51 protein-coding genes and 1 pseudogene (1 of these 52 running past the window's edge) are annotated in these 57,671 nt (G+C 41.3%); 27 read left to right on the forward strand and 25 right to left on the reverse strand.

Annotated elements, in window-relative coordinates; translation table 11 throughout:
- The 3 genes and pseudogenes from A7967_RS16235 to A7967_RS16240 all read left to right on the forward strand — a co-directional run.
- Positions 1-656 (forward strand): transposase (locus A7967_RS16235; RefSeq protein ID WP_082916343.1); only part of this gene is annotated, 656 nt, incomplete at its 5' end.
- 27 nt (positions 657-683) lie between these two features.
- A pseudogene (locus A7967_RS23660) lies at positions 684-797 on the forward strand (hypothetical protein); the annotation flags it as partial.
- Between the two features lie 94 nt (positions 798-891).
- A complete protein-coding gene (locus A7967_RS16240) occupies positions 892-2,634 on the forward strand; it encodes an SWIM zinc finger family protein (protein WP_064435860.1) in 1,743 nt (580 codons plus the stop codon).
- A gap of 115 nt (positions 2,635-2,749) precedes the next feature.
- Here A7967_RS16240 and dld read toward each other — a convergent pair whose 3' ends face one another.
- Genes dld through A7967_RS16255 form a run of 3 tightly spaced genes read right to left on the reverse strand, consistent with a single transcriptional unit; the run spans position 2,750 to position 5,436 of the window.
- Positions 2,750-4,438, reverse strand: a complete 1,689-nt coding sequence (dld, locus tag A7967_RS16245; RefSeq protein WP_054204104.1) for a D-lactate dehydrogenase — start codon at positions 4,436-4,438, stop codon at positions 2,750-2,752.
- A gap of 7 nt (positions 4,439-4,445) precedes the next feature.
- Entirely contained in the window at positions 4,446-4,844 is a 399-nt protein-coding gene (locus tag A7967_RS16250) for a ribbon-helix-helix domain-containing protein (protein ID WP_054204105.1), read from the reverse strand.
- 34 nt (positions 4,845-4,878) lie between these two features.
- The gene (locus A7967_RS16255) at positions 4,879-5,436 is read right to left on the reverse strand and encodes a DJ-1/PfpI family protein (protein ID WP_054204106.1); all 558 of its coding nucleotides are present in this window, start codon (positions 5,434-5,436) and stop codon (positions 4,879-4,881) included.
- Positions 5,437-5,922: 486 nt separating this feature from the next.
- On the opposite strand from A7967_RS16255, the gene A7967_RS16260 reads away from it, so the two are divergent.
- Complete coding sequence (locus tag A7967_RS16260; RefSeq protein WP_054204107.1) at positions 5,923-6,948, forward strand: GGDEF domain-containing protein; 1,026 nt, start codon at positions 5,923-5,925, stop codon at positions 6,946-6,948.
- A gap of 19 nt (positions 6,949-6,967) precedes the next feature.
- Positions 6,968-7,993: a Kelch repeat-containing protein gene (locus A7967_RS16265; protein WP_054204108.1), complete on the forward strand. Its 1,026-nt coding sequence runs from the start codon at positions 6,968-6,970 to the stop codon at positions 7,991-7,993.
- Positions 7,994-8,021: 28 nt separating this feature from the next.
- On the opposite strand, the gene A7967_RS16270 is transcribed toward A7967_RS16265, so the two are convergent.
- Positions 8,022-10,265, reverse strand: coding sequence for a TonB-dependent receptor (locus tag A7967_RS16270; RefSeq protein ID WP_064435861.1), 2,244 nt, complete (start codon positions 10,263-10,265; stop codon positions 8,022-8,024).
- 184 nt (positions 10,266-10,449) lie between these two features.
- Here A7967_RS16270 and A7967_RS16275 point away from each other — a divergent pair, with 184 nt between their 5' ends.
- The 3 genes from A7967_RS16275 to A7967_RS16285 all read left to right on the forward strand — a co-directional run bounded on the left by A7967_RS16275 (position 10,450) and on the right by A7967_RS16285 (position 12,772).
- Positions 10,450-11,169, forward strand: coding sequence for an SIR2 family NAD-dependent protein deacylase (locus A7967_RS16275; protein ID WP_054204110.1), 720 nt, complete (start codon positions 10,450-10,452; stop codon positions 11,167-11,169).
- A gap of 166 nt (positions 11,170-11,335) precedes the next feature.
- The gene (locus A7967_RS16280; RefSeq protein WP_054204111.1) at positions 11,336-11,803 is read left to right on the forward strand and encodes a GNAT family N-acetyltransferase; all 468 of its coding nucleotides are present in this window, start codon (positions 11,336-11,338) and stop codon (positions 11,801-11,803) included.
- Between the two features lie 429 nt (positions 11,804-12,232).
- Positions 12,233-12,772 carry a hypothetical protein gene (locus tag A7967_RS16285; RefSeq protein WP_054204112.1) on the forward strand — a complete coding sequence of 180 codons (540 nt, stop codon included), beginning with the start codon at positions 12,233-12,235 and terminating at the stop codon, positions 12,770-12,772.
- Between the two features lie 140 nt (positions 12,773-12,912).
- Here A7967_RS16285 and A7967_RS22825 read toward each other — a convergent pair whose 3' ends face one another.
- Together A7967_RS22825 and A7967_RS22830 are read right to left on the reverse strand one after the other, a co-directional pair.
- Positions 12,913-14,247 carry a TonB-dependent receptor domain-containing protein gene (locus A7967_RS22825; protein WP_099458997.1) on the reverse strand — a complete coding sequence of 445 codons (1,335 nt, stop codon included), beginning with the start codon at positions 14,245-14,247 and terminating at the stop codon, positions 12,913-12,915.
- Positions 14,240-15,859, reverse strand: coding sequence for a TonB-dependent receptor plug domain-containing protein (locus A7967_RS22830; protein ID WP_157756419.1), 1,620 nt, complete (start codon positions 15,857-15,859; stop codon positions 14,240-14,242). Before A7967_RS22830 ends, A7967_RS22825 begins: the two co-directional genes overlap by 8 nt.
- Positions 15,860-16,075: 216 nt before the next feature.
- On the opposite strand from A7967_RS22830, the gene A7967_RS16295 reads away from it, so the two are divergent.
- The 7 genes from A7967_RS16295 to A7967_RS16325 all read left to right on the forward strand — a co-directional run bounded on the left by A7967_RS16295 (position 16,076) and on the right by A7967_RS16325 (position 24,892).
- The gene (locus A7967_RS16295) at positions 16,076-17,308 is read left to right on the forward strand and encodes an amino acid deaminase (protein WP_054204113.1); all 1,233 of its coding nucleotides are present in this window, start codon (positions 16,076-16,078) and stop codon (positions 17,306-17,308) included.
- Positions 17,309-17,320: 12 nt separating this feature from the next.
- A complete protein-coding gene (locus A7967_RS16300) occupies positions 17,321-18,172 on the forward strand; it encodes a MurR/RpiR family transcriptional regulator (RefSeq protein WP_054204114.1) in 852 nt (283 codons plus the stop codon).
- The gene (locus A7967_RS16305; protein ID WP_197279059.1) at positions 18,172-19,641 is read left to right on the forward strand and encodes an N-acyl-D-amino-acid deacylase family protein; all 1,470 of its coding nucleotides are present in this window, start codon (positions 18,172-18,174) and stop codon (positions 19,639-19,641) included. The genes A7967_RS16300 and A7967_RS16305 overlap by 1 nt, the downstream gene beginning before the upstream one ends.
- Positions 19,634-20,017 carry a RidA family protein gene (locus tag A7967_RS16310; protein WP_054204115.1) on the forward strand — a complete coding sequence of 128 codons (384 nt, stop codon included), beginning with the start codon at positions 19,634-19,636 and terminating at the stop codon, positions 20,015-20,017. Before A7967_RS16305 ends, A7967_RS16310 begins: the two co-directional genes overlap by 8 nt.
- 166 nt (positions 20,018-20,183) lie before the next feature.
- Entirely contained in the window at positions 20,184-21,632 is a 1,449-nt protein-coding gene (locus tag A7967_RS16315) for a sodium:solute symporter family protein (protein WP_054204116.1), read from the forward strand.
- On the forward strand, positions 21,625-22,581 hold the full coding sequence (locus A7967_RS16320) for a sugar kinase (protein WP_054204117.1): 957 nt from the start codon (positions 21,625-21,627) through the stop codon (positions 22,579-22,581). Before A7967_RS16315 ends, A7967_RS16320 begins: the two co-directional genes overlap by 8 nt.
- Positions 22,574-24,892, forward strand: coding sequence for a family 20 glycosylhydrolase (locus A7967_RS16325; protein WP_054204118.1), 2,319 nt, complete (start codon positions 22,574-22,576; stop codon positions 24,890-24,892). Before A7967_RS16320 ends, A7967_RS16325 begins: the two co-directional genes overlap by 8 nt.
- 84 nt (positions 24,893-24,976) lie before the next feature.
- Here the strand turns inward: A7967_RS16325 and A7967_RS16330 are convergent, their stop codons facing one another.
- The 5 genes from A7967_RS16330 to A7967_RS16350 form a co-directional block, all read right to left on the reverse strand.
- Positions 24,977-25,390, reverse strand: coding sequence for a GNAT family N-acetyltransferase (locus A7967_RS16330; protein WP_082379009.1), 414 nt, complete (start codon positions 25,388-25,390; stop codon positions 24,977-24,979).
- 177 nt (positions 25,391-25,567) lie between these two features.
- Complete coding sequence (locus tag A7967_RS16335) at positions 25,568-25,822, reverse strand: hypothetical protein (protein ID WP_054204120.1); 255 nt, start codon at positions 25,820-25,822, stop codon at positions 25,568-25,570.
- Positions 25,823-25,825: 3 nt separating this feature from the next.
- Positions 25,826-27,172, reverse strand: coding sequence for an N-succinylarginine dihydrolase (gene astB / locus A7967_RS16340; RefSeq protein ID WP_054204121.1), 1,347 nt, complete (start codon positions 27,170-27,172; stop codon positions 25,826-25,828).
- Positions 27,173-27,741: 569 nt separating this feature from the next.
- Positions 27,742-28,752 carry a zinc-binding alcohol dehydrogenase family protein gene (locus A7967_RS16345; RefSeq protein ID WP_054452267.1) on the reverse strand — a complete coding sequence of 337 codons (1,011 nt, stop codon included), beginning with the start codon at positions 28,750-28,752 and terminating at the stop codon, positions 27,742-27,744.
- A gap of 98 nt (positions 28,753-28,850) precedes the next feature.
- Positions 28,851-29,282, reverse strand: coding sequence for a MarR family winged helix-turn-helix transcriptional regulator (locus tag A7967_RS16350; protein ID WP_054204123.1), 432 nt, complete (start codon positions 29,280-29,282; stop codon positions 28,851-28,853).
- Positions 29,283-29,410: 128 nt separating this feature from the next.
- Between A7967_RS16350 and A7967_RS16355 the strand changes: the two genes are divergently transcribed.
- The 4 genes from A7967_RS16355 (at position 29,411) to A7967_RS16375 (ending at position 34,378) form a co-directional block, all read left to right on the forward strand.
- Positions 29,411-29,839, forward strand: a complete 429-nt coding sequence (locus A7967_RS16355; protein ID WP_054204124.1) for an organic hydroperoxide resistance protein — start codon at positions 29,411-29,413, stop codon at positions 29,837-29,839.
- 374 nt (positions 29,840-30,213) lie between these two features.
- Entirely contained in the window at positions 30,214-30,501 is a 288-nt protein-coding gene (locus tag A7967_RS16365; protein ID WP_054204126.1) for a hypothetical protein, read from the forward strand.
- Positions 30,502-30,522: 21 nt separating this feature from the next.
- Positions 30,523-32,133, forward strand: a complete 1,611-nt coding sequence (locus A7967_RS16370) for a PepSY-associated TM helix domain-containing protein (RefSeq protein WP_064435862.1) — start codon at positions 30,523-30,525, stop codon at positions 32,131-32,133.
- A gap of 124 nt (positions 32,134-32,257) precedes the next feature.
- Positions 32,258-34,378, forward strand: a complete 2,121-nt coding sequence (locus tag A7967_RS16375; RefSeq protein WP_054204128.1) for a methyl-accepting chemotaxis protein — start codon at positions 32,258-32,260, stop codon at positions 34,376-34,378.
- Positions 34,379-34,444: 66 nt separating this feature from the next.
- Here A7967_RS16375 and A7967_RS16380 read toward each other — a convergent pair whose 3' ends face one another.
- Positions 34,445-35,035 carry a TetR/AcrR family transcriptional regulator gene (locus A7967_RS16380; RefSeq protein WP_064435863.1) on the reverse strand — a complete coding sequence of 197 codons (591 nt, stop codon included), beginning with the start codon at positions 35,033-35,035 and terminating at the stop codon, positions 34,445-34,447.
- 108 nt (positions 35,036-35,143) lie between these two features.
- Here A7967_RS16380 and A7967_RS16385 point away from each other — a divergent pair, with 108 nt between their 5' ends.
- Positions 35,144-35,686 (forward strand): carboxymuconolactone decarboxylase family protein, encoded by a 543-nt coding sequence (locus A7967_RS16385; protein WP_054204130.1) that lies wholly within the window; start codon positions 35,144-35,146, stop codon positions 35,684-35,686.
- Positions 35,687-35,754: 68 nt separating this feature from the next.
- Here the strand turns inward: A7967_RS16385 and A7967_RS16390 are convergent, their stop codons facing one another.
- Entirely contained in the window at positions 35,755-36,282 is a 528-nt protein-coding gene (locus A7967_RS16390; RefSeq protein WP_064435864.1) for a hypothetical protein, read from the reverse strand.
- Between the two features lie 49 nt (positions 36,283-36,331).
- Here A7967_RS16390 and A7967_RS16395 point away from each other — a divergent pair, with 49 nt between their 5' ends.
- Both A7967_RS16395 and A7967_RS16400 read left to right on the forward strand, forming a co-directional pair.
- The gene (locus tag A7967_RS16395; protein ID WP_064435865.1) at positions 36,332-36,691 is read left to right on the forward strand and encodes a DUF1294 domain-containing protein; all 360 of its coding nucleotides are present in this window, start codon (positions 36,332-36,334) and stop codon (positions 36,689-36,691) included.
- Between the two features lie 45 nt (positions 36,692-36,736).
- On the forward strand, positions 36,737-37,927 hold the full coding sequence (locus A7967_RS16400; protein ID WP_064435866.1) for an iron-containing alcohol dehydrogenase: 1,191 nt from the start codon (positions 36,737-36,739) through the stop codon (positions 37,925-37,927).
- 103 nt (positions 37,928-38,030) lie between these two features.
- On the opposite strand, the gene A7967_RS16405 is transcribed toward A7967_RS16400, so the two are convergent.
- The 3 genes from A7967_RS16405 to A7967_RS16415 all read right to left on the reverse strand — a co-directional run bounded on the left by A7967_RS16405 (position 38,031) and on the right by A7967_RS16415 (position 41,477).
- Positions 38,031-39,116, reverse strand: coding sequence for a rhomboid family intramembrane serine protease (locus A7967_RS16405; protein WP_054204134.1), 1,086 nt, complete (start codon positions 39,114-39,116; stop codon positions 38,031-38,033).
- Complete coding sequence (locus A7967_RS16410; protein ID WP_054452255.1) at positions 39,106-39,741, reverse strand: hypothetical protein; 636 nt, start codon at positions 39,739-39,741, stop codon at positions 39,106-39,108. Before A7967_RS16410 ends, A7967_RS16405 begins: the two co-directional genes overlap by 11 nt.
- A gap of 341 nt (positions 39,742-40,082) precedes the next feature.
- Entirely contained in the window at positions 40,083-41,477 is a 1,395-nt protein-coding gene (locus A7967_RS16415; protein ID WP_064435867.1) for an aminotransferase-like domain-containing protein, read from the reverse strand.
- An 88-nt stretch (positions 41,478-41,565) separates the two neighbouring features.
- On the opposite strand from A7967_RS16415, the gene A7967_RS16420 reads away from it, so the two are divergent.
- A complete protein-coding gene (locus tag A7967_RS16420) occupies positions 41,566-42,192 on the forward strand; it encodes a LysE family translocator (protein ID WP_054204137.1) in 627 nt (208 codons plus the stop codon).
- Between the two features lie 9 nt (positions 42,193-42,201).
- Positions 42,202-42,630, forward strand: a complete 429-nt coding sequence (locus A7967_RS16425) for a GNAT family N-acetyltransferase (RefSeq protein WP_054204138.1) — start codon at positions 42,202-42,204, stop codon at positions 42,628-42,630.
- Positions 42,631-42,816: 186 nt separating this feature from the next.
- Here the strand turns inward: A7967_RS16425 and A7967_RS16430 are convergent, their stop codons facing one another.
- From A7967_RS16430 to A7967_RS16460, 7 genes are all read right to left on the reverse strand, one after another.
- Complete coding sequence (locus A7967_RS16430; protein WP_054204139.1) at positions 42,817-44,670, reverse strand: S8 family serine peptidase; 1,854 nt, start codon at positions 44,668-44,670, stop codon at positions 42,817-42,819.
- Positions 44,671-44,908: 238 nt separating this feature from the next.
- Positions 44,909-45,397 carry a redox-sensitive transcriptional activator SoxR gene (soxR, locus tag A7967_RS16435; protein ID WP_231658988.1) on the reverse strand — a complete coding sequence of 163 codons (489 nt, stop codon included), beginning with the start codon at positions 45,395-45,397 and terminating at the stop codon, positions 44,909-44,911.
- A gap of 29 nt (positions 45,398-45,426) precedes the next feature.
- Positions 45,427-46,650 (reverse strand): VWA domain-containing protein, encoded by a 1,224-nt coding sequence (locus A7967_RS16440; protein ID WP_054204141.1) that lies wholly within the window; start codon positions 46,648-46,650, stop codon positions 45,427-45,429.
- Entirely contained in the window at positions 46,647-48,992 is a 2,346-nt protein-coding gene (locus tag A7967_RS16445) for a DUF5682 family protein (RefSeq protein WP_054204142.1), read from the reverse strand. Before A7967_RS16445 ends, A7967_RS16440 begins: the two co-directional genes overlap by 4 nt.
- Positions 48,993-49,001: 9 nt before the next feature.
- Positions 49,002-50,081, reverse strand: coding sequence for an ATP-binding protein (locus tag A7967_RS16450; RefSeq protein ID WP_054452242.1), 1,080 nt, complete (start codon positions 50,079-50,081; stop codon positions 49,002-49,004).
- A 100-nt stretch (positions 50,082-50,181) separates the two neighbouring features.
- Positions 50,182-51,720, reverse strand: coding sequence for a DUF5691 domain-containing protein (locus tag A7967_RS16455; RefSeq protein WP_064435868.1), 1,539 nt, complete (start codon positions 51,718-51,720; stop codon positions 50,182-50,184).
- Entirely contained in the window at positions 51,711-53,180 is a 1,470-nt protein-coding gene (locus A7967_RS16460) for an SWIM zinc finger family protein (protein WP_064435869.1), read from the reverse strand. The genes A7967_RS16455 and A7967_RS16460 overlap by 10 nt, the downstream gene beginning before the upstream one ends.
- Before the next feature lie 216 nt (positions 53,181-53,396).
- Here A7967_RS16460 and A7967_RS16465 point away from each other — a divergent pair, with 216 nt between their 5' ends.
- From A7967_RS16465 to A7967_RS16475, 3 genes are read left to right on the forward strand one after another with little or no spacing between them, the layout of a single operon-like run.
- On the forward strand, positions 53,397-53,861 hold the full coding sequence (locus tag A7967_RS16465; RefSeq protein ID WP_054204146.1) for a flavodoxin family protein: 465 nt from the start codon (positions 53,397-53,399) through the stop codon (positions 53,859-53,861).
- Between the two features lie 42 nt (positions 53,862-53,903).
- Positions 53,904-54,428, forward strand: a complete 525-nt coding sequence (locus A7967_RS16470) for a DsrE family protein (RefSeq protein WP_054452237.1) — start codon at positions 53,904-53,906, stop codon at positions 54,426-54,428.
- Positions 54,429-55,073, forward strand: a complete 645-nt coding sequence (locus tag A7967_RS16475) for a GDSL-type esterase/lipase family protein (protein WP_054204148.1) — start codon at positions 54,429-54,431, stop codon at positions 55,071-55,073.
- 29 nt (positions 55,074-55,102) lie between these two features.
- Here the strand turns inward: A7967_RS16475 and A7967_RS16480 are convergent, their stop codons facing one another.
- Positions 55,103-55,570 carry a hypothetical protein gene (locus tag A7967_RS16480; RefSeq protein ID WP_054204149.1) on the reverse strand — a complete coding sequence of 156 codons (468 nt, stop codon included), beginning with the start codon at positions 55,568-55,570 and terminating at the stop codon, positions 55,103-55,105.
- 9 nt (positions 55,571-55,579) lie between these two features.
- Positions 55,580-57,671, reverse strand: the 3' portion of a protein-coding gene (locus A7967_RS16485; RefSeq protein WP_064435870.1) for an LruC domain-containing protein. The gene runs 5 nt beyond the window's last position; 2,092 of the gene's 2,097 nt are visible here — the last part of the coding sequence; its start codon lies off the right edge, out of view; it ends in the stop codon at positions 55,580-55,582.

Below are 57,671 nucleotides of genomic sequence, written 5' to 3' on the forward strand. Positions count from 1 at the left end.
AAGTATCCCAAGATGGCGGCCACTTTTTGGTCAGAGCAAATAAAAACATCAACCCAATCGTTACATCAGCTTATTGCGCGGGTATAGAACTCAAAGAGAAGAATATTAAACTCAAAACGTTACTCGATAAATTCGCAAGTCAACCACTTGAATTAACAGTACGTTGGAAGAAAAATGGACCCGAGTACAGACTTATCTATTTACCGGATGAAAAGCGCCCCGTTTTTCTTGTTACTAATTTAAAAGAAGTACAGTTTAACTTTGACGAGTTACTCGATATATACGCAACTCGTTGGCAAATTGAGTTACTTTTCAAAGAGCTAAAGTCATGGAACAACCTTAAGGGATTTATCACACGAGACCTACATATTGCCGAATCACTGGTTTGGTTGAGCATACTGCAAACACTGATCAAGCGTTTTATCTGCCATAGTGCAGCGACGATGTTTAAGTGTGCGATCTCGACATTTAGAGCGAGCAAGTGCAGTTATCTTTGGTTGGATGATATTCTAAGTTGCATGGAGCAAACACGGTGCAGCCACAAGATACACCGTGTACTAAAGCTACTAGCGGAAAATTGTAAGCGTCAATCCATTGAAAAAGAGAGTGACATTTGCCGTTTTAAAATAGGAAGTTACGCGATCAATGTTCCTTAAGAACTAAGCTATGAATCATCCCTAAGAGTAGAGCTTATTTTAATACTGGCTAAATTTAAGTACCCACCAATCAGCCGCGATGAAGTATACAAAGAAATATTTGAACAAGCGCAGAGCGTGAAAGCGAATAAAGAGGGGTAAACAGCTTATGGCTAGTATCGCAATTAGATTATGCTTTAGTAAGAATTGGAAAAAAATTAATGCATTTTAATTATGTAAATAAGGACTGATTACCATGTTTGATTTAGGCGAAATAATACAGCGCGCATCGAGCAAAACGTACGATCTTGGTTATGGCTTGTTTGCGTCAAACCATGTTAGCAAGTTGCTTATTATTGATAACCAGGCAATGGCAACCGTGGCGGGGCAGTTTAAATACAAAGTCACTTTAGAAAATAACGCGGCAGGGCAATTTTTGGCTAGCTGTACATGCCCTGCAGGCGATTATCAAGAGATATGCAAACATGGCGTTGCCGTGGCGCTCAAAGTAAATAGTTTATCCGCTGCTGAATTCGCTGATGCAAATGCTAATGATGAAACAGCGCAAGATAATGAGCGCAGTGAACTCATCGCGTGGTTTTTAGATAAACCCACTACTGAACTGACCGATATAATCATGGCTTTTTTAGACGAGTCAGAGCATGAGTACGACAAATGGGTACTTATAATGGCAAACGATAAACAGGCAATGGGCGCAGGGGAGCTAAGTAAACTTATCACCAAGGCGTTGCCTAAAAAGCAAATATGGGGCTGGAGTGAAGTGCGAGGCTATTTTGCTGAGGCAGACTCATTGTTTGAAATGATATTCCCTGCAATAGAAAAACTGCCCGTTGATCAGCAATGGCTGCTGAATCTTAAAGCCTTGGTACGTTTAAATACAGTGCTTGAGGGGATAGATGACTCGGGCGGCTTTCGCTTTGAGATAGAGAGGAGTCTTAATCAAAAATTGAGCGAACTTTTTAATCAACTACCTTGGTCTGATGAACAAAAAGCGCAGTGGATTTTTGAGCACTTTGAAGATTATAAATACGATGTATTCCCGAGTGTGCCGCATGACTTTGACATAACGCCAAGTGTAAATACCTTGTTTTTATCACAGTGTACAGCGGCAATAGAAAAACGACTGCAAGCAGGCGTTGATTTTGATGACTGGAGACAAAAAAACGCACTTACACGCCTTACCTCGGTATTGATAAAACAAGCGCAAGAACAGGATGATTGGCAAGAGCAACTGCGTTTAATTAAACTAACAGCCCATGATTCAGATGATTATTTAAAAATAGCTGCACTTTGCAAAGCGCGTAATGACTTATTAGATGCCGAGTACTATTTAAAGCAAGCGTATCAACGGGCAAATAAGCCCCATGAAGTGTTGGCATGTAAACGTGATGAAATAGCACTTCGCCTTGAGTTATCAGAATTTAAGGCCGCATGGGCAATAGCGTGGCAGTTATTTGTTGATAGCCCGAGTTTTAATGGCTTTAAAAACTTACAAACGCTACAACTAAAAACCGGTATCATTGATGCAGAGTTTACGCAAAAGGTAGAGCAATTATTACTTTCTTTGTCAGATAAAGCGGCTAAATCAAACCAAGGTGCTTATCGCTTTACTAATTATCCGAGTGAGTTACTGGATTTTTATATTGATCAAAACGACATTGCAAAAGCACGTTCATTAGCTGCAAAACATGAGGTTAAGTCGAGCCAATTAATAACGTTGGCTGGTTTAATTATGGCGCAATATCCACAAGAGTCGATTGACTTGTATCACAAATCACTTAGCAACATAATTGGACAAACCAATAATGACGCTTACCGTGAAGCAACTAATTTATTAATTAAAATAGAAAAAAACTTAAAAGACACCAACGCTGACTGCACGCTATTGTATGACATGATTGGTACACTCGCTAAAAGCTTTAAACAAAAACGTAATATGATGAAGCTATTGCGAGAATACTTTCCTGAGTGTTTTTAATAATTAAATTTTGCAGACGGTGTCTGCAAAATTGAGCTGGTTATTTTTATTGAGCTTGCAATGATTTAGCGTGGATTTAACGCGGACTTACACACGGTAAGCCCGCAGCTATACGTTACTCTGCGTAATCACGCTTTTTAGACATGCCGCCGATGCCTGCATTTAAGGTATTGGTTGGGTCTAAGTGTCGGTAATTATCGGCCAAGGCAGGTTTGGCATGATAATGATGCCCTACGTTATGCTCTGCAGGATATTCGGCACCACGTTGCTCTAACAGTGCGAGTAAAGCCGCTTTTACGGCTTTGCAGTCTTCGCCTTTACGTACTAAATAGTCTTGATGAAATACGTGACACAAAAAATGGCCATAATAAAGTTTACTCACTAGTTTATCGGTAATGCTGGGTGGTAGCTTTTCAAACCATTCGTTGTCGTTACGCTTGAGTGCAATATCTAGCGCGAGAATATCTTCAACTTCGTTATGGTTTATTTTTGCATATTGTACTGCTGCGCCTGCGGCTGCAAAACGCAGCAAATACGCTGCTTTTACTTCTTGTTCGCTACACTGAAAAAAATCAAGTTGGTAGTCTTTTTTAACTTGCTCAAGCAGTGCTAGAGTTTGCTGATGAGCATCCCCTTTGACAGTCAAAATTAATTGGTGTTGGTATTGCTTGTTCCATTGTTGGAGTTTCTTTGGCGTTTGGCTTGGGAACAGCTTAGCAAGGCGATAAACTAATTTATCAATGGTGTTTTTTGGTAAAAAAGGCAGTTTTTGGCATACAGCATCAAGTTGGCGCTTAATATTAAAAAACTTAGGTAGCCAGTTTGTGCCTAGGTTTTTTATGAGTAAAACCGTATCGCGGCCGTAGTTATCAGCAAGTTCAAAAATATCGCGGTGCAAATACTCAGCGTAAACAGGCAAGCTGGTGGCTTGCTCTAGCAATATTTTGCGTACAGCTTGTAATGCGGTCGATGAATTAGTACCAAGATAGAAAGTAAGTTCTTGTTCGTTTTTGGCAAAGGTGTCTACACGTACTGCAAAAACAGCGAGTTTGCCTGCGCAGCCGCTGGCTTGGTGCAAGCGCCGTGGGTCAGCATTAAAGCGTGCAGGGGTATCATCATCCGTTTTACGCACCCAGTTAGCGTATTCTCGATCAGAGGCTTTTTTTGCTGTTGTTTTTACATCGTGTTCGCTGTATTTCTTATTTTGTAAGTTAGTGAGTATTTGCTCTGGTGTATCACCAAGGTCAATATCTAAATTATTAATTAAGCTTAGGCTGCCATCACTGTTTATTTGTGCATATAAGGCAAGCTCAGTATACGCTGGGCCACGTTCCACTAATGCGCCACCTGAGTTATTACATACGCCGCCAACAATCGATGCGCCAATGCACGAGGAGCCGATAACGGAGTGTGGCACTCGGCCATACGGGGCGAGGGCTTTTTCTAGTGAGAATAAGCTAGCCCCTGGAAATGCCACAATTTGTTGTTGCGCGGGCAGTACTTGAATATCGCTAATTCGTGTTGTGTTAATAATAACCGTATTACGGTCACACCCTTGAGTTGGGGTTGAGCCGCCCGTTAAGCCGGTATTGGCCGCTTGCATAATAACAATGACATTAGCGCTTACACAGGCTTGTAAAATATGCCATTGCTGTAATAGTGTGGCAGGTTTTACTACCGCAAGCGCGGGTCCATGGCCTTCTCTAAAGCCTGTACGATAAGGCGCTGTGGCGCGGTCGCTTGTTAATACATAACGAACGCCAACGATTTCTTTTAATGATGCGACTAACTGTGACTGTGACATAAGAGCTCTAATTTAGTGAAGGCTTTAATGATGTGTCATTAAATAGGTTTTTACGCACGCTGGTACGTAGTTTTTCTTGTTCTAACAAATGCGTTGCGTCTATATCATTTAAGGGTAATGCGTCTTCTCGGGTTAAATTGCCATCGGCAACCAACGATAAATAGCGCGAACAGCACACACGCAAAAATGACGTGAAGTTACCTATGTCGTGATCAGCATCAAGAGACTCAAGATACAACTTAGTGATCATTTGGTTTACGGTCATTTGATCACGAAATGCGACTTCTTCTAAAATATCCCAAAAAAACTCTTCTAAACGGATTGAGGTAACAACGCCATCAATACGCAAAGATTTGGTACGACAGGTCCATAAGCGGCTGTCGGCATTAATAAAAAGTTGGCACATAAAAATTAACCTCTCGATGCTGTATTAGCAGTGCTTATAACAATGCCACAAATTGCTTTAACATGGCAGGGTGTGCAGGCCATGCCGGGGCCGTTACTAATTTACCATCTGTGATTGCGCCGTCCATCGGTAAATCTACGTATTGTGCACCCGCCATTTTTATTTCTGGCTGGCAAGCAGGGTATGCTGATACTTTTTTACCTTCAAGCACTCCCGCTGCGGTGAGTAATTGTGGGCCGTGGCAAATAGAAGCAATGGGTTTATCTGCCGTTGCAAAGTGTTGAATAATTTCGATTACTTTAGGGTTTAAACGTAAATACTCAGGGGCACGGCCACCGGGTAAATAAAGCGCATCGTAGTCATTTACATTAAGCTCGGCAAATGTCGCGTTTAATGCAAAGTTATGGCCGCGTTTTTCTGTATAAGTTTGGTCGCCTTCAAAATCATGAATTGACGTTGCGATTGTATCGCCTGCTTTTTTATCAGGGCATACGGCATCAACATCGTGTCCCATTGCTAATAAAGCTTGAAAAGGCACCATGTTTTCATAGTCTTCGACAAAATCACCGGTGATCATTAGTACTCTAGCCATGCTGTGCTCCAAATTTAATAGGTATTTGCTCGTTGCTTTAAGTGCGTTCAAATACAAAAATATAAGAGAGTCTAGTAAAACATATGTGGATCCGGAGCGGGTAATATCCAAATACTACACAGAGCTATTTTGTCGGGTTTTTGCATATTATTAAACGTTGGCTAAATCACATTTAAAGTTTGTAATAGGTAATCTCTTAAAGGGTGTTTTAGTTCAAAAAGAAGAGATCACTGCGTTGATGGGCGCTTAATATTAAATCATGATGCTTTAAATGCCGCTAAAGCTTAAATTATGGTTATGTCCCTAAAATTCTTGGGTACTAAACTAAATGGAATAATATATATCGTTTTTAGTAGCATATTTATAATTTAAAGTTTATAAATGGCCATAACGTATTAGCAGATAAATCCCCCTGCACAGCATTAACGGCGGAGCTTTTAGGATTTAGGTACGTATTTGATTTAATTATATGGTGTAGATTTATCAGTGAGTAACTATTCAGATTTAGCGCAACGAAAGCTAATAATAAAATTATTTTCCGTAATTGGTTTTTTAACTACCAGTTTTATGTCTGTTATGGCATTTTGGGGCGGCTTAGGGGTACTAAGTTTAGTACTTGTTATAGCGTCCATCTGTTTTGTAATTTCATTTTTTGTTACTGCATTTTTACATAAGCGGTTATTACTTGCTTCGACCACTATTTTATACACCATTTATATTTTGATGTTCTACTTGGTTTTAACCGGAGGGAGTCACGGAACTGGGCCATTGTGGATTTATGTTGTTGCACCGATCACCTTTTTTATTCGTGGTTTTAAAAAAGGCATTGTTGATATTTTCTTTTTTGTATTAGTAATGTTGTATGCCTTTTATTTAGCGTCTACTTTTCAATTTACCGATTACGGTACTTTACATTTTCCTTCCCGTATTATTTTAACGTTTATTATAGTGGCTGCACTAAGTGGATTATATGAACACTTTAGGCAACACCACAGTGAAAAATTGACGCTTTTAGCGCAAAAAAATGAATTACTTGCCACTATAGACCCACTAACTAACCTACCCAATAGACGCAGTATGATGGCAAAGCTGGCGGAATTAAAAAGTAACGATATTAATCCTGTGTTTTCGATTATATTGCTTGATGTAGATGATTTTAAAAAAATAAACGATCAGTATGGTCATTTTGTAGGAGACCATGCATTAACCCACCTTGCTGGTATTTTTACGCAGCAGCTTACACATAACGACTTAGTGGCACGCTGGGGCGGCGAGGAGTTTTTATTTGTTTTACCAAATAAAGACAAAGCAAAAGCGTTACAATTAACAGATACGTTGCATGGCGCACTTAAATCACAGCCGCTGCATATTGACGGTTATACTATAAGCATCACCGTGAGTATGGGGATTGCTGAGATCACAGATTCATCTGCAATTGAGCGCGACATTCAACATGCCGACGCTTTACTCTATCAAGCAAAAAATAGTGGTAAAAACCGTACTTGTGCTTAATGAGGTTTAATGAGGTCTAATGAGTTTATTGTTGTCGATTGCGCTTAGCGCGCTTCCAGTATTACCCGAACCAGTTGCAAATAATGCAGTAGCAAAAGTAATTGTGAATGAGCAGCCCTATTTTTTAAGTTTTATGGGCATTGGCGCGAGTAAAGATCATACCAGTGTGCACAATAAAGTGTGGGCATTAAAACTAGGCGACGCTAAATGGCACGCTAAAGCACCCGTTCCCAGTAGCTTATCAATTAAAGGCCGTTTAGCCAGTACAGCCGTTGGTGTAGGTGAATATGCGTATGTATTTGGTGGTTATACGCTAAGCGCAGATCATAGCGAAATTTCCAGCCCTGATGTATACCGTTATGATTTAAAAAACGATAGCTACACTGAGCTTAGTACAATGCCGGTTCCAGTTGACGACAGCGTAGCACTCACTTATCAGCAGCGTTATATCTACTTAGTCAGCGGTTGGCATAACGATGGCAATGTAAATCTTGTGCAAGTGTACGATATAAAAACCGATACATGGCAACAGGCATCGCCATTTTTAGGTGAACCTGTATTTGGCCAAGCCGCAGCAATCAGTGGGAATACAATTGTGGTGTGTGATGGCGTAAAAACGCAGGCAAACGTTGATAAACGTCGATCATTTGCAAGCGTTGCTCAGTGTTTAAAAGGCACTATTGATGAGAATAACCCATTAAAAATTGATTGGCGCACGTTGCCACATCCAACGGGAACATCACATTATCGTATGGCGGCCACCCGCTTTAACGGTGCTATTTATATGCTTGCAGGATCGTCAAATCCCTATAATTACGATGGCATGGGGTACAACGGTAAACCAGCACCAGCGAGCAACCACGTGTGGCGTTTTGATATTGTAAGTAATCGCTGGAATGTGCTTACCCCGGCTGAATCCTCAAGCATGGATCACCGTGGTTTACTTGAACATAACGGTGTGTTGTACCGCATTGGCGGGATGGATAATCATCAGCAAGTGAGTAATAAAGTGCTTGGTTATAAAATACAAAACGCTGCAAAGTAGCAGCGTTTTGGTTATGATTTTTACTATATTAAAACTTAACGCTGTAGTTTAAGTTAAAGCTACGCCCGCGCGCTTTATGATCATAAAGTGCTTCTGGGCCATAGCCTGGGCTATAGAAGTAAATAGCTCTTTTGCCCCATTGTGTTGTGTATGTTTTATCTAGCAAATTAGTAACAGCAAAGTTTATAGTGCCTGTTGATAACGGGTAGTTAACTATTAAATCAAGCTCTGTGTAACCATCAATTTGGCGATCTGCTTTTTTAGCATTGAATTTACTGCCATCATCTTTTAAATCAAACATGGTTTTAGATTGTAAACGCACATTTAAAGTATCACCTTGCCACGCGACATAACTGGTGAACTTTGAGGAGCTGGCTTTAGTAACATCAATTTTTGCCCAGTCGCCTTGTGCAGTTTTACTCTGCCCACGTACAAAATGTGCATTAACGCCAAGTCGAAACGCGGTATTAATGTCGTAGTCAATTTGACCTTCAATACCTCGGGTGCGTAATGGGCTTTCTTTTACGTCGATTAGTAATGTTTTTCGGTTAGTAACAATACTTTGATCAGACTGACTTTGGTAAACAGATACTTGCGCGGTTAAATCTTCATTATTAAAACGCCAACCAAGCTCATAAGAATCAGTTTTAATGCCTTTTAAGCGTGAATTACCAATACTGACAGTTGAGCCTTCTTGCAATGCTAGATGACCATTTGCATCGGCGGGGAGGTATTTACCTTTACCGTAGTATTTGGCTACATTTGGGAGCTCGAATGCTTGTGCAAAGTTAGTCCATATTTGTTGATTATCAGTGATATCAAAAACAGCCCCTAAGTTAAATAGTGTCACATCATAATCGGTTGACCCACCGGAAATAGCATCGGCTGACTGGGCCGTGTTTTGGGCTATTTGAGTTGATGCACTACCTGCAACAAAATCGGACACTGTATTGTTCATACGTTGTTGTCGCATACCTGCGGAGAGCGATAGGCTATCAATTACTTGCCAGCTTAACTGTGCAAAAAATGCTTTACTGTCTACTTCAAAACCAGGGTAACGATCGACACTAAATAACGACTGAATAGTGAGGCCGCCACTGGCTTGTGCAATTGTTGGATCATAATAGGTTTGCAGTGCTTCAAACTCTTCGCTGTCGTAATCGAAACCATATGCGAGATCAACTGCTTGCCACTTTTTATTAAGTACAAATTTAAAGCCGTAAGCATCAGTACTTTGCTCTGAGCTGGAAAAGCTTGAAATAGCGTCTTGGGTTGAATTTAAACGAGGGCGGGGGTAAAAATCAAAATCTTCAGAGCGCATAAAGGCTTGAATATTTAAGTTGTGGCCAAAAAAATCAAGATGTTGGTAATCAACATTAAACAGGCTACGTTTGGTTTGTGGGACATGCTCAGATTCAAGCCCCGCGCGAATACCAACACCTGTCATATCACCAAATAAAGAACCTGAATTATCACCAAAATATAAACCGTGCTTGCCATCGCTTTCGTTATTGTAATATTGCCCTAACATCGAAATAGATTGCTGCTGATTAATTTTAAATGTTGTTGATGCCATTAAATCTAAAGATTGCGTATATTGCAGGCCAGATTGTGTGGTATCCATCATGATTGGATCGCCGTTGCCATCATGCATGGCATCTATTTGACTATAAGCCAGAGATACGCGTCCTTTCGAGCGTGCATTTTTCCAGCTGGTGGCTGCGGCTAAGTTTGTGCCTAAATCATCATGACCTGCAAAACCTGATTTGATACCGACATTAAATTCATGATTACCGTCACCTTCTTTGGTGATTATATTAATAACACCACCAATACTGCCTCCGCCGTAAACTGCGGTAGACCCAGAGATAACCTCAATACGTGCAACATTAAATGGGTCTATAGCATCTAAGTGACGGCTTACACCTCGTGAGGAGTTCAGTGATACGCCGTCAATCATGACCATCATTGGACGGCCACGCATATTCTGAGAATAATTTGTACGACTTTGGCTCCCTAAATCAAGGCTAGGAATTAACTGCGCTAACGCATTTTTAAAATCAACACCGGCATTAATTTGAGTTTCAATTTGCTCTAAATCAACCAACCAGACTGTACCTGCAATGTCGCTGATTGCAGTTTGTGTGCGGTTAGCTGTTACTACAACACGTTCAATATTTTTATCCGCGCTTTGATGGGCAATTGCAACTGAGCTGAATAAAAAAGGGGCAATGCTGCTAGTGATTGCAAGGGATAAAAGCGTTTTTTTCATGCTACTTCCTAGTAAGATTGGGGAATATATTATTTCGGGTACAATATTACGCGAATGGTAATGGTTTTTAATCTTATTATCAAATAAAGCTGATGAATTACTCAAAATTATTAATATCGATTCACCTTGTTGGTTTTTTACGATAGTTTATTGAGCAAGATTATGATTTTAATAAGAAGTAATAATGAATACTCTATACATCACTGGTGCGGGTGTCAGTGCCGCCAGTGGTATCCCGACTTTTCGGGGCGAAGACGGCTACTGGACTATCGGCAGTAAAAACTACACACCGATGGAAATGGCTACTCGGGCAATGTATCAAAACAACCCACGGCAGTTTTTAGCGTGGTATTACCATCGATTTGCCACTTATCGCAATCATGGGCCTAATGAAGTACATCACTGGCTTAGCGATAAAAATCTGATCACCCAAAATATAGACGGACTCGATGGTAAAGCGGGTAATAAAAATTACATTGCTATTCATGGCCGACTTGATCAAATGACGCTGTTTCATCATCAGGGCGATGACGTAACACCGCACACTACGCCGTGGGATGATGTAGACGAAAGCTGTTTACACGACTCATTACTTGAGTTGTTTAAAATCGATAATCAACAGCCTGTATTGAACCAGTCTTTCAAACCCTTGGTGTTGTTATTTGATGAATACTACACCGAGCTTTACCGTATTAGTGAAGCGCAGCAACGTATGGCGGATGCTGACAAAATAGTCTTTATGGGCACTTCGTTTAGTGTAAACATTACTCAAATGGCACTTGAGGTCGCACGCAGTTATGCTATTCCTGTTGAGATAGTCGACCCTGAGCCTGCACACATTATGCACCCTAATGTGAGCTATAAAAAAATGACGGCACTGGAATATATTCAACAGCAAGGGTAGGTTTGCGCTAAGGCGTGTTGACCTTTGTGGATTGAAATTTGTTCAATCTAGGGGCGATTTAATCGCGCGCGAGGCTTGTAACCTAGCGGGCTAAGTAAAAACCGAGCAACAAAGAGTCAATTGCCCCTAGGAAGTTATTAGTATCTAACAACATAAAGGAAATGATGTGGCATTTATTTTTGAAACTCAAAGACTTAGTGTACGTGAAATCACGCCAAGTGATGCTGAGGATTTAGCATTTGTGCTTGCGGATCCGCTGGTAATGAAACACTCAACAGTGGGTGTGCATTCTGATCTGCAAATAAATGATTTTATAAAAAACTGCCAGCAGCTGTATAGAATAAACGGCTATGGTCATTGGATTATTTATAACAATTTCAATGAATTTGTTGGTGTGTGCGGGCTAAATAAGCATCAAGTAGGTGACAAAGAGCTTGTACACATTAATTATCGGCTGGCCACTTCGCAGCAAGGTAAAGGCTATGCAGTTGAGTCGACGCAAGGGGTACTCTCTTTTGCCAAGGATACACTTGCGCTAAGCGGTATACCCAAGCCACCTCAAGAGGCAGAATTCAGCGTTTCACAGGGGCTTAATACCAAGGCGTTACTTTGCAACAATGGCAGCCCCTTTTAAGAAGTAACAACGATGGGAGTAAGTTACTGTGAAACGCCCTGCGGGTTGGCTTTAAAGCGATTTATACTGCGTTATTAATTTTAACAATAGAACCACTATTACTTGCAATCAATGCCTTGTCTAAATCGCTTTAAATTCCAACTGAAACTCGCATCTTGAGGTGATTTGGGTATATGCGCTGATTGAGCCTGACAACGTGAACTCGGTTAAAGTGGCTAATCGAACTGGGTTTTCGTTTATTGAGTCCTCTGTATTTCGAGGGTTTGATATAGATATATACCAGCATTCATTATAAGTTTGTGTAGGTGAGCTTTACGCCGCGCATGTGGCTTATTGAGGCATGTTGATGTCGTGATTAAAGCAAACAAAGCGTGCGAAGTTAGTGCGTTAAAGGAATGTTATTAAATTTTAAAAGGAGTTATATAACCAATGGCGTACTTTAAAACCCCTCAATTTTTGCATGAGGTATTTGGTGAAAAGCAATCGATGCTAGAGGTGAGTTGCACTGTATTATTTGCGCTGGTAGGAAGTTGGCTTGTTTATTTTGTTGCGGACATCAAGCTCGACAATTGGCAGGTAATCTTAGCGTTTATATTAATCGCTGATGTATTAGCGGGCTGTATTGCTAATTTTAGCCTTGGCACGAATGCGTTTTATGCAAAACGCCCGAAAAACCGGCTTATCTTTATTGCCATTCATGTTCATATAGTAGCAATTGCATGGTTACTTTCGCAGCCAATGGATATTGCGCTGATTATTTGGGCATATACGATAGTGACAGCATGTGTTGTAAATGCATTACACGGTAAATCGATACAGGGTTTTATTGCTGCAAACTTAATGTGCTACGGGATTTTTTTACTAATTTACTTATCTCTTCCTACGTGGTTTTTAATGGTTAGTGTATTTTTTATGATTAAAGTATTGTTTAGTTTTGCTGTTGATCATTATAGGCAATCAACTCAGTAAGCTTGTTAAAAAAACCAGTACAACTTTATAGGCTGTACTGGTTTGGTATTTGGCAAAAAGCTTATTTAAATAACTGTGCTAAGTCTTTCATCTCCTGGGCAGAAGTATACCAAATTTGGTGCTATCAAATTGACTTACAATTAAAAGCGAGTACGAATACCAAAGGTTATACGGCGCTCAAAGATATTTTGAGTGATCACATGATCTGACCACTGCGCATAAATATCTTCCTTCTCTTCAGTTAAGTTGCTCACCGACGTATAAATACTCATATCTTCGGCAAATTCATAGCCGGCATACAAATCAAAGTACAAAGTGCTGTCGGTCCAAAATGGCATTACTCCCTCTCCCATCGGCGAGCTAAGGCTATCTAAACGGTCGCTACGATAGTTAGCCGCGAGGCGTAGTTGCAACGGGCCTTTTTCATACCAAAGTACCGCATTGGCTGATTTTTCTGAATTATCTTGAATCGGTAAGCTTTCGCCATAAACATCCGCATTTGCACTGTCACTTGGCGCATAGGTAAAGTTAACTGACGTCCCTAAGCCATCAAAGGGTGCAGGTAAAAAATCAAACGCTTGTTGGTAAACCACTTCAATGCCTTTGATATTTCCGCCTTTGCCGTTTATTTCTGTGCTTACAGGCACTTCTCGGCGCACCACGCCATCAATATCGGGCAGGCCTTGCATTACAATACCGCTTTGAATGAAAGATTCCATATCCATTAAAAAGGCTGAAATACTCAGTAAGCCGCTGTCGTTAAAATACCACTCGGCCGATAAGTTGTAGTTTGTTGCGCGCCACGGTTTTAAATCAGGGTTACCATTTTGACGACCCTGTACAGCCACTAATAAATCAGGGCTAACACCAAGCTCTGCGGCTAGTACATCGCCAGCACGGGTACGACCAACACTAATACCACCAGCAAGCTTACCAATATCTAAAGTGGTCATGGTTTTACCGTAACCGGCACGTAAAATAACCTCTTCGGTGAGGTTTAAGTTAAAGTTCATTGATGGTAAAAAGTCTGAGTAATCTCTGCTTAACCATTTTTCACCGGTTTTTTCACTGGCGGTACATAATGAGCAAGGGCGTGCTGAGCCTAACTGGTTTTGCAGCATGTCGAGTTCGGTTTTAATGTATTGCGCGCCGATATTAGCGGTGTAACTTAAATCCCCTAATTCGCCGGCAAAGTTCGCTTTAAAGTAGGCGGTTTGGGTTTGCTCTTTTACTTGATAAGTGCGTGAGGGATTAGCTAAACGTTTGTTACCCGGATAAATGGCATTTTGAAACGCCATTGGATCGTCCATCACTTTTGGGTCGATTAAGTAAAAACTGTGCCCACTACCACCTGGGCCTAAACCATTTACTTGGTTTACCCAGCCGGCAGGCAAATCGCTAAAGAAGTTGGTTTTACCTATCGTTAAATCACCACCTGCTACGCTGTTTTCGCCATCACCGTTAGTATCACCCAAAGATGCGCCTCATCACATCGGCAGTAATATCCCCAGTGGTAAATGGGGCAACTAAAATATAGGTTTCGCGCTCTACATCACGTTTTGATGCGCGCAGACCAAAATCAACCTTCTGTAGATGATCTGTCTCAAAGGCATAATGACCATCAATACGGGCAACATCAAGGGTCGCTTCTTCTTCAAAGTTATTCTCAGAGTAGGTTGAGACCAGATTATATTGGTTTATGTCGTTGCCAAACCCTTCGTCAAAGCCAAGTGTGAGGTACTCGCCACTGCGAGAAAAACTTACATCCACTTCATCAGGGCCGTAACCATTGGGGTTAACAGGCGTAATGCCATCACCGTGATTTTTCAATAAACCATGTTGTGCACCAGAGGTTAAAAAGCCATGGGCGACGTTTTCTGTATGGCTGCGCTCTGCTGAACCATGAATATACTTAAACTCGCCAGATAATGGGCCATCACCTTGGTATTCGAATAAAAAACTGGCGTTGGTTGATTCGCGATCGTTCGTTAAACTTTCAGAGTAGGCACTAACACGGCGTACTTTTAAGTTTGTATCGTTAACAGTGTATATTTGCCCACCTTTACCATTATCTAGACGTGGGATGAAATTATCTGAGTAAGCCCAGATATCTCCTCGAGCGCTATCAACCATCACCCCTTGTTTGCGATCGGCATCATCCATTTTTGTATAAAACAAATCACCGGTGAATGTCAGTGAATCAGCTATTTGATATTGAATGGTAGTGTTTAAGCCAAGGCGATCACGCTCGGTTTCACGGTCCATTACGCCATAAAATCGCTGGCTGTAAAAACTGTCATTAAAATCACCATCACCGTTAAAGTCTCTGTCAGTTGTAAGGTCAATGCGCGTTTCACCTCGCACTTCTGATGAGTTTAAAATAGTGCCGTTGCGATAGTTTGCTAAGGTGCTTTCGTCGTAAGCGGCAGTGACAATAATGCCAAAGATATCGTTGTTGTAACCAGCAAAGGCGACGAATTTAGGATCTGTTTGCTTCGATAAGCTCCCACGTGTCGCTTCCCCAGTCAATGACAATGTACTGCCTTGTTCAAGATCGAATGGGCGACGAGTTTTTAAATCTAAAGTACCAGAAATACCACCAGCTAAAGTGTCTGCTTGTGGCGATTTAAGCACATCTATACCGGATAAGAGTGCGGCTGGAATATCAGTAAAATCAGGTTGTAGCTGTGTGATAGAGCCAGCACTTAAAAATTGTTCGCCATTGAGCAATGAGGTAACTTGGGGCATACCACGTACGTTAATGGTTGAACCTTCACCTGCTGAGCGGCGAATTTGCACCCCCGGGATCCGTTGCAGGGTATCGGCAATAGTGACATCGGGTAATTTACCGATATCTTCAGCGGTGATAGAGTCCATTACCCCGGTACTAAAACGCTTGTTGTTAATATCTTGTTTTTTACTGGCGGCAATGCCCCGTACTTCAATAGTTTCTATGTCGTCACTTGCTGTTTGGGCTTGATCAGCGGCAAAAGCGCCAAAGCTGGCGTATCCACAAATGATAGCGGCGACTGCTTTCGCTGTTAAGCTCTTATTTAGAGTAGGCTGGCGACGGTTTTTAATGCTCATGTTGATGTACCTCATCCTGTATATTTAGACGTTAATTATTACTCTCTGTTAATTTGTAACACATGTTGACTCTTTGCTTGTTATTAATTAACATTGCTTTCAAGCAAAATGCAATAACAATTACATTAACATTTGATAGTTTTTTGATTTTTAATGTAACGTTGCTATCTAAGGTAATGATTTAAAATAAGAGTTTTATTTATAGGAAAGTTAGTCATGCAACACGCCGCAAAAATTTATACTGTGAATAAAGGCTTAGGCACTAACGATGCGCTCATACAAGGTGATTGCAATGTTGCTAAGCAACAAGTGAGCCTCCCTTGTGCATGTATTTACCAAACACGCTTGGATAACAACATTGCGTGGATGGCAAAGTTTGCCAAACAAAGTCAGGTGGCGTTTTCACCCCATGGTAAAACAACGATGGCACCGGGCATTTTTAAAAAGCAGCTCAGTGCCGGCGCATATGCGATTACGGTCGCCACGGTGCATCAAGCGGTTGTAGCAGCGCAGGCCGGTGCTAAGCGTATTATTATGGCAAATCAGTTGGTCGGCAAAGCTAACTGTCAGCACTTAGCAAACTTATTGCACAGTGCTGAAATTGATTTTTACTGCTTAGTTGATGATGTTGATAACGTGACGTCACTGGCTGAGTTTTTTTGCGAGCAAGGTGTAACACTCAAACTGTTAATTGAATTGGGTGTGCCCGGTGGGCGTTGTGGTGTTGTTGATAGTAAAAAACTACAGCAGTTGGTTAAACATATTAGTCAGTTTCCATCATTACAGCTTGCGGGTATTGAAGTGTATGAAGGCGTACTAAATACTCAAAGCCAAGTTGCAGCGTTTTTAAGTGATGCTGTTGCGCAGTGTAAAGAGTTGATTGCCGATAATGCATTTGCTACCGATCAAGTGATGATCACCGCCGGCGGCTCTGCATGGTACGACTTAGTCTGTGATGCCTTTGCCCCTGCCAATATGCTTGAAAATATGGTGCCGGTGATCCGCCCTGGCTGTTATGTGGCTCATGATCAGGGAATTTATGATGCTGCCCAACAGCAGGTTTTAGCGCGTAATCCATTAGCGTGTAATATTGGCAGTGATTTACAGTCATGCTTAGAAATTTGGGCGTATGTGCAATCAATACCTGAACCTGGGCGTGCAATTATAGGAATGGGCAAGCGCGATGTAGCGTTTGATGCTGGGTTGCCCATTGCCAATTTACATATTGATCAACACGGTGTTGTTACTAAAGCGGGTGCTGATTGGAAAGTTGAAAAAATAATGGACCAGCATGCCATGCTCCGTGTTGAACAAAATAGCAATTTAAAAGTCGGTGATATTATTGCGTTTGGGACTTCGCATCCTTGCCTTACATTTGATAAATGGCGTTATATTAATGTCATAGACGATAACTATAACGTTATTGATATCTTTGATACGTATTTTTAGGAGAATAAGTAATTGGATATTGTTTCGCGAATTAAAGAGCGTTTAGGTCATTTACGCCAATCAGAACAGCTTGTTGCACAATTAATTTTAGCCGATCTGCAATATGCAGCATCCGCGAGTATAAGTGATTTAGCACAGCGCGCTAAAGTGAGCCATGCATCAATTACTCGTTTAGCTAAAGCATTAGGTTGCGATAATGTACGTGATATGAAACTCCAGCTTGCGCAATCACTGGCAGTAGGTGAGCGCTTTATTAGTGAAAGCAGCTCAGTACGTGAAGATATTCCGGCCATTTATCAAGCTATACACGATATTTTAGATATTAATGCCGGGCTTATTGAGCAATCGCTGGTGGAAGAAGCCGCACGTTGTATTGCGGGGAGCCGACATACTTTAATTTTTGGCGTTGGCGGCGGCAGCTCGGTGGTCGCACAAGAGTGCCACAACCGGTTGTTTCGCCTTGATGTACTAAGCAATGCCTATAGCGATCCGGTGATGATGCGCATGACCGCAGCAAGTGTTGATATCAGTGATGTGGTGGTGGTGTTATCGCTTACTGGCTTACCAAATGACCTAATTGACGCGGCAAGTATTGCCAAAGATTACGGTGCTAAAGTGATTGCCATTTGCCCAGACAGTGCCCTTGCTGATATCGCAACGATTCACTTACCAATAAAAACCAATGAGTCAGATTATATTTTTACGCCAAGTACAGGGCGCTACGCCATGCTTGCGGCCGTAGACATATTGGCCAGTGAAGTGGCTATTTTGACTCAGAAAAAATCTCGAGAAAAACTGCGTCGCATTAAGCATGAATTAGATGAGTACCGTGAAGGACCAGATAGAGCGCCACTAGGAGATTAATGATGCACGATACCTCGCAATCAGTAGATACAATTATTTATCAAGCAAACGTGTTTGATGGATTAGGCAATGATCCCCAGCGCATGGATGTCGCAATACAAGGGCAGTACATTGTTGCTCTGGGCGAGTTATCACAGTGGCAGGCGACGCACAAAATAATGGCCAATGGTTTGTGCCTTGCGCCTGGGTTTATAGATGTTCATACCCATGATGACCTTGAGCTACTAAGAAACCCGAATATGGCCGCAAAAATAAGCCAAGGAGTGACTACAGTGATCACAGGCAATTGTGGGATCAGTGCCGCCCCTGCAAAATTAAACGCCGATGCGCCAGATCCAATGAATTTATTGGGCGAGAAAAGCGAATTTACCTTTGCGCAGATGCGCGATTATATCAATGCATTTAATCGTAAAAAGGCCAATGTGAATGTGGCCGCTTTAGTCGGACACACTACGCTGCGTAACAATGTTATGACTGATTTACTGCGCCCAGCAACCGCTGATGAAATTACTGCGATGCAATTGCAATTAGATGAAGCCATAGCGCAAGGCGCACTTGGTCTTAGCACGGGCCTTGCCTATCGCAATGCACATTGTGCGCCCGAACAAGAAATATACGCATTTGGCGGTATTTTAAAAAAGCACGATGCGCTTTATACCACCCATTTACGCACCGAATTTGATGCCGTACTTGAAGCAATGGATGAAGCGTTTGCAATGGAGCAAGAGTTTGGTATTAAAGTGATTATTTCCCACTTAAAGTGTGCGGGTAAAAATAATTGGGGGCGTGCCCCTGAACTACTGGCAAAATTTACAGCGCAAGGTGAGCACTCAAAATGCAGTTGTGATGCTTATCCGTATGCAGCCAGCTCCAGCACCTTAGATTTAAACCAAGTGACCGATGACTTTGATATTTTTATTACCTGGTCAGAAGCCCATCCAGAAATGGCAGAGCAATTACTGGCAGATATAGCTAAGCAATGGGGCATGAGTTTGCTTGACGCCGCTAAAAAATTGCAACCTGCGGGCGCGGTGTATCATGGTTTAAACGAAGACGATGTAAAAACTATTTTAGCGTTTGATAAAACCATGATTGGCTCTGACGGTTTACCGTGCGACCCGCATCCGCATCCACGGTTATGGGGATCATTCCCTCGTGTGCTGGGACATTATAGCCGCGGGGAAGGGATTTTTTCACTGGCAACCGCTATTCATAAAATGACCGGGCTCAGTGCCGCTAATTATCGGTTGGCAAATCGTGGCGTGATCAAAGTCGGTAACTTTGCCGATTTAGTGCTATTTGATGCCGATGAGGTTATTGATAACGCAACATTTGTCGATTCAGAATTACCGGCCTCAGGTATTCACCAAGTCTGGACTAATGGCCAAACTACATTTAAAGATAAACGAGTTTTACCCGCGTATTCGGGTCAATTTTTAACATCCTTAGGAGCAAGTAAACATGATTAGACGAATTGGTATTGAGGGCGGTAAAGGCACGGGTGGTCAACATTTACCGTTTGCACGTGCAGTAGAGGCGGGTGGTTGGTTAATGGTGTCAGGGCAAACCCCGATGAAAGATGGCGAAGTTGTTGAAGGTGGCATTATTGATCAGTCTCGGTTAGCGATTGAAAATTGCCTCGATATTATGAAAGAAGCAGGTTACGGCCTCGAAGATGTGGTTCACGTTACCGTTATTCTAACCGATTCACGTTATTTTCAGTCGTTTAATAAAGTATTTAAAGCGTATTTTGGTGCTAATCCACCAGCACGTATTTGTGCTGTGGCGGATTTAGTGGTCGACTGTAAAGTTGAAGTGGATGTGACGTGTTATAAAGCACTTTAACTTCTCCTGCCAACATCAAAATTTATACCTAAGAGCATAAAAAATAATAACGGCTCTTAGGTGGCTTAGATATATTAATCAACAGAATAATAACTAACACCAACCTCGTAATTAATAATGATAAGTGCCGTAAGGTACAACGTGGATTGGTGCAGCAGGGTGTCTTATGAAGTGGCAATTATTAATGGCCTTTTTAGGTTACTTAGGTTTTATGATCTGGTTTGGCTGGTGGGTAAGCCGCAATTCTAAAGGGGGAGATGACTTTTTACTGGGTGGACGTAACTTACCGTTTTTTCTTACGTTAGGCACTACCGTTGCCACTATGGTTGGCACCGGCTCGTCAATGGGGGCGGTCGGTTTTGCCTACTTAAATGGCTGGGCAGGGATGATTTACGGCCTTGGTGGCGCGTGTGGCATTTTGCTGCTGGCCAAGTTATTTGCGCCGGTGCGCGAGCATCAATTTATGACCATGAGTGAAGAAGTTTCTTATTATGTTGGAGCCCACCCATTAGTCAAAAATACCATTGCCGTGTTTATTTTTGTCGCCAGTATTGGCTGGTTAGGGGCACATATTCTAGGCGGTGGTATGTATTTAGCGTGGCTGACTGGACTATCACCGTTTTCAGCCAAACTGATTATTGCCTTAGGTTTTAGTATTTATGTGGTGATTGGTGGCTATGTTGCCGTGGTATGGACTGACTCGATTCAGGCGTTGATATTATTTGTTGGGTTTTTCTTGATGGCGGGAGTCGCGCTGTACGAGATAGGCGGTTTAGCAGAGATGGCAAGTGCGCAGCCAGCTGTTAATCAAAGCTTTTTATCACTCGATAAAATTGGTTACGTACATGGTTTATCATTATTTTTTGCGGTATTGATTGGTGTGTTAGTGGCGCCATCATTTCGCCAGCGAATTTACTCAGGCAAACATGTAAAAAGTATTCGCCAATCGTTTTATTTATCAGGCGGGTTGTATTTAGTGTTTGCTATTGTGCCTGCCATTATTGGCATGGTGGCCTATGCACTTAACCCCGCATTAGAAAACAGCGCCTTTTCGTTCCCGTATATGGCGTTTGAATTATTACCGTTTGGCTTAGCGGCTCTGGTCATTATTGCGGGCCTGTCGGCGACAATTTCCAGTGCCAGCTCTGATGCCATTGCCGCAGTGAGTGTATTAATACGCGACCTTTATAGTTTAGTGTTTAAACGTATGCCCCACGGCAAAGACGTGGTGATGCTGTCGCGTATCGGTTTAGTGATGACCATAGGTATTGCTTTATTATTGGCGCTACTGACTAACGACGTGATTGGTTACATTACCAATATGATCGCTACTTTGATGTCGGGCTTATGTGTCTGTGTGTTATTTGGCCATTTTTGGCCGCGTTTTAATTGGCAAGGCGCGATCACCGCTTTGGTTGTTTCGCTGTGTGTATCGCTGGCGATTATCTTAATGCCCAATTGGCTGGCTTATTGGAGTAATCCTATTATTCCAGCTACCTTAGCATCCGCTGCGTTAGCGGCAATCGTCACTTTACTCACTCCTGTACAAACGTGTACATCAGCACAAGCTTTGGCTATTTTACAAGCGCAACGCGAGGAAATGCAGCATGATTAAAATAGCGTTTTTTGGTGAAGCGATGCGCGAGTTATCGCTAAATAATACACTGTGTTTTGGTGGTGATACCTATAACAGTGCGGTGTATTTAAAGCGGTTATTAATGAGTCGCGCTGAGGTATATTTTGCATCGGCAATCGGCAATGATGAATTAAGTAAACAGGCTTACACTCGCTGGCAAAACCAAGGGCTTAATTTACAGTACTTATTACGCAGTGATGCACATACTTTAGGCTCATATGGCATTTCTCTTGATGATAGCGGCGAGCGGACCTTTCATTACGACCGTAAAAATAGTGCTGCCAGAGAATATTTTAAACTAGATCAACAGCAGGCTTTTTTAGCGGATCTTGAGGATAAACAATTTGATTACGTGTACTTTTCGGCGATTAGTCTCGCTATTTTGGACGATCAAAGTAGGCAGCTATTTATGGCCGCGATTGCGGTTTATAAAAATGCGGGTGGCAAGGTTATTTTTGACAGCAATTACCGTGCAGTACTTTGGCAAAATAAAGCCAAAGCGCAAAGTAGTTATAAGCAAGCCTACGCGTGTGCCGATATTTTATTGGTCACGGATGATGATCACTTTGGTGTTTTTGGGCTTGCTTCGCATCAGCAACTGGTAAATTTTTATCAAGCATACGCACATACCTTGGTGATTATTAAACAAGGGGTTAACGACACCTTGGTAATACAACAGCAGCTGTTAAGGCGTTACCCCGTGCAGCCTGTAAAACGTATTGTTGATACTACTGGCGCTGGAGATGCGTTTGCCGCAGGGTTTTTGGCTGAATACTTAATATCGCAACAGTGTGATGCTGCGGTTAATACGGCGCAACAACTTGCTGCACAGGTTATTGCAGCAAACGGCGCAATTGTGAGCACAACACTTACAACAGTAACGAGTAATCTACTTAGCACCACCGAACAGGACACTGATTATGAATAAGTTTATTTATTTGATTGGCATAATCATGCTCATCGTAGTGCTGCCCAGAACTGCAAGCGCTCAACCTGCGCTCATGCCAAAGCCTGCAAAGGTAATCATGATGACAGGTAAAACCCAATTAAATGCTGAGCTTGGTGTGCATATTAGTAAACAGCATCAAGCGTTATTAACGCCATTGGTGTTGAATTCAACGTTTGCGCAGCAGTTTACTAAGCTTGATTGGCGTGATGTTAAAAACGCACAGTTACAAATAAGTATCAGCCAACGCGCTTCAGCTCTGCCTTATTTAGGTATGGATGAAAGCTATAAAATTGTGATTGCAGATAACTCAATTAAACTCAGCAGTCGTAATCAGTATGGCATTTTACGTGGCCTTGCGAGTTTATCGCAGTTAATGTTTAGTGCCGAAAAGCCCCGCGAACTGACCAATTTAGTTATAACGGATGCGCCTACTTATCCATGGCGTGGTTTATTATTTGATAGTGTGCGCCACTTTTTGCCTATAGAAGACGTAAAACGCACGTTACGTGGCTTGGCCTCAGCAAAATTCAATGTATTTCACTGGCATTTAACTGATGATCAAGGTTGGCGAATAGCGCTAAATAGCTACCCCAAGTTGCATCAACAGGCTTCAGATGGTTTGTATTATAGCCAAGCGCAAATCAAAGACGTGGTTGCGTATGCTGCAATGTTAGGTATTCGTGTGGTGCCAGAGTTTGATGTGCCAGGGCATGCCAGCAGCATTGTAATGGCGTATCCAGAGTTTGGTAGCGGTACAACTTTAACTGAGCTGGAACGACGTTGGGGGGTATTTAAACCGCTACTCGATCCAAGTAATCCTAAGGTATATAAATTTGTTGATGAAATAGTGGCAGAGCTTGCGGGGTTGTTTCCTGATCCGTATTTACATATTGGTGGCGATGAAATTGACGACACAGATTGGCTAGCAAACAGCAAAATACAGGCTTTTATGCGCGAGCAAAAATTGGCTGACAGCCATGCACTACATGCTTATTTTAATCAGCGGGTTGCGAAAATATTAGCAAAGTACAATAAAAAAATGATTGGCTGGGATGAAGTACTGCACCCAAGCTTACCTAAAAATACCTTAGTGCAATCATGGCGCGGGCACCATTCACTCGCGGCGATCACCCAAGCAGGCTACGACGGGTTGCTATCGAGTGGTTTTTATATTGATCAACCGCAGTGGAGTAGCTATCACTATCGCAACCACCCGCAGCAACCGGTTAAGCCCAGCGTAACGGCAAACGCTGTGATAGGACATGTTGATTTTACGCTAACACGTTTAAAAGGCAGTGCGGTAACGGGCGACATTACCGTATTTGAAAGTGACGATGATCATGCTGGCATACACGCAATTGTAAACATTGTTGGTAAAGGGGCATTTATTACCGATAACGTGACTAAAACGGCAGATAACTATCAGCTGTTAATCGACACTTGGCTTGGCCCTACGCAACTGACCTTTAATTTATCAAATACTGCTAGTATCTCGGCATATGTGGGTAACACGCCTTATGCGTTTACCAGTCATGGCGCAGATAAGGTATCGCTTATACAGTTAAACCAGCAGTTAATACATGAGCAGCAACGGGTTAAATCAGGCAATGTACTCGGTGGTGAAGCGACAATTTGGGCTGAATTGATCACCACTGATAATCTAGATTCACGCATTTGGCCAAGGCTTTATGCCATAGGTGAGCGTTTCTGGTCACCTGCGAGTGTAATAGATGAGCGCGATATGTATAACAGGCTTGATGTTATGAACCGCTATGCGATTGAAAAAATTGGTTTACAACATCAGCAACAATTTATTCAGCGTTTAAAGCAATTACCAATTAGTTCAAAAGACGATCTTGATGCACTCGTTACTTTTAGCCAGCTGATCGAACCTGCGCACTATTATACTTTGCATCATTTAGCGTTTTTACGTGATGAATATCATCAATTAGCGCCACTGGATAAACTTGTGGATGTACTGCCCGTAGAGAGCCTGACGTTAAAACAATTTGACTATGCGGTGGATGACTATCAGCAATCGTGTGACGATCAGCAATTATTGTTACTACACAGCAAACTACTAAAGTGGCAACAATTACTAGAACACGAGCAGCCGCTGTTTTTAGCGGTTCAACAATGGCAAGCAAGTTATTCGGCAATACTCCTTGCACTCAAGCAACACGATAAGCTGACTAAGCAGCATTTAGTGAAAAATAACAACGGCACTATTCCCCAAGTTATCGCATCAATTAACCGTTTAAAGAAAGCACGCTTAGGGTGTGGGCAATAGGGACTTAATGAGGAATAGGTTACGTTTGTTTGTAAATCATTGCGTTGCTATTTTAAACGCAATGATTTTAAAGTGGATGTCATTTTAAAGTAGCGGTTTATAAAAATACACAGTAGCGTTAAGTTCACCTGATGAACTCAGTGCAAACTGTGGTATTTGCCCAGCTTCTATATAATTTAATTTATGATATAAACGTGAGGCTACATCACCTAAACGAGTATCAAGCACCAGCAGTGTTAGTTGTTGCTGTAACGCGCTTTGTTCAAGGGTATTCATCAGTTGTTTAGCAAACCCTTGACCTTGATGTTGGCTGTGCACCATGAGTTTTTCAATTTCACCACGATGTGCGCCATTGGCTTTACTACATAGCGATAATTGCACAGCACCAATCACCTCAGTTCCAACCGTGATAATAAATAACTCACGGTTGTTGTTTAGGGCATGTTGACCTTCCGTGATTGATTTTGCAGCAGACTGTTTGGTATTTAGGCAAGGCAGCGCCTATGGTGTGTGATGTTGCCCATAAATAGGCGATAACGCAGTATAAATGCCAAACAGGCGCTGCCTAAAGGGTTCTTCCTAGGGGCGATTAACTCTTTGTTACCTACACGGATGTAGGTAAGGGGCGTGAGCAGGACGCACAAGCTTTGCTCGATTTTTACTTAGCCCACTAGGTTACAAACCTCGCGCCGCGATTAAATCGCCCCTAGATTGAACAAATTTCAATCCACAAAGGTCAGCACGCCCTAGTAAATCGTTTTCAATACTGTACCAATATTGATCAGCATTTTTGTGGGTTAATGGCGCGATAAAACCAATTGATGCCCCGCAGTTAACACTATCAATGAGTAGATTACTCAGCGAATCTTTAAATTCATGCAGTGAATTTATTTTATAAACTTGAGAGTAGCCAGCGGCGACATCGTGCATTGCTTAACCTTCTAGTTGAAATGGGTAAACAGCGCCTAATTCCAGGTGCTGGGTAAGCTCATCAAGCGCATTATAGCTTTCGATAAGTAAATTAGGATCCGCAAAGTCATCATTGCTGAGTTTGTCGCGGTAGTGTTTATTAGCCCAATCACATAATTGTTGGTACTTGCTATCATTTAAAATGACAGCAGGGTTGACGGCCGCAAGTTCTGGTTGATTTAACGCAACACGCAAACGCAAGCAAGCAGGGCCACCACCATTTTGCATGCTTTGTTTTAAGTCAAAAAATTGCACTTGATCAACGGGGTTGTCAGCCATGATCATTTCTTCAATATAGGAGTTAACGGCTTGGTTATTTTTACATTCATGTGGGGCGACTAATAACATTTTTCCGTTTTTTAGACTAACGAGTTGGCTATTAAATAAATAGCTGGTAACGGCGTCTTGCACGCTTACTTTGGCGGTGGGTACTTCTATAATATGCAGCGTTTTATTCCCCATATAGGCATTTTTTATTTGTTGTAATGCATGCGATTGATTTAAAAAAGCTTGTTGATGGCATAGCAGAACATTGGCATTACCAACTGCAATCACATCATTATGAAATACACCTTGATCAATCACGTCAGGATTTTGTTGGATCATCAATTGGCTAGATGGTTTTAGCTGATGCAGTCGACAAATTGCTTGTGATGCTTCGAGAGTTTGGCGTGCCGGAAACTTACTTGGTTTTGGTAATGCGTTGTTAAATGCGCTGGCACCATACACAAATAACTCAAGTCCTTGTTCGCCATGCTCATCGCCTAAGCGTGTGTGATTAGCTGCGCCTTCATCGCCAAAAAAACCTTGATCGGGCAAGTGAGTGTGATGACTAAAATAATCATCGTTATTAAACATGGCTTTAAGCAAGCGAGTAGTAGTTTGGGGCTCAAGAGAGCGATGAAATTTATTATTTAAATTAGCGGCCGTAAAATGCACTTTGCCGTCAAGTGTATCGGCTGATGGAGACACTGTACCGGCATTGGCTGTCCACATTGATGATGCTGAATAACATGCACGAACTAACACCGGATCAGCTTTGAATGCTTTACTGATCACTTGTTCAGCAGTGCCTGTAAATCCTAAACGGCGCAGCACATTGATATCAGGGCGGGCATGCGGTGCAAATACGCCTTGGGTCAGCCCTAAATCATGCATTGCTTTCATTTTTGCAAGGCCTTGTAACACAGCCTCTTTTGGGTTTGAGTAACTAGCTGCATTGTTGAGCGAAGCTACGTTACCATATGATAAACCGGCATAATTATGAGTTGGGCCAACAAGGCCGTCAAAATTCACTTCTACTGATTTCATTGTCATCTCGTAATTTTAATATCTTGTGTATTAAAACTATACATAAAATAGCCAGTAATAGTTTAATTAAAATGAGCTAATTTTATGCTTTATAAATAACGCGCTCAGGTTAATCATAGTGTTCAGATGCTTCACTGATCGTTAATTGATGTACCGGTAGCTTTTTAGCGCTTAGTCTAAGTGCGGATAGTTATTTAACATCTCTACGCTCCTTTTCTGACATAGTGTGTGCATCATTAGCATCATGAACATGCCAAACGCTGATGTCTAAGTGCCATAATAAATACAAAAAATTACTCATAGCCCGCTCCTTGTTAACGAGGTGATAAAGTTAAATCCCACACTTTATGTGAGTTAATTTTATATAAGGAAGATCTATGCCAGTACGGAAAATTATTTTTATGATATTAAAATCAAATAATTAGGTTTTTTGGAGAGTAAATGTTTGAGTGTAAGCACTAATATAGTGAAAAGTAATGACTAAATTGCACAATACTGGAGCATTAGAATTTAAATTGTGTGGGGGTTTTTGCACGAAATGGCCGGCTTTCGTGCAAAAAGAAATGTGCTTAAAACCCTTCGAGTACTAGTTTACCGCGTGATTGATGAGACTCTAAAATTTGGTGCGCTTTCATTAAGTTCTCTACGCTGATTTTCCCTAGATGTTGGCCTAAGGTAGTTTTAATGGTGCCGTTATCAACTAGCTCTGCTAATTCAGTAAGTAGCTGATGTTGCGCAATCATGTCGTCGGTTTGGTACATCGAACGGGTGTACATAAACTCCCAATGTAGCGAGATACTTTTACGTTTAAGTTTTAAAATATCAAAACTGGCTGGATCATCAATTAACGCTAATTTACCTTGCGGTTTTAGCACTTGAATAATTTCATCAAGGTGTTGCTCTGTATGGGTAAGGCTTATTACATAATCAAATTCAGTAAGCTTTAATTGCGCTCTTTGTGTATCTAAACTTTGTGAATGATCAAGTACCTGATCAACACCTAATTCTTGCAACCAAGTAACACTTTGTGCGCGTGCTGCGGTGCCTACAACAGTTAAATTGGTCAACTTTTTAGCTAGTTGCACTAAGATAGAACCTACACCACCAGCAGCACCAATTACTAATAAAGATGCGGGTTTTGCATCACTGGAGCGAGGTATTTGTAAGCGATCGAACAACAATTCCCATGCAGTAATACTGGTCAGTGGCAATGCTGCGGTTTGGGCATCATTTAAAGTGGTAGGCGCACGACCAACAATGCGCTCATCAACCAGTTGAAACTCTGCATTACTGCCTGAACGAGTTAAATCACCGGCGTAATAAACACGGTCGCCAATATTAAATAAACTCACTTTATCGCCGACTGCTCTTACAATACCCACCGCATCCCAACCAATGACTTTATGACCTTCATCAGGACTTACATTAGCGCGAATTTTTGCATCCACAGGGTTGACCGAAATGGCTTTTACTTCGACTAGCAAATCGTGGTCATGCGCCATTGGTGTCGGTAACTCGATAATTTCAAAAGATTGTTCGTTAAGTGTTTTTGTTGCTGCTAGATATCCAATGGCTTTCATGAGGTGATTCCTTAATGTGTTTATGAACTTACTATAGCTAATTAATTTATATGAAAAAGAGGGTTGTATCTAAAACACTATCAAATATTTTTTGATAGTTAGCTTAAGTCAGTATTGAGTTTATCAAGCAAACTGATTAGCAGGGCTGCTTCTTGCTCATTAATAGATGGGAATTGGCAGCGAATTTTTTCAGGAATATCAGCAGCCTGTTGTTGTAGTTGTAGGCCGTGAGGTTGCAGCTTAACGACTCGCTTACGTTTATCAGTTTCACCTTTGACCACCGCTAAGAGCTGTTTATCGGCCATTTTTTTAAGAATTTGTGTCATTGCGCCACCATCGACCATCGTTTTTTCTAATAGTTGCGCAATACTGACTTTGTCTTCTTCCCAAAGCGCCATCATAACCACATATTGAGGATAAGTGAGATCCAGTTGATTTAATGCATCTCGATAAGCACGTACCACTGAATTTGACGCCATATACAAGCGATGACAAATTTGGTTCTCTAATTTTAATTGTGGGTATTTCATGAATGCTCTTTATACGGCTAGACAATACATTTTAATTTGCACACAAAGTATTTGCAATCATGATTTTTCTGCTTTATTATTTTGCATGCAAAATACTTTAACGTTTAACCTTAAATAAGGAAAAGACCATGAAAGAATTACTACAAGTCGCATATACAGCTAAAGCAACTGCAACAGGTGGCCGTGAAGGGTCTGCAAAATCAGACGATGGCCGTTTAAATGTCGCGCTTTCAACTCCTAAAGGCTTAGGTGGCGATGATGGTCAAGGTACTAACCCTGAGCAATTGTTTGCAGCAGGCTATGCCGCATGCTTCATTGGTGCATTAAAATTAGTAGCGGGCCAGGCTAAAATTAAATTACCTGCTGATACCCGTATTGATTCAGAAGTATCAATTGGTCCAATCGAAGGGGGCTTTGGGATTGCTGTAAAACTGGCTGTATTTGTTGGTGATTTAGATAAAACCATCGCTGAAGAATTAGTCGCTAAAGCGCACGAAGTTTGCCCATACTCAAATGCCACTCGTGGTAATATCGCAATTGAATTATCGGTGATCTAAGTTTTGTTAAATTAATTTTAAAAAGGCGCATTTTAAATCAAAATGCGCCTTTTTTACGACCGTTAGTTTATAATCCAGGGCGTTTTACGTACAACAAATAAAGGGTGGTAGCCATGTGGCAGTGTGTTTTTTTGATTTTTTCAATCCTTGGGTGTTGCTTTCTCTACTTAACGAATAAACATCAAGGTGCTTTAATTAATACATTGGCTGTTAAACCGTGGCGAATTTTAGGTTATTTTTTTCTATTCGTATCACTACTGGGGTGGCTTTGGTTGTTTACGATTAGTAACGCAATTTTTACTTGGGTTGTAATTAATATGGTCACACTGGGTTGTGCGCCATTGCTAATAAACCGTAGTAGTAAGGCAAAATAAGTGCGTATAAAAAAAAGCAACAGAATTGCACCTGATTGGTGGACAAAAACCATTGCCGCCACATTACTAGGGTATTTATTAGCACTGGGGTTAGTTGGCCTATTTGCTTGGTTTGGTCCCGGAGGAATAGACGCAAAGAGTAAAGTACAATTTAATGTATGGCTAACGCCACTAATATGGTTATTAATTGTAAGTTTTAGCTTTTTGTTTAAAAGTGGTTTACGTGCTTTTTTATGGCTATCGGCAAGTAATTGTGTGGTGTATGGCGCGCTGTATTTATTTAAATAGTTTATTTATTAAGGTATGTAGATGAAGATACGCAGCGATGTTTTGCGCATTTATCAATTAATTCATAGTTGGACTGGCATATTCGCAGGGATCATACTGTTTATTGGTTTTTTTGCGGGCTCATTAACTATGTTTAAAGATCAGATAGCGCAATGGGCTACCCCGCCTCATCATGTATTAGCGCCAGTAAAGTTTACGCAGTTAGACAGCTTGATCAGTCAGGCAACCAGCAGCCACGACAAAGCCCGTAGCGGGTTTAGCCTCTATTTAAATGATACAACTCGTTCGCCAATGATGTGGTACGAGAAGGGTACTGCACGAGGTTTAGCGTTAGATAAACAACGACAGCATGCAAGTTTAAATGCACAAGGACAACTGATAACACACCGAGCAGAGCAAGGCGTATTGGCTGAGCTTATTGATCAATTACACCGTAGTGCAGGAATAGCAGGAGCTATTGGTTACCGTATAGCGGGAGAATACGTATTAGGCACTGCCGCAATCGTGTATTTTTTGGCAATTGTGTCAGGCATCATATTTTTACTACCCAGTTTAACTAAAAATTTTTTTGCGATCCGTAAAGATAAAAGCGAAAAACGTTTTTGGCTTGATACCCATAATTTAGTGGGTATAACCAGCTTACCGTTTCATCTTGTTATTAGTTTAACGGTTGTGGTCTTTACTTTTAATAGCCAGATCTATGCAAGCTTAGGTACAGCGGTATATGGCGATCAGCCATTATTTCCAAGGAGCAACACCGTAGCTCACGTTTATCCATTTACAGAGTTACCACCGGTAGCGAAATTTCAAGCAATTGTAGATGAGCAAGCCCCTGGCTATATTATCAAAGAGCTTCGTTTTGTTGGTCTTGATACAGCATGGCCATTTGCACAGCTGGGAATTTATAACCCAACAGCGTTGATGCGCGGGCCAACCACCGACTATATTTTTATGCATCCTTTTACACTTGAAGTAAGTAATAATTCAGCCAGTACAGCGGATGATGCAATATGGAATCGCATTGTAGCCAGTTTTTATGCGCTGCACTTTGGTAGCTTTGGTGGTGATATTGGCCGTTGGAGCTATTTTATACTTGGTTTGGGCGGCGCATTTTTATTTTACAGTGGTAACTTATTGTGGCTTGAAAAACGTCGTGTTAAACAACAAAGTGCTGAAAATGTAAAACAAACACGTGCTTGTAGATTAATGGCTGCAGCTACTGTGGGGATGTGTCTAGGATCGATAGCGGGTGTAGCAATCACGATGGTGGTAGCAAAGTGGTTGTATCCGTTGGTAGATAATATAAACCATGCGTATTTATACAGTTACTACGGTGTATTTTTTTCATTTGTGTTTTACAGCTTTTACAAAGGAGCTGCCAAAGCGGCAATTACATTATTAAAAGTATGTATGTTTAGTTGTTTTGCAATCACTGCTACGTCACTTGTAGCAATGTTACTACCACAACTAGGTTTATACGTTGTAATTAACTTTACGAGTATCGGTGTTGATATTGTTGCGCTTTTAGCGGGGTTTGCGTTTATGTATTTTTATAAAATTACAAAACATCGTGCTCTGTACGGGCCTAAAGACAGCGTATGGGCATTACCTAAGCCGTTATCCACGATTTAATATAAAATATTTACTAATTTATGGTATGAAATCATTAATTAATACTATCTTCCCAATAAATGTAGTTAAATTATTTGTAATTAGACTAGAATATAGACGTAGTTTTAATTAAAGGATAAGTGGAATGCGGCAATTAGCGTTGGCGAAAAAGTTACTATGGCTTACTTTAGGCAGTATTTTTATAACCGTTTTAGTGCTATCAAGTGTGCTTTGGTGGCAACTTTCAAGTAGTAATAAGGTACTTTCAGCACAGGCTGAGACGTTAATAGTGGCAGAAGTAGAAGAAAAGCTAGCAACAAATGCAGCTGCATACGGCGAAAAAATAGCCGGTTTTATTAATGAGGCTTATCGTGTCCCTTTTTCATTGGCTGCTACGCTTGGTAACGAAGCGGCAGACGAAACACTAACCCGTGATTCTGTTGTACAACTTAACCGTTCCATTATTGCTGGTAATTCAATACTTTCATCAATTTATTCGCAATTTGAGGCGAACGGTTTTGATGGTAATGATCAGCAATTTAAAAACGGTTTTGATCATTCTGTCGCAGGTTCAGGTACTTTAGAGATATATTTTACTCGCAGCCGTGAAGGCGTGATTGATCAACAAATTGTCGATGACGCATCAGAAAAATACGTCACAACTAAAAATGAATTTGGCCTACGTGAAGCTGAATGGTACTTGTGTGCAAAAGACAATCGAAAAGCTTGCATAATGGAACCATACCTATACGAAATATCACCGGGTTATTCTGAAATGATGACTTCGTTAACGGTACCCATCCTGCGCTCGGGCAAGTTTATTGGGATCAGTGGGGTGGATATTACCTTACCTGTTTTTCAAACCATGACAGAGCAATTATCAAAAGAACTGTATAACGGTCAAGCTCGGGTTACTTTGTTAAGTTCACTCGATTTGATTGTGGGCAGTAGTCACTACAAAGAAAAGTTAGGTCGTCCACTTAAAGAAGCGGTTCCTGGGAATATTTTAGATGATTACGTTGCGCTGAAAAAGAATGCAGGCGTACTAAAGTCAGGTGATGAATATTTAGTTAACTACCCAATTGACATTAAGCTTGCGGGTAGCCAGTGGACATTGCTTGTTGAAGTACCCATAGAGCTTGCCTTAGAAGGGCCGCAAGCGCTTAGCGCAAGTATGCAAGATAATGCTAATACGTTAGGCGGGCTTATACTCGTGTCTGGTTTAGTGATTGCTGGGGCTGCATTTATTATCATGACGTTAGTGATCAAAAGTATTGTTGCGCCACTTAAGCAAATTCAACAGCGAGTTGATAATTTAGCCAGCGCTGAGGGCGATTTAACGCAAACATTATCTGTCGATACTCATGCTGAGTTAATGGCCTTAGCAACTGGCTTTAATGCATTTTTAGAAAAGCTACGCGATATGATTGCTCAGCTCAAAGATGTGTCAGGCCAAACAAAAGATCAAGCACAAATTGCAGCGCATGTTGCCGTAGATACAAAGCAAAATGTACAAGCGCAATTTCAAGAAATTGAAAGCGTAGTGACTGCCATGAATGAAATGAGCGCCACGGCATTGGAAGTGGCCCGTGCATCTGAGCAATCGGCTCAGCAAGCTGATGAGATTAATAGCTTAGTTGTTAGCAGTGAAACAAGTTTGTCGTCTGCAGTAACGCAAGTTAAAACAATGTCTGAAGAAATCAAGCAGGCTAACCAAGCAGTTGAAAAAGTAGCGGCAAGAAGTAACGATATTACACAAATTTTAGATGTTATTCGGACTATTTCGGAGCAAACAAACTTACTTGCTCTTAATGCCGCAATTGAAGCTGCACGTGCTGGTGAACAAGGCCGAGGGTTTGCTGTAGTTGCTGATGAGGTTCGTGCGCTAGCATCGAAAACGCGTGCATCAACAGATGACATAAGTGGCCTAATTGATAACCTACAGTTAGAGGTGGGTAATGCATCAACCGTAATTGAAAAAGGGGTAATTCGTGCCCAAACGGCAGTTGATGAAACGACAGTCGCATTTGATGCATTGCACAGTGTTGTTGTTAAGGTTGAAGAAATAACCAACCAAATTACACAAATAGCGACAGCTGCAGAAGAGCAAAGCTCTGTGACTGAAGAAATCAATCGGAATTTAACGCTTATATCTGATGCAGCATCACAATTAGCTGATTTATCAACGCAAGCGGGAGACGGTAGTCAAATGCTGAATCAACTCGTTGCACAGCAAGATGATGCATTGAATAAATTAAAGACTTAAACCCGCCAACAGGTGTTTTAGATCTTAATACAAAAATGTTGAGATCTAAAACACACTGCTTTTATGCTATTTTAACAGCTGTAAAGATAGAAACATTTGCGCTATTAGTCCCGCAGCTAGCCTATTTGAATTTGGTCTATTTAAATAACTACGCAAGCCAGTAAATTGTATTTGAAAAAAACGCGCATATTCAAGTGCTGTTAAATCCTCAGCGAGCTCACCTTGGCGCTGTGCTTTTGTAAAAATAATACTTAAGAACTCTTCGAATTGACCTAACAAATTTTGACTTAATGTTTTTAGCGTTGGTTGATCGTCACCAAATTCGCTATTTGCTTTAATAAGCATGCATAAGTTGCTAGGAGCATGATGCTGGTCTTCAATCAATACCTGCGTTACAAACATTGTCAACCCATCAAGCACTTTTGAGTGTGCAGCTAAACAGGTATTTAACTTGTTTTGCATTTGCAATGCGTAGTCTTTTAATGCTTCGCAGTATAGACCCTCTTTAGAACCAAACGCAGCATAAATGCTACCTGGGCGCATGTTTATTGCATCTTGTAGATCACGGGTTGAAGTGGTGTTAAAGCCTTTTTGCCAAAATAATTGGCTGGCAATGCGTACAACCGCATCACGCTCGAATTTAACTTTATTGACCATCATCATTACCTTCTTGAACGAATGCTCAATTTTAACTTGAACAATCGCTCAAAATCAAATAGTCTAGATCAGGTAAATACATTTAAATGACAACTTTGGAGTTAAATAATGACCGATTTTACTTTATATACTCAAGATAACGCACCTGAAGCCGCAAAACCTTTACTGACTAAATCAGTCGCTGCATTTGGTATGTTACCTAATTTACATGCTGTCATGGCAGAGGCGCCAACTTTGCTTGAGGGCTACCAAGTACTGCATGAACTATTTCAAAATACGTCGTTTAACGCTGAAGAGTTAACCGTGGTTTGGCAATCTATAAATGTCGAACATGATTGCCATTATTGCGTACCAGCACACAGTGCGATTGCTGCGGGCATGAAAGTTGATCAAAGTATTGTTGATGCATTGGTAAATAAAACACCGTTAGCAGACACTAAACTTGAAGCACTTCGCGAGACAACGTTGGCAATGACGCGTAGTCGTGGCGTAATAAGTGATGAGCAAATAGCTGCCTTTTTTGCTGCAGGTTATGCTAAGCAACAGTTATTGGAAATTATTGTAGGTTTATCACAAAAAGTAATGAGTAATTACACAAATCATCTGGCAGATACCCCAATCGATGCACCATTCAAAAAGTTTGTAAAATAATCAGTTGCTTTTACAGCGCAGACTTTCCTGCGCTGTATCTTGAGGTGGCTTGGGTATAGTATTTAAAGTTATTTAAAAATAACCTGCTTATCACTACGCGTGTATATACGCTTTTCAGGTTTAGTCCACTCACCTTTTTTTAAATAAGAAGTCGACACTATAAACTCGCCGTCTTTATAGTCACTAATAGATTTAACTTTAGTAATCCCTTCTTTTGATCCTGTTACAGTTTCGTATGCAACAAACTGTGTTGGGCTCAATACCTTCATAGTACCTTTAGTGTAAAAGCCTGCAGTAGTGAAATAATAAAATACCAGTGACTGTTGCTCACGATCCCAAAAAATCATCGACTCGCCACCGTACTCACCTTCGTTTATCGAGTGTTTGGTATGAATTGCTTGCCCATTTAACGCACGTTCCCATATACCTACATCTTGAATTTTTGGTTTGTTATCAGCAACCTTGAAATCAGCTTGCCATGTACCAAGGTAAGGTTTAAATACTGCTAGCTCAGGGGCTAGCTCGCTAGGTTGGGCGTGAGCAAAACACGCCAAAGTGAGAAGAAAGGTTAAGGTAAGTGTTTTTATATATGACATAATTAGCGCCTTTAGTTGTTATTCTTTGCATAGTATAGGCGATAGTTCATTGATTAAAAAAATCTTAGTTATTTTTTCGAGTAGTTTTTTGTGTGTGTTAGTACTAGGCGGCTTGCTTGGCTATTGGGCTGCAATTATAAGCTGTGCGTATGTTCTAATGACGGTTATAACTATTTGTGTTTATAAATGGGATAAGCATTTAGCTATGGTAAAGCCAAAGCAATCAACAAGAGTACCTGAACGTAGTTTGCATATTTTAGCGTTAGTTTGCGGCTGGCCAGGGGCATTGATTGCACAGCAATGGTTTCGGCATAAATCACAAAAGCGTTCATTTATTGTTGTGCTGTGGCTAACCATTTTTCTAAATATTAGTGTGTTAGGTGCGGCGTATTACTGGCAATTTATTTAAATTGCTGCATTATCAGGTTATATAAAAATAAAAAAGCTAAATATTATGCATGTTTTTTACCGCTGTTATCACTTTATTTTAAAATGTATTGTCATTTTCATTGGTATACCTCACCCACGTTTATATCAAGGTTATTCGGGGCTAGAGCAATGGGCAACCCAATGGAATAACGAAAAACCTGTGTTAGTCGTCAGTGACGCGACCTTACAAAAGCTTGGTGTGCTTAAGCAGACACTAGCGCAACTTGACGAGAAAAAAATAACTTGGCATTTATATATTGATGTTGCTCCAAACCCTACCATAGACAATGTTGAGCATGGCCTTGAAATGTATATAGAACATCATTGCACAGGCATTATTGCCATTGGCGGGGGCTCGGTAATGGACTGCGCTAAATTGATTGGATCACGTGCCGTGAGGCCTAGTAAATCGGTAAAACAATTAAAAGGGCTTTTTAAAGTACTTAAATCTTTACCGCCTTTGTGTGCTATTCCAACAACAGCAGGAACAGGCTCAGAAACCACTGTTGCAGCCGTTGTTAACGACCCTAATACCAAAACAAAGTATGCCGTAACTGATTTTTCATTGGTGCCAAGTGATGCGGTTTTAATTGGCGAACTGACACAAAGTGTGCCTGACTTTATTACAGCTGCAACGGGTATCGACGCGTTAACGCATGCCATCGAGGCGTATATAGGGACTATTGGATTAGCATTTAGCAATGAAAAATCACTCCAGGCGATAGATCTTATTTTAAAAAACCTTAAAGTTGCTTATAACGAAGGTGATAACTTAGTTGCCAGAGAGCAAATGTTACTGGCCTCTTTTTACGCTGGACAGGCATTTACTCGTACATCGGTAGGGTATGTGCATGCTATCGCCCATCAATTTGGCGCGCAATATGGCACCGCACATGGTTTAGCTAATAGTGTACTATTAATGCCTGTTTTGAGGTTTTATGGCAAAGTAATATACCCTAAACTGGCTGAGATTGCGGATTATTGTAAGTTGACACAGCCCCAGCAAAGTACTGAGCAAAAGGCGTTGTTATTACTTAAAACGTTTGATGATTTATTAGCATCTTTAGCCATACCGAAAACGTTACCTGAGATAAAAGTAAACGATATATCGGGTATCTCACAAGCGGCAATGAAAGAAGCGCATCCAGATTATCCCGTGCCAGTATTTATGAGTCATTCACAATGTGAAGCAATTGTTCTGCAATTAACTCAGTAATCAAGTCAGTAATCAAGTCAGTAATAGGCTTTAAGCGTATGAGTTTGGCAAGAAGCGTCGTTCCTGCAAGAGAAAATTGCAGAAACGAATTTACGAAACTAAATCAACGTCTTAGCTGAGCCTCAGGCTGGTTTAGTAAATTAATAACTGGATTTTGTTCAATTATTTTTGATTTTAAAGCAAAGCCAATAATTAAGCCTGCAATAAAGCCACCAATATGAGCGCCATAGTCAACACCATCTGGCGCAGAGATCATGCCAAAAATATTGATCCCTAACCAAATTACAAAAAACCAAACCGCAGATAACTTTTTCTGATAAATGATGATCATAAAGGTTAAGCTTGCGTGCCTAAACCACATTAAATACATACCAAATAAACCTGCGATAGCGCCGCTTGCTCCTACACTTGGAATTGCTGAACTTGGATCAACGATAAAGCTAGCAAAAGACGCCGCCAAGCCACAGACCATATACCACATTAAAAACTTTTTATGGCCTAATACGTCTTCTAGGTTATCGCCAATAATGTATAAAAAGTACATATTACCGATAAGGTGCATTACTGAGCCATGTAAAAACACACAGGTAATCACGCTCCATAAATGTTCGCCTTGAGAAATCTTACTTGGGTTCATGGCAAACAGTTCGAGTGTGGTGCTGAATGCGGTGGTATTAAAAAAATACAAGGCAAAAATAATGGCATTGAGAGCAATTAAACTGCGTGTTACCCACGGCGTTTGTTTTGGTTTTAGGTTATATTCAACCGGCATTTGCGTTAAAAATTGAAACAGGTAAGTTTTCCAACTAACTTTTTGATTTAGCTTGTCTAAGCTCGCTTTAAGTTCAGGGCTATTTTCAACGCTTTCTAATTGATCTTTTTCAATCCAACTACCATCACAATGACGGCACACATCAATTTCTGTATGGAAATCTTCGAGTAAATGAAAACGCTCTAAATTTTTATTACAATCAGGGCAATCTAGTTTGGAGATCCCCAACGACTCACCAAAATGAGTTTCGTATTTATCGCCGATTGGGCCTTCATTGATCTCGGCAATCATTCTATTAACTTCGTTTTTTTCAAACCATAGACCACCACATTCACGACAAATATCAATTTCTTCGCCTTGATAATGCGTCACTTCTAATGGATGGGTAATACAATGTGGACAGCGCTTAGTTGGCATTATTAGTGTCCTTTAATGAACCAATAATTATATCGTTTTTCTTTAATTCTTTTTGCAAGTTTAATGCACTCGCCTGAAGCTTAGGCAATGTTTGCAATTCAATAATATCAGCAATTTTATTGAGTTCTAGCGAAGCTTGACGCGCAGACATTTGACGTTTTAACGCCGCTTCAATCACAAATTCAGCACGGCTATAAAAGCGGCGTATTTGAGTTAAAAATATGCTCGGCGTTTCAAGTGTTGTGGGTGAGTATTGCATTGTTTGCCAAATATATTGCTCAAGATTTGGTTTGTGATATTGCATTTCTGAACTCGGTGGGCTTTTAGCGAGTCGCTCTGCATAAGCACGTACATTTGCTGCGTTGTCTTTTACTTCGTCATAAAGTGAGGTGCGAAGATAAAAATTATCTTCCATTTTACTATATGTATCAAATTTAAGCGCTTGCTCTAAACCACTTTGCGCGGCTAGGTAAACCCCAAAAATTGTTGAAAGCACAAGAAATACCTGATTTAGCCAAAAACCGGTACTTTTTAATTCTTTATTATCAACCGTTTTTAATGCTTCAGCCAATTTAGGTTTAGGTGTTGGTGCTCTATCTTCAGAGGTAGGTTGTGTTGGTTCCACGTGTTTATTCCTTATGCGATTGCTTCCTTTTTGAGCGCGATAGGCTACTTGAATTTTTTGGTTTTAACAATCAGTTGTTGTTAATTTGTTTCATATTTTATGTAATGTGTTTTGAATTAGAAGGAAATACAAGGGATATAGGTTTATTTATATTGTTTAGAGGTATTATGTTACCCGAATACAGTGGTTATTTACATTGTCGGGAATAGGTAAATAGTTTACTTTTGATAAGTGGTGCTATCTGGCGCTTCGGGGGGGGCAATTAATTATCATTAAAACCAACCCCAACCCCTCACAATAAACTGACCTAAAGCTGATGAAACTTATGTATATCTAATTATTTAAATAACTACCTCAAAAGTTTGATTAAATTGCTTTAATGCGGCTTCTATGCGAGTTATGCCTAAATCGAATTCAGCCCGAGTTGCTGGGCCGCCTAGGGTGAGGCGTACACCATTTTGGCAATTCGCTTTGCTGGTGGGATCGTCGAGGACAAAAGCGTCTAATGTCCTCACTATTACTTTATGTGCTTTTAATACGCCGCAAAATTCAAACATATTTTGCGACGGAGCTAGGGGGATATACACGTTTAAACTGGCAAAATGTGCGTCTATTTCGTAGGCTTTGAGTCGTTTTTTAGTTTCTTCAATACGATATCTGATTTCATCGGCAAGCTTGGTTTGATTATAAGCAAACTCGTTACTTTTAATAGCGCGCATTATTAACTCAAAGTTCATTGAGGACACCGCCCAACATTCACTATGCAGTTGTTTTAAAATTGGTTGTTCCCAAAGTCGTGGAGGTAATAAGTAACCCGCTCGTAGCCCGCCGGCAAAGTATTTTGAAAAACTTGAGATATAAAAAACGCGATCGGGAGCTTGTTGCCATAATGGTAATCGCCAATGCTCTGGCAAACAGTAATTTACGTCATCCTCAATAATGAAAAAATTATATCGGCGACTCAGCGCCAGTAGAGCATCTAAATTGTCACTGCTATAGCAAATATTGGTCGGGTTTTGACAGTTTGGCGTGATATACACTGCTTTGATTGTCCGTGACTTGCACAGAGCTTCTATTTGCGCAAGATCAATCCCTTTGCTATGTACGTTTACTTGCGCTAATGAAAGTTTAAGCGAATGACACGCATGATAAAAACCGGGGTAACACATCGACTCTGCAATGACAGTATCGCCACTTTTACACAAGGTTGCTAACGTAGTGAATATTCCTTGCTGAGCGCCTTGGGTAAATATCAACGGATGGTTTAAGCAATCAATGCCCTTATCCGCTAGCCATTGCTTAAAAAAATGTTGATGTGAGGTAAGCCCGTTGAGTTTATAAATCATCACATCTTTTAATGCACTTTGATCCTTTGATAGCGATTGCAGGGCGTTGGTCATAACATGTTGTTGCCCCATCATAGGTTGCATGCTCGAAGCAAAGTCGGTGTCGCCCTCAAAGTGACTTAACTCAATAACTTTACTTACAAAGGTACCAGCCCCTAGTTTTGCAGTAACCAACCCTCGCTGCTCAAGTAAAGCGTATGCACGCGTTACCGTACCATGTGTAACACTTAGGCTGTCAGCGAGTAGTCGTTGGGCTGGTAACTTTTGCTCAAAGCCCAGCATTTTGTTGTCGATAGCATGCTCAATCAAAGCAGCTAATGCACGGTATTTGGGTTGTGTGTCACATAAGTTGCTAAACAGAGCCCGATCAGGTTTGTAAATTGTATCCATAACAATAAAAATATTGATGATTTTGTATAAGTATGACAATTAATAGTTATTAAACAACCACAATATTGTATCAATACAATTAACCATTATGAATACAGTTACTGTTTTTGAGCTTGCCCCGGCTCTCATTTTATTTTGTTTTGCGGCGTCAATTACGCCTGGGCCTAATAATATTTTGCTTACTCACTCAGGCACACATTTTGGCGTGATCAAAACCCTACCGCACTTATTAGGTATTCGTGTTGGCATGACGATAATGCATTTGGCAATGTTATTGGGGTTAGGGAAATTGTTTTTAATGCAGCCAAAACTGCATTTTTTTCTACAACTTTGTGCCAGTGGTTATATTTTATATCTGGCGTATAAAGTGGCTAATTCAACCCAAGTAGACGGCGTAAATGCCAAGGTGAAGCCTTTGAGTTTTTTTCAAGGCATGCTTTTTCAGTTGATCAATCCTAAGTCATATGCGGTGTTAATGACACTTTGTACTGCACTTACTTTACCTGAAGGTGCTTATTGGCCTTCTGCAATTTTGGGCGTGATTATTTTTAACCTTGTTGCGGCTTGCTCAGGCTTGTTTTGGGTGAATTTTGGTAAATACATGCGCCAATTTTTAAATAGGCCAAATACTTTTAAACGTTTTAATTGGATTATGTCACTGTTTCTTGCGGCATCAATTCCTTTAGTTTTTCTTTCCAATACAAGCATCCAGTAGGGGAATAAAATGAAATTTACTCACCAATTGTCACCACAACAATTTACCCAAGCGTTTGAGTTTTTATCTGAGCGAAGTTATTGGAGTCAAGGCATTAGTCGCGAACGGTTAGAAAAAGCGTTCGCACATTCGCTGTGCTTTGCATTAATTGAAAATAACCAGCTATTGGCATTTGCACGAGTGGTGACTGACCAAGCCACTTTTGCAAACTTACTGGATGTATTTGTGTTAGAGCCATTTAGAGGGCGAGGGCTGGGTAAAAAGCTGATGGATCATGTAATGAGTCACCCTGAATTGCAATCGTTGCGCCGTTTTACACTAGCAACAAAAGACGCTCATTCACTTTATCAACAATTTGGTTTTCAAAGCCAAGCAAACCCCAATCTTGCAATGGAAAAATGTTTAGCTGGCGGGTACTCAACAGTATTACAGCAGTAAAATTAAGTATGGATTGAATGTTTTGACGCGTGCAGTTAGATATTAGTTAAATATTCTTATTATTTTTCAGCTCAACTCATTTTCTCTATTTATAGCCGTTTTATTAATAACATGAGTGCTCAGGGTAACAATAAACAATACGGCCTATAAAAATAGGCCGTGTTTTTACTCAATGGTTATTGCAAATTAGTAAGATGCGACAATGCTAACGCCAGAGAATGTATTATACCCTCTTAATGTAATGTAGTATTTACCGCCTTGCCCTGAGTTTAGGTTGCAGCTTTCATTATTACCGTTTGCATATGGACGACAGTCATACACGCTCGTTGTAGCTTGAGCGTCTTTACGAACATATAGATCAGCGTCGCCCGTGCCACCAGACATACTGACATTTAACGTGGCATTTGCGGGTACATCAATAGTGTAAACGAGTTCTTGATTACGTGCGCCAGAAAGCTCTGTGGCTGGTACACCATTTGTTAAGCAATTACTGCCACAACTAGTGCCGCCGCCAATAGTGCCAGTTAAACTTACTCCACTGTATTGGCTGTAGCCATTGAGCATCACCCACCAATCGCCAGCTTGTGGGTTGGTGAACGTGCAGTTTTCTGTGTTGCCATCTTTATATGGTCGACAGTTGTAGCTACTCGTTGAAGGTTTTTGCCCTACCTGTACATACATGTCAACATCGCCAGAACCACCATTTGTATCAAATGACAACGATTCAGAGCCCGCAGGTACAACTAGCTTATAAAAGGTGTTTGTACCTTGAGCACCTGATACGGTAACACTTTGTCCATTGGTGAGTTCATTTTCTTCTGGCGGTACAATAATGCCACCTTCTAATGTGTAAAGTAACTCATTTGGTGAGCCAGATTTTGCATCGGATACTTTGTTTTTAGTACTACGTTGGCTGAGCATGGTTTCGATTTGTGATGGGCTTAAAGAAGGTGTTTCATCAAGGTATAGTGCAACGGCACCAGCAACATGAGGTGAGGCCATTGATGTACCACTGATGGTATTTGTTGCTGTATTTGAGTTATACCACGCTGATTTAATACTTGAACCAGGTGCATAGATATCTAAACAGTTACCATAGTTTGAAAAACTTGAACGGCTATCGCCGCTGGTTGTTGAGCCAACCGTTATGGCATTAGCTGCGCGAGCTGGTGAATAATTACAGGCATTACTGTTGTCATTACCGGCAGCTACAACAAAACTAATTCCTGCGGCTACGGCATTATTTACAGCATCATCAGTTGCTTGCGAAGCTCCACCGCCTAAGCTCATATTGGCTACAGAAGGACCCGATGCATTATTTTTAACCCAGTTAATACCTGCAATAACCCCTGAGTTTGAGCCAGAACCATTACAGCCCAGTACACGCACGCCAACAATGTTTACATTTTTAGCAACCCCGTAAGCGCCACCACCAATCGTGCCTGCTACATGCGTACCATGTCCATTACAGTCTGTTGCATCTGAGTCATTATCGATAAAGTCATAACCATGAGATGCGCGATTGCCAAATTCATTGTGATTTATACGTACACCAGTATCAATGACATAGGCTGTTACCCCAGATCCATCAAAGTCATAATAGTAATTTGAATTGAGAGGAAGATCTTGCTGATCAATACGGTCTAAGCCCCAGATTGCATTTGGTTGATTTGCGTTTGTTTGTGCTAAAGGGTTAACCGACATCATTTGATCTTGCTCAATATAGTCAATATTCGGATTGCTAAGCATTTGTTGAATTGTTTTATCCGATGCATTGACAACAACACCATTTAAAACGCCGCCAAATTCCTGAGCCACGTCGATGTTGTATAGGTTACTTAAACTGGCCGATTGTGAACTGGCAAAGTCTGCTATTGCGTCACTACTTTGAATATTTAAAACCGAGGGAGTTTTAAATACAACGATATATTTACCTTCAATCGCACGGCTTGTGTCGACAGACATAAGTTCTGCGGCATGAACTTGCCCAGCTGATAAACCGACTAATACAGCAAAACTTAGAGTACTTAATTTACGCATTGTTTAATCCTTTTTGGATGGTTACTGTTTGAAACGCACTCCAAAAGATAGCCCTGAATAGCAATAAGTAAACATTTCGTTAACTTTTGTTTAACTTAAATGTAAAGGTATGTAAACAAGTGTGACTGTTTTAGGTTTTTCTGTCGCTTTATCATGAGCCTAACGCGTGCTTGTTTTTTAGTGCAATTACGCGTGCTAGGTATTTTTAATATTGAGCGTATTGATGTTATTGGAGGAATTATTTTTGAGGGGTATTTAAAAGCACAGCACCGCTTTGTTCGTCGCCTAGATGATCATCTTTATTGTAAATTGGGCAGTTGTTCATTGATAAGCAACCGCAACCAATGCAGCCATCAACTTTATCGCGAAGACGCTGCATATAGGCAATTCGTTCATCAAGCTGAGCTTGCCATTTCTTAGACAGGGCAGACCAATCTTTTTTTGTAGGAGTACGTTGCTCTGGCAACGTGTCAAGTGTGCTTTTAATGTCATCAAGTGTAATGCCCATAGTTTGAGCGGCTTTGATCACCGCAACACGGCGTAATACATCTGGCTTGTAACGGCGTTGGTTGCCGTTATTACGCCAACTACGAATTAGCCCTTTCGATTCATAGAAATGTAGGGCTGAGACATTAACACCGCTGCGTTTGGCAACAAAGCCAACGCTTAAATTGGCGTCGACGATTTTTTTTGTGGTGGTCGTTGTTGGCATCGTGTTTTTACTCATTATTGGTTCAAATTAAACACAGTGTATTGCTATTCGTGTGGCCTAATGGCTTTAATATCTTGCTCTGCCGCCCATGCCATAACATCTTCGCGCTTTAAGGCGGTGGCCATTAGATCAGGAAATTGATCTGGCGTACAGGCAAATACCGGGCTACCTAATGTTGCAAACTCGCTTGCCATGTCGCTATCGTACGCGGGCCGCCCGTCATCACTTAAGGCAAGTAGGGTGATGACATTAACATCTTGTTTTATTAATTGAGCAATACGTTGTTTTAATTGACTTGCGTCGCCGCCTTCATATAAATCAGAAATAAGCAGCAAATGCGTTTTACTGGGGTGTTCAATTTGTTTTTCGCAGTAAGCAATAGCTTGATTTATATCGGTCCCGCCGCCTAATTGCACACCAAATAATACGCTAACGGGATCTGCCAAGTCTTCAGTTAAATCTAAAATACTGGTATCAAAACAAATCAATTTTGTTTTGACCGCAGGGATAGAGGCCATAACAGCGGCAAAAATTGAGCTGTACACCACAGACGTTGCCATAGAGCCTGATTGATCAACACATAAAATCACTTCATCAAGATCGGCTAAACGACGTTGTTGGCGCATAAATCCAATGAGTTTATCTGGGACTATAGTGTTGTATTTTGGTTGATAGTGACGCAAATTAGCGTTAATAGTGCGCGGCCAGTCTATGTCACTAAAACGAGGGCGAAAGCTGCGCTTGGATTTATTAACTGCACCACGAATAGCTTCGGTTGTTTTTTGTTCAAGCTTGGCGAGTAATTGATTAACCACTTTTTCGATCACGTGACGCGCTGTATCAAGGGTTTTTTCAGGCATGACTGAGCGTAAGCTTACTAAATCAGCCACTAAATGCACATCAGCTTCAATGGCGGCAAGAAACTCAGGCTCCATTAACATTTCTTTTAGGCCGAGTCGCTCAAATGCATCGCGTTGTACCACTTGGACTATGGGAACTGGGAAAAACTCACGAATATCCCCAAGCCATTTTGAAATTTTAGGGGCTGAGCGGCTTAAACTCCCGCGCCCACGCGCTGTACTTTGCTCTGCGTTATAAAGGGCTGAAAGTGCGCCAGATAAACGCTTATCTCTGTCGTTTAATGTGCCTTGTTGATCGTCATCAACCCCCAGTGCTAATTGCCAGCGGCGTGATTTTTCATCTATCAATGTAGTTGATGATTGTTCTGTCACTGAGTTTGGCTCGGTTAAGGTTGTTTTATCGTTCATGCCAACCAATCCTTATTGCGTTGAGCGAGTTTAGCCAGTTTTTCCATGTGTTGCTGCCAATATGTATGTTGATTTGTATCGATGTTTTGAACTATCTCGGCGTGTGCTTTGTTATTAAAAAGCGTATCGAACAAGCGTTTACGCTCCATTGCATCAAGGTTTGAAAATACCCGCCTAAACAAAGGCAAAAACTCAACAAAGGTGGTTTCTTCTAATTGGAGTAACCAATTATTTATGGCGTTGAGTAACAGTGAGTCGTATAGCAGTTGGTCGACCGAATCTGTAAAAAAGCCATCAAAAAATCGTGCAGCTTGAGCCGGTGGCAACGCAGGGGAGAGCATTTTATCAAGCATGGTGCTTAGTTGCTCACGGCTTAAACGCTCATTTTGATAAAGTAATCGTGCACATAAACCAATGAGTAAATAGCTAGATTGATCGCTGTGAGCAATAGCCTCTATTGCTTGCCACCATTTAGCTAAAATGTCGGTATCACCAAGGTGCAGCACTAAGGCACGATGTGCGCTGTTAATATTTTGCTGAACGTGCTGCGCTTCTTCATCATTTAAGTTACGGCACGCGTAAGGCAAAGCAAGCGCTGCTTGAATTGCTAAACGCTCGATCAGTGCATCTATTTGACTCAAAGAAAGCGTACGAGCGCTGCCATAACGGCTTATATCAATAAGGGGCGCAATGCTGGTAAGTAAATCATTGCAGTCACTGACTTGGCCGGCGCGCAGTGTTAACTGGGTTAAACCAAACTCAGTGGCTTGTGAAAGGTTGGCAGTTAAACAGTTAAGCACTGAATCGGCGAGCACGGCTAAGTTTTGTTCTTTTGCTAGTGACGCCATCACTTTGTTATTGGCGGCTTGCTCTATGGTGCTGCCGTAAACAATATGTTCAACGAGTTTAATAGCAAATTCAGGCTGCCAGGTTAAGCGCCACTTTTCTCTAAACGTACCTCGGCTGCTACCTGAGTCAAGTAGCTCGCCCCATGGCACATTTAACAACTGCAGTTGATGTAATAAAATAGATTTGTTTTGGCCAATATCACTGCGCAAGTCGAGTGAATGTTCGCGTGCGAGGGCTTCGGGTTTGAGTTTGTATTTTTTTTGGCGCTTTTGTAAATCTTCAAGCAGTGGCACCAAATCAGTATCATCAGGAATTTGCCCAACCTGATGACCCAGTAAAACGGTGTTATGTATTTGTTCCCACAAGGCGTGTTCACCAAAACACATGCAGCTTATAACCGCATCAGTGATTTCTTCAAAACTTGGTTGTGGCCTGTCTCTTACTGCGGCTAAGCTTAGGCAAAGTCGCTGGGCTTCAATGACTGATGCAGTTGAAATAACGGCCCCTTGCTCTCGTAAATTTTGTGCAATAAACACTAACCAAGGCGCAATATGATCATCCTGTTGGCGATGTTGCCATAAATGCTGATACCACATAGGTGCAGCAACACCTGCGCCGTAGCCTGTTTGCGTGGCTAAACGTGCTGAAGTCCACGGGATCCAAGTGGATTTATGTTTACTGGCTGCAAGCTTTTTAGGGAGGGCTTTTATTAATGCCCGATCATCTTTAGCGCTATGCTTGGCTTTAAGTGCGGGTACATGCCAAGCACCACAAATAACGGCAATGGGGCCGTCGCATAGTTTAGCTATTTTGGCTATTTCTAAGCGCATAAATGCTTCGCGTTGATGATCATGTGCCAGCTCTGGCGAATCTTGTGCGACAGGCTGCCTTAGTGCAGTCATTGCATGTTCAACTTGTTCAAAAATAGCTAAGCTGTCATCGCGATTTTGCTCGATAAGGTCATTCCACCAAGCCTCTGCATCTTGATAGCCTGCAATGTTTGCCAAGACACCAATGGGATCGCGTAAGAGTGCGGTTAACTGTGGTGTATTTTCTTGGTTATTGCTTTGATCATCGCTTTTGCCATCGCTTTGATTATTATTTGGTGTGAGTTGCTCAGCGTTGGTGTGTTCTTCATCTTCACTGTGTAGTTGCTCAGCTTGCATTTGTGCTAAGCGCACTGCAATGGGTAAATCAATAAACGCGCTGGGTATTTGCTGTTGCTTTGCCCAGACACTGGCTTGGTATTCAGGGGAATACTCAGCAAAGGGATAAAAAATGCTGCTTTGTGCATGCTCTACCGCATAGCTTAGCAATGCCACGGGTGGTTTCATTTGCTGATGCGCTAATAATGGTAAAAGATCACTGCAATCAGCGGGGCCTTCTATCAATATATACTGTGGTTGCAGCTGCTCAAGGGCGGCAAGTAATCGCTTACTTGAGCCCGGACCATGATGTCGAATACCAAAATAATGAATATCAGAATGTGCCATTAGTTAACCTTATAGCACCTGATTTAAATGGTGGTAATAGTCTTCATAGCCTTTACGCTTTTTGAGCACAGTTTCAAGGTATTCCTCTAATACGGCGCGATCTTGAACGGGGTCTTTCACAATTGCACCAAGCATACTTTGGCTAATTTCGGCAGCGGTTAACTGGCCTTGGCTAAACCAGTTTGCTTGGCTGAGCCCGCCAACCATAACGGCAATAGCCTCTGCGGTTGATAGGTTCCCGGTTGGGGTTTTTAATGTGAGTTTACCGTCGAGCGTTTCGCCGCCACGTAACTCTCTAAAAATGGCAACAACCTTGGCAATTTCGTCAGCGGTGTTTTTCGGTACTGGTAAATCTAACGATTGGCCCATTTCAGCAACGCGCTTATTAATAATTTCGACTTCTTGATCAACCGAATCTGGCAGCGGCAGTACCACAACATTAAAGCGACGTTTTAACGCTGATGATAGTTCATTAACGCCTTTATCGCGGTTATTCGCGGTGGCAATAATATTAAAACCGCGCTGTGCAAATATGGCATCGTTTAGCTCTGGTACTGGGAGCATTTTTTCTGATAGTACGGTGATCAAGGTATCTTGAACGTCAGAGCCCATACGGGTTAGCTCTTCTAAGCGGCACAAGCTGCCATTTTCCATTGCACGCAATAGTGGCGTTGCAACGAGGGCTTCTTTACTCGGGCCATGTGCTAATAGCTGCGCATAGTTCCAGCCGTAGCGAATTTGGTTTTCGTCTGTGCCAGCGGTACATTGGATAACTTGGGTACTACAGCCACAGATGGCTGCGCTTAAATGTTCAGACACCCATGATTTGGCTGTACCAGGTACGCCCAAAAGTAATAATGCGCGATCGGTCGCCAACGTGGCAACGGCGGTTTCTATAATGCGGCGGTGGCCAATGTATTTTGCTGAAATATCAACGCCCGATGCAGTTTTACCACCCATTAAATAAGTAACCACTGCTTGTGGCGACATTGCCCAGTTATAGGGTTTATTACCAGTGTCGTCCGCTTTTAATGCATCTAATTCACTTTGGTATACTTGCTCAACGGGTAAACGAAGGATATCGCTCATTATAGTGTCCTTGAATAATGTGTGTTGCGCGTCCTGTTTATATTTAGGGCGGCTAATAAAGGGTTGTAAAATGACTGTGCGGCTTGGCTTTTATTAAATTTCATGGTGTTTGTGCCTTTACAGCGACTAAGCCAACATTAAGTTTAAGTGCGTCTAGCATGGGATCTGCAGGCATCACACCTAATGCAATCACGCCATCGTAAATTCGCTGTGCCAGTGCTTGGGGTAAAAATAGCCCAAGTGCTAATAACTCACTCATTATGGCGTAATGCTCAAGGTAATGTTTATCAGTGAGCTCCTGTTTAATATCTTGCTGTAATTGTGCCCAAGCTTGAGTGTGGCTTAGTTGTTGCCAAGTTAGCTCTGTTAATGGCGAATCAATGAGCGACAGCAAATTGCCAAAATTGAAGTGCATATGCTTTTTTTCAAGCAGCGTATAAATAACAGTGGCAACATGTTGCGGTGATAAACGAGATTTAACGCCACGCAGTACATACCATAACAAGCTGTGCGTGAAGAGTTCATCACAACTGCGGGTTATAAAGTCATTGAGTGTTGTTTCTGGCAGGGAATCAAACGCATTGTTAATAAAGCCAATATTATCTTGCTCACGGTATTGATCAAATTGCCAGCCGTTGCATAGCTGTGTAACCGAAATGTTAAGTGTTTTTGCTAATGCTGCTAATGAAACCTCAGCAATAAACTCGGTTCGCATGGCCTGTTGTGTTTTACTTTTGAGTTTTGCGGGCAATACTATGGTGGTTTTTTTAAACAAACCTTTGGTTTTTACTTCTAGCCAAGGTGCTAACTCTTGTGCGTGTTGATCACTTTGGGTATCGTCAACATCCACAGCTAAACGTGCGAGTAATTGTTTGGCAAAGGCCACCACCTTTTTTGATTTATCGGTCAAATATTCTTGTAATTGGGGTTGATCTTGATGGCTTAAATGAATGCTTAAAATGTGATACAAACGCAGCCGATTTTCTGCTAACTCAGTTTTTGCAACCTGATGAATATACTGCGCTGCTAGTTGTGGGTTTGTATGCCTAAGTTGGGTTAAGCGGGCACGTTTTTCTGCTGGGTAAAGGTCGTCCCACTGTAGTTGTTCAAGTGCTGTATTTTGCTGCGCTTGCCATTGGCATAATTGATCATTAGACCAATATACCCAAGGTAAATAAATACTGGGCACAGAGTCTGAGTGTTTTGTTGGCATCCAATCGGCTGGATGGGCACATACGCCACGACTAGCAAGTAAATTAAGTACGGCATCAAACCCTGAGCTTGTTTGTTGTTTACAAAATGTCATTACACGGCTAAATAGAGGCCGCAATGAGGTTGTAATACACGGGAGTGCAAGTGTCGGAATATCAGGTGCTGATACTAACTCCGCCTCGGGTGATGGGTAGTGCATAATCAATTGTTGTTGCTGAGAAAGTATCAGCGCATACATGTTTTGTTTGCTCGGTGTTATCGCACTTAGTAATGTTTGCCAATCATCGGGGAGTTCAGCTAGGTTGATTTGATCATGCCCAACGAGCCATTTTTTCTCGAGCTTTTGAGCTGCTTGCAATGCGTAATTAAGCTGCTCATTACGCGCTTCGATTTCGTTAGCATGAGTGTCGATGATAGTTACTGACATAAAATAACGCCCCATGATGCTGTTTCAACACTTATTAACTCAGCAAATTGTCCATCGAGTAATACAAAGGCCGTATCAAGCTGGCTTCCCAATATTAAAGGGTCTAGCACTTCATTTATTAAAGGTAAATGCACTGTTTTAGTGTTATTTTGCCACCAGTATTGACCTGACTTGTCTTGGCTAATACGCCCTGCAGGGGTAATAAAAGGCACTTCTTCAAGCCATGGCAATTGGGCATGATGCTGCAAAAAATGTAGTCGCCAATCTTGAAGTGGTTCTTGTGTGTGGCTCATTTGCTGATTAGTTGGGCTTTGGGGTATGTATTCATGCTCACCTAAAATAGCCCTGTATGGCATACGACTAGCATAAAAAGTTACTTTACCTTTTAGGGTTTTCCCCAGCGCACTTTGCGTTTTACTACTGCCACTTTTTACAGGAATAAAATCGAGCAACATAGCAATCGCAGTTGCAGGAGTCGATGTTTGTTCATCGCTTGGCGAGAGTAACTTTAACCAGCGCATAGACGCTAGTAAGCCATTACGGCGCATTTGTGATTTTTCACCAATAACTTGCCACGTACCATTGATAGTGAGCGGTTGAGTGCTATTTTCATCAGTATTGGGGCTGAGTACTTGTTCACGATTTTCGCTGCTAACAACACCGCGATAGGCATCAATGTCTTGCGGGTTACTTAGCCATGCTTCGCTGAGTAACGCTAATTTAGCGAGCTCTTGGAGCGCCGCGCTGGGTTGATGTTGCACCGGGTGAGCCAGTATTTTTGCTGGTAATTCGTCAATTCTTGCTGCCAAGTTTGCTGCTTTGGCATCAACTAAACGCGCCGCTATTTGGCGGCACTTATCTCGGCTGTCTTTTAAAAACTGTACAATGCCACTGCTAAGTTGATCGTTTATCCACTGTTGTAACTCAGTCAGCCCTTGTGCCACTGAATCGAGAGTTTTGGCTCGATTTTGCGCTGCGCGTTTAGCTTTATCTTCTTCACGTTTAGCGAGCTCTTCATCGGTGAGTACTTTCTCAACATTGGTTTTATGCAATGAAAGGGGGGCGGCGGATTTACTTATTTTTGCTGCGTTGTCCTGCGCAGAGGCTTCGTCTGTTGTGCTGGTGGAGCGTCTGCGTCTGCCTAACCAGTCATTCACCCATTGTGGCGGCGCAGTTTTAGCGAAGTTATCAGGCAAGTCAGAAAACTGCCAAAATAGCGCAAGCACATGTTTACACGGAAACTTACGCGACGGGCATGTACATTTATAGCCGTGATCGCTCACATCAGCCATAGTGTAGTAGGGTGTGGAGCCTGAGCCCTGACACTCTCCCCAAATTGTATTTACGTCTTGGGCTTGCCCAAGCACTGGCCACTTGGCGGGTTTGAGTAATTTTTTTGCGGCATTAATTGATGGCTGATCGGGTGCCAACTCTTGCACGAGCGTGTCGGATACTTCCATGATAAAACGCCTACTACATTACTGATGTGAAATAAGGTTAATAGCGCCAGTTTATCTATAATTCTCGTAAATACAATACGCTAATAGTTAATATAGGTACATCAAAGTAAAAAATTGATCACAAATAGCGCCTAAAAAAGGTAAAAAAATAGTTGTTGACCTTAACTTAGCTTGAGGTTTTATGCTTGGTTGCATCATTAAAAAGGAGTTAACCCAATGCAACAAAAATCAGTACATAATACAGCGATTATTTATTCAAGTGGCCGAAAAAATGGTAATACAACAGCGCAGGTGAACGCATACAGTAAACAAAAAAGCGGCATTGTTTTTTGTTTAGATGATTATGTTATTGCCCCTTACCGATATGATAAGCAATATAACAATGACGACTTTTATAACTTGTTCGAAGTGCTGTTACGTTATGAACATTGGGTATTTGCATCCCCCGTTTACTGGTACAACACGACCCCACAAATGAAAGCGTTTATGGATAGAATAACCGATTACATGGATGATGAGGCGCTAAAGCCAAAGTTAAGAACATTGCGCCAAAAGCATTACTCTTTACTCTCAAATGCAGCCTCAGCAGAGGCCCCATCTGCATTTATAGATATGTTTAAACATACCTTTAACTATTTAGGCATGACGTTTAAAGCACATTCACATATTCAAGCTAGTTAAACTGTTTTAAACAGGGTAGGCTAAAACAAAAAAGGGTAATTTATGAAAACGTTATTTATGGGTTTTAGCCTACTTTTAACAAGCCTCGCAGTATCAGCACAGGAACCCGAGCCTGTTATTAAAGATTTTGGCTTTTTTTATAATGTTACAGAGCACACATCTGATCTAAAGCAGGCGCAGTTTAAAATAGCTTTTGATGTAGGTGAGGGTGCTGAAAAAGGTCAGCAAAATAACCATATAAATTCGTTGGCGCGTTTTATTAATATGCATGTGGCGCATGGCGTTAACCCTGACAATATCAAGCTTGCTTTGGTTGTTCATGGCAGTGCCAGTGTTGATGTGCTTGAAAACAGTTTTTACACGCAGCGTTTTGGTGTAGGTAACAAAAACCAATCACTTATAAAGCAATTACTTGCTAATAACACCGACATTTATGTATGCGGCCAGTCGGCAACGCATATGAAAGTAGCTAAAAAGCAGCTTATCCAAGGTGTTAAAATGTCGCTATCAGCAATGACCGCTCACGCAAAATTACAGCAGCAAGGTTATACCTTGAACCCGTTTTAAATGAATGTTTTGTGTTTTGGTGATTCAAATACCTTTGGGCTTTCAGCAATAGATGGCTCGCGTTTATCTGAAATTGAACGTTGGCCTACATTATTCAAACAAGCGATCGGGGACGAACATAAAGTAATTGAAGCAGGCCAACCTAACCGCACACTTGTAAATAACCCACCATTTACCGGGAACAAATCAGGGGTTACGTACTTAAAGCCTTATCTTGAAGCGCATCAGCTTGATGTAATCATCATACAACTGGGTACGAATGATCTAAAAGCACGCTTTGCGTTAACAGCAGAGAAAATTGCTGAAGGTTTAGCGCAATTTATTAATGAAATTGAGTTGTTTTATCAATCAACACCTCAACCGCGTTTAGTTATTATTAGCCCATTTACAGTGTTTGAAGTAGGCCAATACCAACGCATTTACGCAGGCGCACAGGCTAAAGCCGTGCAATTATCTCACGAGTGTAGGCGTATAGCACACGCACACAACTGCCTTTTTTTAGACGGTCACACATTAATAACACCCTGTAAAAACGAGGGAATTCATTTACCAGCCACAGAGCACAAAAAGCTAGCAAATGCTGTATTTGAGCTTATTTACCAATACTCAGGTTACTTAAGGCGGGCTGTTTTAATTAGTGACTAAATTAAAATAGTAGCAACGCGCCTTAGAGTTTATCGAACAATAAAGCTTTGCTCTGTTTGGCCTGATTCATACATCCATTGGTAAGTGAGAGGTTCAGTGCTGCCATCATAAAACCATATCAATGCCACTAACTCTGTTTCACTATTAGCGATTGTTACAGATTTTTTAATGCCTAAGCTGCTGATCGGGCTTCTATAAATACAGTTATTATAGTCTACAGGTTGCTCAAGTTGAGGTTTAACACATACATTTAAATACGCTCGTTGAGATATCTCAGTCAATTTAACGTCTATTAGTAATTCAAATTGCGTCGAAAAATCAAATTCGGGTGTTGCGACTAAATCAGCTGTTGAAACCGGCGTAACAACTGGTGGTGAAACTGGTGCAGGCGTTTCTCCTTGAATAGGAGTTGATGTATTTGTATCATCCGATCCACCACCACAGCCTTGTAACATAAACCCTGTTGCCGCCAAAATAGTCATGATTAAATTTTTCATATTAAACTCCTAATTATTGATGACTTTTGATTCACTAAAGGTATTAAACCACGTTGTTTTTTCTGATCCTGATGATTGTGTAAACTCAGCAAAATCCGGATAAGCACTCAGTAGATCAACGCCCTCTTTAGGATGAGACCAGTTCACACCAATTTCTAATGCCCAAGGTAACCCTTGTGCTGTTTGATAATACATTTCTGAACCACTGTTATCATCGGCTTGACCATATGAGATTGCAAAAGCCTCTGTGGGAGATTGGTTTTTAAGATGTACTTCCCAACTTCTAGCATTGTTAACATCGACAAATGGGCCATGATAAAAACCATTTACAGCAAAAATAAAGGGGTCAAATAATGCGGATGGAGCGCTTTCACTTGCCACAGGTGTAATTAAAGGCACTGTCACTTTAAAGCTAACTTTAGGGCTGTTTTCGCACCCGGATTGTGTTCTAAAATATGTGCATGACGCTGAGGTTTCAAACCAGTTCTTAGTATCAGCCATAACGATTATGATAGCCTCACTACGCCCTGGCTCGATCGCAGAGCTAGTTTGCTGCACACCGTTTATTTCATAACGAATTAAATCTTCATTGATGTTACTAGACAATATTGAATCTAAGCGCACAGCAAAACCGTTATGATAACTTGCCCCAACAGCATTTAACGTGCCCTCTACTGTAAATCTCACAACATCAGAACCCACTAAATCAGTGGTTGTACGGTAATTAACAACAACATCATTAAAGTCATAATCACCCTTTTCAGGCCATAAATCCTCATAAGCCAATGCAACCCAATCATTTGCCCCTGGATAGCTAATACTGGTAATTCCTGGATCTGATATGCTAATTGGGTAATCTTCAACCTCACCATCAGATACCCCGCCAATAGAGCCTATATCAGCTGTTTTTGATACTCTGAACCTTGACCATGTATCACCTACAAATGCATTACTTGGAATATCTACTAATATTGCATTTAACCCTTCAACCAATAAGTGCTGGCTTATCGCTTGCGTATCATCAAACTTGCCATTGTTATCCCAATCAAACCAAGCGTTTAAATAACCTTCTTTTGATGCTTTAACAATAATTAAACTATCAAGGCCAGCCTCTAAGGCTGTGACAAATTGAACGCCATCATCGCTATCATCTGTAGATTTAGGTACAGGTTCGCCATTGACAATATCACCTAGAAAAATGCCATTTTCATCAAATTCATGTCTTGCACCGTTATCAGCTAATGAAATGCCATAGCTAGTTGGCGCATCACCAAAATCAATTGTGGTGTCATCTTCATCTATGATCGGTGCTGTCGCACACCTTGCACCATCGTTATTAGAAGAGCTTGGCCCGTAAGCAAACAGCGTTGCATTAGGTGATGCTGCTGAAACATCAATTCTGAAAACATGACCATCACTATTTCTGCTGATATAAAAATTACCATCAACATCAAAATAAACTGCACCAAATGTACCGGACACTCCCACATTACCTAAATTGGTTGATACTGCGGTTGAGCCATCTTTTTGGATAGTTATTTTATGTAAATTACCATTACTATCAACACTATAAGCACGGTCTGCGTTAGGGTTTGAGTCTGCATCAGGGTGAAATGCTAAATCAAAGATGTTTAAATTGAGTAAATCTCCAGAAACAACCAGATTCATAATTAAGTAGTCGCTACTACTTTCATCTAAATCAGTACGATAAAGGCCATAGCTAGCGCCTTTTCTATAGCTGTAGTAATAATTTTGTTGAACAGAAACGTCACCAACATAAAAGTTAGTGCTTGCGGGTGTGTTAGCAACTGCTAATGGAATCATTTGAAAGTCGTTGCCAATTTTTACTATGGTTGCTGCGTCGTATCCCCAGCCATATAAATATCGGTCATGTAGATTAAATCCCAACCCATTGATTTTGCCAGTAGTGCCTAAATTATCACTTAAAACAGCATTGCTACCAGTTGCTAAGTTAACACCATATAATTTAGCAACTGACTCTTGTACTAAAAAAGCTTTTGACGGACAAGTCGTAAAAGGATCTGCGTGTAAATCCAAACTCAATAGAGCCAAAGTGACAGCTACATAAAGTTGTTTAGTT

Origin of the sequence: Pseudoalteromonas neustonica, from assembly GCF_001653135.1 — a bacterium.
Lineage (GTDB): Bacteria > Pseudomonadota > Gammaproteobacteria > Enterobacterales > Alteromonadaceae > Pseudoalteromonas > Pseudoalteromonas neustonica.

Excerpts from the sequence above, each read along its gene's own strand:
- A7967_RS16270 (WP_064435861.1), bottom strand. The coding sequence starts at position 10,265 with ATGAAAAAAACGCTTTTATCCCTTGCAATCACTAGCAGCATTGCCCCT.
- A7967_RS16385 (WP_054204130.1), top strand. The coding sequence starts at position 35,144 with ATGACCGATTTTACTTTATATACTCAAGATAACGCACCTGAAGCCGCA.
- dld (WP_054204104.1), bottom strand. The coding sequence starts at position 4,438 with ATGTCACAGTCACAGTTAGTCGCATCATTAAAAGAAATCGTTGGCGTT.
- A7967_RS16295 (WP_054204113.1), top strand. The coding sequence starts at position 16,076 with ATGCAACACGCCGCAAAAATTTATACTGTGAATAAAGGCTTAGGCACT.
- A7967_RS16445 (WP_054204142.1), bottom strand. The coding sequence starts at position 48,992 with ATGGCACATTCTGATATTCATTATTTTGGTATTCGACATCATGGTCCG.
- A7967_RS16325 (WP_054204118.1), top strand. The coding sequence starts at position 22,574 with ATGAATAAGTTTATTTATTTGATTGGCATAATCATGCTCATCGTAGTG.
- A7967_RS16275 (WP_054204110.1), top strand. The coding sequence starts at position 10,450 with ATGAATACTCTATACATCACTGGTGCGGGTGTCAGTGCCGCCAGTGGT.
- A7967_RS16380 (WP_064435863.1), bottom strand. The coding sequence starts at position 35,035 with ATGGTCAATAAAGTTAAATTCGAGCGTGATGCGGTTGTACGCATTGCC.
- A7967_RS16375 (WP_054204128.1), top strand. The coding sequence starts at position 32,258 with ATGCGGCAATTAGCGTTGGCGAAAAAGTTACTATGGCTTACTTTAGGC.
- A7967_RS16470 (WP_054452237.1), top strand. The coding sequence starts at position 53,904 with ATGAAAACGTTATTTATGGGTTTTAGCCTACTTTTAACAAGCCTCGCA.
- A7967_RS16475 (WP_054204148.1), top strand. The coding sequence starts at position 54,429 with ATGAATGTTTTGTGTTTTGGTGATTCAAATACCTTTGGGCTTTCAGCA.
- A7967_RS16425 (WP_054204138.1), top strand. The coding sequence starts at position 42,202 with ATGAAATTTACTCACCAATTGTCACCACAACAATTTACCCAAGCGTTT.
- A7967_RS16465 (WP_054204146.1), top strand. The coding sequence starts at position 53,397 with ATGCAACAAAAATCAGTACATAATACAGCGATTATTTATTCAAGTGGC.
- astB (WP_054204121.1), bottom strand. The coding sequence starts at position 27,172 with ATGAAATCAGTAGAAGTGAATTTTGACGGCCTTGTTGGCCCAACTCAT.
- A7967_RS16350 (WP_054204123.1), bottom strand. The coding sequence starts at position 29,282 with ATGAAATACCCACAATTAAAATTAGAGAACCAAATTTGTCATCGCTTG.
- A7967_RS16420 (WP_054204137.1), top strand. The coding sequence starts at position 41,566 with ATGAATACAGTTACTGTTTTTGAGCTTGCCCCGGCTCTCATTTTATTT.
- A7967_RS16370 (WP_064435862.1), top strand. The coding sequence starts at position 30,523 with ATGAAGATACGCAGCGATGTTTTGCGCATTTATCAATTAATTCATAGT.
- A7967_RS16320 (WP_054204117.1), top strand. The coding sequence starts at position 21,625 with ATGATTAAAATAGCGTTTTTTGGTGAAGCGATGCGCGAGTTATCGCTA.
- A7967_RS16240 (WP_064435860.1), top strand. The coding sequence starts at position 892 with ATGTTTGATTTAGGCGAAATAATACAGCGCGCATCGAGCAAAACGTAC.
- A7967_RS16405 (WP_054204134.1), bottom strand. The coding sequence starts at position 39,116 with ATGCCAACTAAGCGCTGTCCACATTGTATTACCCATCCATTAGAAGTG.
- A7967_RS16255 (WP_054204106.1), bottom strand. The coding sequence starts at position 5,436 with ATGGCTAGAGTACTAATGATCACCGGTGATTTTGTCGAAGACTATGAA.
- A7967_RS16305 (WP_197279059.1), top strand. The coding sequence starts at position 18,172 with ATGATGCACGATACCTCGCAATCAGTAGATACAATTATTTATCAAGCA.
- A7967_RS16335 (WP_054204120.1), bottom strand. The coding sequence starts at position 25,822 with ATGCACGATGTCGCCGCTGGCTACTCTCAAGTTTATAAAATAAATTCA.
- A7967_RS16285 (WP_054204112.1), top strand. The coding sequence starts at position 12,233 with ATGGCGTACTTTAAAACCCCTCAATTTTTGCATGAGGTATTTGGTGAA.
- A7967_RS16440 (WP_054204141.1), bottom strand. The coding sequence starts at position 46,650 with ATGAACGATAAAACAACCTTAACCGAGCCAAACTCAGTGACAGAACAA.
- A7967_RS16390 (WP_064435864.1), bottom strand. The coding sequence starts at position 36,282 with ATGTCATATATAAAAACACTTACCTTAACCTTTCTTCTCACTTTGGCG.
- A7967_RS16310 (WP_054204115.1), top strand. The coding sequence starts at position 19,634 with ATGATTAGACGAATTGGTATTGAGGGCGGTAAAGGCACGGGTGGTCAA.
- A7967_RS16460 (WP_064435869.1), bottom strand. The coding sequence starts at position 53,180 with ATGGAAGTATCCGACACGCTCGTGCAAGAGTTGGCACCCGATCAGCCA.
- A7967_RS16455 (WP_064435868.1), bottom strand. The coding sequence starts at position 51,720 with ATGTCAGTAACTATCATCGACACTCATGCTAACGAAATCGAAGCGCGT.
- A7967_RS16415 (WP_064435867.1), bottom strand. The coding sequence starts at position 41,477 with ATGGATACAATTTACAAACCTGATCGGGCTCTGTTTAGCAACTTATGT.
- A7967_RS16265 (WP_054204108.1), top strand. The coding sequence starts at position 6,968 with ATGAGTTTATTGTTGTCGATTGCGCTTAGCGCGCTTCCAGTATTACCC.
- A7967_RS16450 (WP_054452242.1), bottom strand. The coding sequence starts at position 50,081 with ATGAGCGATATCCTTCGTTTACCCGTTGAGCAAGTATACCAAAGTGAA.
- soxR (WP_231658988.1), bottom strand. The coding sequence starts at position 45,397 with ATGAGTAAAAACACGATGCCAACAACGACCACCACAAAAAAAATCGTC.
- A7967_RS16480 (WP_054204149.1), bottom strand. The coding sequence starts at position 55,570 with ATGAAAAATTTAATCATGACTATTTTGGCGGCAACAGGGTTTATGTTA.
- A7967_RS16345 (WP_054452267.1), bottom strand. The coding sequence starts at position 28,752 with ATGAAAGCCATTGGATATCTAGCAGCAACAAAAACACTTAACGAACAA.
- A7967_RS16355 (WP_054204124.1), top strand. The coding sequence starts at position 29,411 with ATGAAAGAATTACTACAAGTCGCATATACAGCTAAAGCAACTGCAACA.
- A7967_RS16315 (WP_054204116.1), top strand. The coding sequence starts at position 20,184 with ATGAAGTGGCAATTATTAATGGCCTTTTTAGGTTACTTAGGTTTTATG.
- A7967_RS16400 (WP_064435866.1), top strand. The coding sequence starts at position 36,737 with ATGCATGTTTTTTACCGCTGTTATCACTTTATTTTAAAATGTATTGTC.
- A7967_RS16430 (WP_054204139.1), bottom strand. The coding sequence starts at position 44,670 with ATGCGTAAATTAAGTACTCTAAGTTTTGCTGTATTAGTCGGTTTATCA.
- A7967_RS16250 (WP_054204105.1), bottom strand. The coding sequence starts at position 4,844 with ATGTGCCAACTTTTTATTAATGCCGACAGCCGCTTATGGACCTGTCGT.
- A7967_RS22830 (WP_157756419.1), bottom strand. The coding sequence starts at position 15,859 with ATGAGCATTAAAAACCGTCGCCAGCCTACTCTAAATAAGAGCTTAACA.